This is a genomic window from Ruegeria sp. AM7 (assembly GCF_056535965.1).
In genome coordinates this window covers 2,589,037-2,645,974 of the sequence record NZ_JBQFJE010000003.1, presented here as the reverse complement: position 1 = coordinate 2,645,974, position 56,938 = coordinate 2,589,037, and the positions used below count along the sequence as shown (strand labels likewise).

Here is a 56,938-nt window from a genome sequence, read left to right as displayed (position 1 = left end):
ACAACAGCTCGTGCCATCTGCGCCAGAGCCGGGCAGGTCTTGCCGGTTTTCTGACATAGGGTTGCACTGAATTGGTGCGTTTTTGTCTTCCAGATCATAATGCGCCCTCCGCGCGGGGAACGGGGCATGGATCAGGTGTGACAGCGCGCTGACAATCCCGCCCGGACACCCCGCCCGAGTTACAGTTTTGCTTTGATGGCAGGTCTCCTGACTTGCGGGTCATCGCGTTGCCGACCTTCCCAGCCTTGCGGGCCAGTGGTATTTAGGCATTGCTTACCGCTTACAGTTGCGGGGGCAGTCGCGGCATTGGATCGTTCCGGCATGACCGGGCAGAACCGCACCGTGTTCCCTTTTCATCCTGTCCCGACACGGGACAAGAACCATCACGCCATCGCTAGCGGCTGAGCGGGCTTTGAGTCAAGCGGGCGCGCGCGCAAAGTGGACGTTTGGTCATCTTGATGCGCCCTTGACTCAGCCCGGCCAAAGAAGTGGGGATAAGGGGTGAACCGAACAGTTCAGATCAGGTGAGCAACGCTATGCTGGATGATACACCCCCCGTCCTGACCGAGGATTTTCGGTTTTCTGCCGGTTCGGCAATGCTGTCGGCGCGCCTGTACCGGCCCGTGACTGATCCCAAAGTCGCCGTGGTTATACATGGTGCGACCGGTGTCCCGAGGGATTACTATCAGCATTTCGCACATTGGCTGGCAGCGGATCAGAGGATCGCCTGCCTGACCTACGACTATCGCGACTTTGGCCACTCACTAACCGGACCACTGCAGGAATCGCGGGTAAAGATGGCGGATTGGGCGCTGACCGACATGCCTGCCGCCAGAGCGGAAATGCGCCAGCGTTACCCACACGCAGAACACTGGAGCATAGGGCACTCGGTCGGAGGGATGTTGGGGCCAATACAACCTGATATCGACCATATAGATCGCATGATCTGTGTGTGTTCGGGGCTGGTGACAATCAGTGATCACCCTTGGCCTTATCGCGCGCTGGCGTCCTTGTTCTGGTATGGACATGTTCCGCTGGCGGTAAAAACAGTTGGATACCTGCCAGGAAAAGCAGTGGGATTTGGGGCCGACCTGCCTGCATCGGTTTATTGGCAGTGGCGCAAGTGGTGCACGGCACCCCAAAATTATCTGCCTGAAATCGGAAAAACGCTGCCAGCTGCAACCTGGGCAGACAAAGGCAAACCGGTCGATCTGTTCACTTTCGAGGACGACCAGATGGTTCCGCCCGAAGCCGTTTGGCGGTTGGCAGATCTGTACGGCTCCAGCGCTCGGCGTCATATGCTGTCACCGCAGGAATTCGGACTGAAGGACATTGGCCATATCGGCGCGTTCGCGCGTCGCAACGCGTCCCTATGGCCGCGCTTGATTGCATAAGTGCTGGGCGTCTAAACCGGTCAAAACTGCGGAGGAATGAAGTGAGAGGTTGGACATCGACCCAAGCGGGGCTCGTTGTGGCTGCTTCCTTCCGGACCTGACCAGGTTGGCGAGGCGCTCGCCCGCGCCAACCTCTCACCGGTGGATATAGGCATTTGGTTCATGCTTGGCAACCCGTCAGAGGGAGAGCTGAATGTTCAGGAAACCTTTCGCATCCGGACCGATGACTTTGGCGCGATAGCGTGCCAGTTCTTCCAGATGTTGGTCCGCGGCCGCTCCGGTTTTCACAAGCGCATGGGCACCGGGTATAGGTGACAACCGAAAAGGCTGGGGCGCCTCTTCCAACGGGTCCATCGGTAAGACGCCCGACAGGTAATCCCGTACAATATGTTGAATCGGAAGGACTGGCAGAGGAATTCGGGTCGCGTTTTCGGCAAACGGGAAGTTCCCGCCTCCGTTGGCACGGTAGTTGTTCAACGCGACAACAAAGCGCTGATTTGCGTCGATAGGGCGGCCATTGAACCGCAATTCGCGAACCCGATGGCTGTCGGGGTGAAGTATTGCGCCACCTGCGTCGAACCGCGCCGGATAGGCAAGGTCGAGCGCGTAAGTCAGCCCGTGTAGCACGTCAAAATTATGCCCGGCACGATTCGCATCCACAAGGTCGGATTGTTTACCCGGGCGCATCTGATTCAGCACGCCAGCGGACATTTCCAGCCAGTCCTTGATTTCAGTGCCCGAGACAATGACGGCCTGCATCTCATTCGGAAATACGTTCAGGTCGGCAACATGGCGCGTACATATCTGCCCGGGTGGGATATCGGTGAAAAACCGAGGCCCTGCACGACCGCCGAATTTCGACGGCGCAACTGCCGACAAGACGGGTAGCCCTGCATAGGCAGTTCCCTGCATATGCTGCCGCAATGCTGCAGCTTGCGCGGCAGCCACAAGCGCCAGACCGCGATCCCAGGCGCAAAAGCTGAAATAGCTGTGCAGATGATGCGACGTGTGTCCAACGGGCGTGTTGCACCGCGCGCGAGTTTCGCGGTGCGCCTTGGCAAAAATTCGCGACAGTTCGGGGTCTTCCGGAACCTCAGTGCCAACAAAGTCGGGTGCGATTGCCTTCAGGTGTGAACGGTGCGTTTCTACATGCCATTTTCCGTCGTCACCGAGTGTCATCGTCAGGTCAATCACACCAAGATGCGACCCTGCACTGCCCGGCATGACAACCGGCTTGCCGTGCACTTGACCTTTGGCACCGTCCACGAACGCAAACCCTTCATGCGACTCGCCTGGCAAAGTCAGATGTGAATGTCCCGCTATGATCGCATCAATCGGTTCGATGGCCGCAAGGGGAATCACGGCGTTTTCCAGATTAGGCTCCGGTTGGGCGGTGCCAATCCCGGAATGCGCCAGCGCGATCACAAGATCGCAGCCAGCGGCCTTCAGCTCTTGCGACACGTGTCGTGCCGTGGACAGGACATCGTCGATGCGGACCTTTTGCTCTAGACGGTGCGCCTCCCAGTTCGCTGTTTGCGGCGGCAGGGCCGAAAAAACGCCGATTTTGATCGGATATTCGCGGCCTCCGGCTTTCATGGTTCGGCTTAGCACTGCCTGCCTGCTCCAAGCACCGGGGCGGTCCAACCGGTGCGCGTTGCTGCATAAGACAGGGCAGGGGGATTGGCGCAAGATACGGTCCAGAACCTGCAAACCGAAGCCGAAATCATGGTTTCCCAATCCGATGGCATCGTAATCCAGCGCTTCGAAAGCCTCCACCAGAGGATGACGGGTCTGGGTTTGTGTTACGGCCCATTCCCCAATAGGCGTTCCCTGCAGTGAATCTCCGTTATCCAGCAAGATGGTCAGGGCATCTTTGGCCTCGGTTCGAGCTTGGCGGATCAGTGTGGCTGTGCGGGTAAACCCAATCATGGGTTCCGGCGCATCCCGATAATAGTCAAACCCGGTCACATTCATATGTAGATCCGAGGTTCCCAAAATCCTGATCGTTGCGCTTAGAGAGGAAGGGGGATGTTGCAATACTCTACTTTTAGACGTTTTTGGTTAACCTATTTCAACAAAAAGAGTATTTGACGCAAGTTTCAAGGCAGAGTTTGAGTTGATCACATTATCTCCTCAATTTCCCGCGAGGCAGAAATGTCGTTGCAACGATCCGGCGCTCGTGGCAGCCCTGTTCCGACAACCTGAAGGGATTGTAATGAAATACGCGGAAACCGTGACGTTTGGCGGGTCGGGACTGGATCGCGCAGCGCATCTGCGCATCGATCCCGAGGGGCTTGCGCAAGTCGCAAACGACCCGGAAGCAAAGTGCCTTTTGTTGTGGCGCGGTAAGGTGCTGGTCGAGGGCGAAGCTCTGGATCGGCTGGGGTTGCTGCCGCTGACGCACGATCTGTTGCGCAATGGACCGGGTGGTATTGTTGAGGATCCGGTCTTTTTAGGTATTTCGGATCACGTTCCGCTGTTCGCTTTGGACATCTCGGGGTGGGACGCCGAGGGGCTGGACCTGTCCGAGGTCGGGGCATTCTTCGACCGTTCCGAGCAACAGCACCCCGCGTTGCCCATCGGGCATGTTTTTGTCGAATTGCGCCGGATCATGACCCGTCTGAACCCTCGGGATGCGGAGCTGGCGGCAACAGCCAAGGCGGTGATCGGCTGGCACGAGACGCACCGTTTCTGCGCCCGTTGCGGTGCCGCCAGTGATTTGGCGCAGGCGGGATGGCAGCGCAGCTGTCCGTCTTGCGGGGGTCAGCACTTCCCGCGCACGGACCCGGTTGTGATCATGTTGATCACGCATGGAGATTCGGTGTTGATGGGGCGGTCTCCGGGTTGGCCGGACGGGATGTATTCCCTGCTTGCGGGCTTTGTCGAACCCGGTGAAACGCTCGAGGCCGCCGTGCGCCGCGAAGTGATGGAAGAGGCCGGAGTACCTGTCGGCGCAGTCACCTATCTGTCCAGCCAGCCCTGGCCCTTTCCCGCGTCGTTGATGTTTGGGTGTGCAGGTCTGGCGCTGTCACGCGATATTACAATCGACCCGGTTGAAATCGAAGATGCCATCTGGGTCAGCAAGTCGGAAATGATGCAGGCCTTTGCGGGTGAACATCCGACATTGATGCCTGCGCGGAAGGGTGCCATCGCGCATTTTCTTTTGCAGCACTGGCTGGCGGATACGCTGGATTGACAGAATATTGGGGAATCAAAGGTAAGAGCCTCGGACACCATGCAATTCACAGCACATGAAGATATCGACGCACCCATCAACGCAGTGTTTGAAATGGTCGCTGATTTTGAACGTTTCGAGCGTATGGCAATGCGTCGCGGGATCGAAGTCAGACGCCTTTCGGGTCACATGGGTGTTGTGCCGGGCACCACATGGCAGGCGGATTTCAAGCTTCGGGGCAAGCCGCGTCGCGTCTCTATCGAGATGGCCGAATGTGATCCGCCAGCACGGATGCAGTTCAACGCGGCAGGAAAGGGCGTAAGTGGTACGACGACGGTTGACTTCCTGGCCTTATCGCAACGCCGAACCCGGTTGAGTGTGGACCTGAGTCTGGCTGCAAAATCATTGCCTGCACGCCTGTTCCTGCAGTCTATCAGACTGGGAAAGTCACGCTTCAAACGACGTTTCCAATCACGGCTCAGCGAGTTCTCGAGAGAGATAGAAGAACGATATCATCACGGCTGAAACACCGACAACAAACGTTCATCTGCCTGACTAACCGCGCGGTTGCGCTGCCGGGTAAACGCCCAGAACTTCGACATTGGTGGTAAAGTGCTGCAACTCGTCCATCGCCAGTTGCACGTTGCGGTCATCTGGATGGCCAACGATATCAGCGTAGAACTGGGTCGCCGTAAAGGATCCGTCGACCATATAGCTTTCCAGTTTGGTCATGTTGATACCGTTGGTCGCAAATCCGCCCATCGCCTTGTAAAGCGCCGCCGGAATATTCCGGACCTGAAAGACAAAGCTGGTGATCATCCCGTTTTCGCCGCGCCGAGCGTCGTCCGCTTCGCGTGACATCACCAGAAAACGAGTGGTGTTGTCGTCGTTATCCTCGATATGGCGTGCCAGAACGTCCAGGCCGTAGATCTCTCCGGCCAATTCGCTGGCCAACGCCGCCGAGTGAACCTCGCCCTGTTCGGACACTTCACGCGCGGCGCGGGCATTGTCTGGGCTGACGCGGCCACGGATGCCGTGTTTTTTCAGGAAGCCCGCACATTGTGGCAGCAAGACCAGATGGGAATGCGCCTCGGTAACATCCTCCAGCGTCGCACCCGGAACGGCCAACAAGTTGATATGCACCCGAACGAATGCCTCGTCGATAATATGCAGCCCGCTATGGGGCAGTAAGCGGTGAATATCGGCCACTCGGCCGTAGGTCGTATTCTCAACCGGCAACATCGCAAGTTCGGCTTCACCTGACCGAACCGATTCGATCACATCCTCGAAGGTACGGCAGGGCAGGGCCTCCATATCGGGGCGCGCGTTGCGGCAAGCCTCGTGGCTATAGGCGCCGGGTTCCCCCTGAAATGCGATACGTTTGGTCATTTGGTCGATTCCGTGCAACAAGTTCCAAGATTGGGCGTTTAGTCGCGGTGTCTATACCTTGCCTCTTGTCAGGGGAAGCCTTAGACACCCCCAAGACAGCTAAATGGACTCGCGATCAATGTTCGACACGATGACAGTTACCAAGGCCGCCGCAGGCCTGTTTGGCACCTTCCTGGTGCTGCTTCTGGCCAAATGGGCCGCCGAAGGCCTGTACCATGCCGATGGTCATGGCGAGACGGCCTCTTACATCATTGAAACCGAAAGCTCTGGTGAAAGCGCCAACGCCGAAGAAGTGGTGTTCGAAGACCTGCTGGCCGCCGCCGATCCGGAAAAAGGCGCTCGCGTTTTCCGCAAATGCACCGCTTGCCACAAACTGGAAGACGGAGCCAACGGAACCGGACCCTACCTTTACGCCGTTGTTGACCGCCCTGTTGCATCGGCCAAGGGTTTCACCGGCTATTCGGCTTCGATGCAAGCGCATGGTGGCAACTGGACTCCTGAGGCACTGGATGCGTTCCTGACCCGCCCAAGTGCGTATATCTCGGGCACTTCGATGAGCTTTGCTGGTTTGAAAAAACCGCAAGAGCGTGCCGACCTGATTGCCTATCTGCAGACAATCGGCAACTGATCCAGTCCTTGGATATTCCAAAAATTGAAAGCCGCTGCTTTGTGCAGCGGCTTTTTTTGTCTAAACAGAACTTCACAAAGCGCTCACGCATTCTAAACTTGAATCTGTCAGCGCTGGCCTTTTAGCTTTCGCGTACGAAAATAAAGACGACAACGATCCAGAGGATGAGCCACATGACACCCCTCCTGCCTGCACTGCGCGTTTCGAATATGCGACCTTGGGCGGCAGCATTGGGAATAGCGCTTGTTATGGGGGCAAGCAGCGCCGTCAGGGCCGCAGAAGAAAATGTGACGCGCAGCCATGGGTACTCTTATTTTGGTAATCTGGACTACCCGGCGGATTATCCGCATCTGGGTTATGTGAATCCCGAAGCCCCAAAGGGTGGCGAGCTGTCGCTGGCTGGATCAGGCACGTTCGACTCTCTGAACCCGTATTCGCGCAAAGGGCGTGCCGGTGCATTGACGACCCTGCAGTACGACTCGTTGATCGACAGCACCTCGGATAGTGTGGGTCAATACTATGGCCTGCTTGCGGAAAGCATGGAGTATGACGAAGGCCGCAACTATGTGATCTTTCACATCCGGCCCGAAGCGACATTCTGGGACGGATCGCCAGTAACTGCCGAAGATGTGGTCTATAGCCACCGACTGCTTATCGAACAGGGTCTTCCATCTTATGCGCAGGCCGTTGGCCGGATGGTGACCGGTGCCGAAGCATTGGATGATCATACGGTCAAGTTTACGTTCAGTCCCGAAGTGACACGGCGTGGGTTGATCGAAACGGTTGGCTCGACACCGGTGTTTTCGAAAGCGTGGTTCGAGGCCGATGAGAGCCGCCGACTGGACGAACCGCGGCTTGAAGTGGCTGTTGGGTCGGGGCCGTACAAGCTGGATAGCTATGACATTAACCGTCGCATCGTTTACAAGCGGCGCGACGATTATTGGGGGCAGGATTTGCCGATCAATGTCGGGCGCAACAACTACGACACCATTCGGGTCGAGTATTTCGCCGACCAGACCGCCGCGTTCGAAGGGTTCAAGGCCGGCGAATACACAATGCGCATCGAAAGCGACCCCAAGCTTTGGGCTTCGGGGTATGACTTTCCAAAGCTGACCCAAGGGTCGGTCGTTCGTGATGAGATTACGGATGGCAGCCCGCCGACGCCATCGGGTTTCGTGTTCAATCTGGGAAAGCCGCAGTTCGAGGATAAGAATGTCCGCAAAGCCATAGCGCTGGCCTTCAATTTCGAATGGGCCAATGAATCGCTGATGTTCGGTCTCAATTCACCGCGCAGCTCGTTTGTGCAAGGTACTCATCTTGAAGCGACGGGCGCACCAGAAGGGGCTGAGCTTTCCTTCCTCGAGGCGCTGGGCGACGTTGTGCCTGCCGAAGTCCTGAGCGAACCTGCCTTGGTTACTCATGAATCCAATTCGGCGCGCCTGAATGATCGTCGAAATCTGCGCAAGGCTTCGAAGTTGCTGGACGAGGCCGGTTGGCCGGTTGGTGACGGCAATCTGCGGCGCAACGCAGAAGGGCAGACGCTGAAGGTGAACATCCCTTACGCCTCAAGCATTCCCACATCGACGGCTACGATGATCGAGACTTTCGTTCAAAACCTGCAGGCGATTGGCGTGGATGCCTCGGCCGAGAAGGTTGATCCATCACAGTTCACACTGCGCCGTCGTGAGCGCGACTACGACATGGTTTATTCGAACCGGTATGGATCGTTTTTGTCGACGGGCGGCGGTCTTAGCCAGATGTACGGTTCGGAAGAAGCCGCCTTTAGCCTGTTCAACCCTGCGGGTTTGGCCAGTCCTTTGGTTGACGCGGTCATCGAATCCTCCTTCGATACGACAAATCAGGAAGAACAAGACGCAGCACTTATGGCATTGGACCGTGTCCTGAGGTATGAGTTCTTTATCATCCCTGACGGTTATGTCGCGGACTACTGGACGGCTTACTACGACATGTACGAATACCCTGAAAACCTGCCGCCTTTCACGCTCGGTTATCTGGATCTTTGGTGGGTAAACCCTGAAAAAGAGGCTGACCTGAAGGCAAAAGGCGCACTGCGTTAACATGGGCGCCTATATTCTAAGACGCCTGTTGCTGGTTATTCCGACCCTTCTAGGCATCATGATTGTCAACTTCACGCTGGTTCAGTTCGTACCCGGTGGACCGATCGAACAGATCATTGCTCAAATCGAAGGGCAGGGTGACGTCTTTGCCGGTTTTGCAGGCAGCGGTGACGCCGGAGCGGCCGCTGAACCCGCCGGAGGGGCCTTTGACGACAAATACGTCGGCGCCCGTGGTCTTCCGCCTGAATTCATCGCCGAGCTTGAGAAAGAGTTTGGGTTCGACAAACCGCCGGTCGAGCGGTTTTTGTCTATGATGGGCAACTACCTGACACTGGATTTTGGCGAGAGCTATTTCCGGTCGATCAGTGTGATCGATCTGGTGTTGGAAAAGATGCCTGTGTCGATCTCGCTGGGTCTTTGGTCGACCCTGATTGCCTATCTGGTCTCGATCCCGCTGGGCATTCGCAAGGCCGTCAAGGACGGATCGCGGTTTGATACCGTGACCAGCGGGGCGATCATTGTTGCCTATGCCATACCCGGTTTCCTGTTCGCGATCCTGTTGCTGGTGTTGTTCGCCGGTGGTTCCTACTGGCAGATATTCCCGCTGCGGGGGCTGACCTCGGACAATTGGGACAGCCTTAGCCTGTTCGGCAAGATTACGGACTATTTCTGGCACATCGCTTTGCCGATCATAGCGCTTACGATTTCGGCTTTTGCGACGCTGACGCTGCTGACCAAGAACTCGTTTCTGGACGAGATCAAAAAGCAATACGTCATGACTGCCCGCGCCAAGGGACTGAGCGAGCGGAAGGTGCTGTATGGCCATGTGTTCCGCAACGCGATGCTGATCGTAATCGCCGGCTTTCCAGCCGTGTTCATCGGTGTGTTCTTTGGTGGCTCGATCATTATCGAGACGATCTTTTCACTGGATGGTCTGGGTAGACTTGGCTTTGAGGCCGCCGTGGCGCGCGACTATCCGGTGATCTTTGGCACCTTGTTTATCTTTGGCCTGATGGGTCTGGTTGTGGGCATCATCAGTGACCTGATGTATGTGCTGGTCGACCCGCGCATCGACTTTGAAAAGCGCGAGGGGTAAATGGCTCTTTCTCCGCTCAATCAGCGCCGCTGGCGCAACTTCCGCCGCAATGGCCGGGCCTTCTGGTCACTGATCATCTTTTCGATCCTGTTCGGCCTGTCGCTGTTCGCCGAGTTCATCGCCAATGACAAACCGATCCTTTTGAAGTATCGGGGCGAATTCTACACGCCGGTCTTCAATTTCTACGCCGAAACGGAGTTCGGAGGAGATTTCCAGACCGAGGCGATCTATCGCGACCCCGAGGTCATGTGCCTGATCGACAGCGGCGGGATTGAAGACTGTTTCGACGACCCCGAAGGTATCATCGAACAGATCGAGGCTGGCACCTATGAAGCTGACGGGTTCGAACGCGGCTGGGCAATCTGGCCGTTGATCCCCTATTCCTTCAACACCAGCGTGGATCGCCCAGGTGCCGCGCCGCTTCCGCCCAATGGGCAGAACCTGCTGGGTACCGATGATACCAAGCGCGATGTGCTGGCGCGGGTGATATATGGTTTCCGTCTGTCCATTCTGTTCACGCTGATGGTAACTGGCGCTGCCAGCATTGTCGGTATCTTTGCGGGGGCCATTCAGGGCTTCTTTGGCGGTTGGCTGGACCTGATATTTCAGCGTGTGATTGAGATCTGGTCAGCGACGCCCTCGCTTTATGTCATCATCATCATGTTTGCGGTGTTGGGGCGAAGTTTCTGGCTGCTGGTGATCCTGATGATCCTGTTCAGTTGGACGGGCTTGGTCGGTGTCGTCAGGGCTGAATTCCTGCGGGCGCGAAACCTTGAATACGTGCGCGCCGCACGGGCGCTGGGCGTGGGCAACATGACGATCATGTTCCGCCACATGCTGCCGAATGCCATGGTGGCGACGCTGACCTTCATGCCGTTCATCGTGACGGGTACAATTGGCGGTTTGGCCTCGCTGGATTTCCTTGGCTTCGGCCTGCCGTCCTCGTCCCCATCACTGGGCGAGCTGACCTTGCAGGCGAAACAGAACCTGCAGGCCCCGTGGTTGGCCTTTACCGCGTTTTTCACCTTTGCCATCATGCTGTCGCTTCTGGTCTTCATCTTCGAAGGCGTCCGCGATGCGTTTGATCCCAGAAAGACCTTCTCATGAGCCTTTTGGATGTGAACAACCTGAAGGTCTCGTTCAAGCAGGATGGTCAGGTCTCGGCGGCTGTCAAAGGCGTGTCCTTTACCGTTGATCGTGGGGAAACCGTGGCTTTGGTGGGCGAATCCGGGTCGGGCAAATCGGTGACGGCGCTGTCCACGGTGTCGCTGCTGGGCGACAGTGCGATCGTTGAAGGTTCGGTCAAGTATGACGGCGATGAAATGATCGGAGCGTCAGAAGACAAGTTGATGGATGTGCGTGGAAACGACATCAGCTTTATCTTCCAGGAACCGATGACCTCGCTGAACCCGCTGCATACGATTCAGAAACAGATGGCGGAATCGCTGGCGCTGCATCAGGGCGTTACTGGGGATGCTGCAAGAGACCGGATTGTGGAACTGCTGACCAAGGTGGGCATCCGTGATCCGCGTGACCGGCTGGACAGCTATCCGCATCAGTTGTCAGGCGGGCAGCGGCAACGGGTGATGATCGCCATGGCGCTGGCCAACAAGCCCGATATTCTGATCGCGGATGAACCCACAACGGCGCTGGATGTGACCATTCAGGCGCAAATCCTTGAACTGCTGGCCGAGCTGCAAAAGTCGGAAAACATGGGGATGCTGTTCATCACCCATGACCTTGGCATCGTGCGCCGCATCGCTGACCGGGTCTGCGTGATGAAAGACGGTGAGATTGTCGAGACCGGCGTCACGACCGAGATTTTTGACAACCCCCAACACCCCTATACGCGCAAACTGCTGGGGGCCGAGCCTTCGGGCCAGCCTGATCCGGTGGCGTCGGATGCCGAAGAGGTTGCGCGGACAGATCACCTCAAGATCTGGTTCCCGATCCAGCGCGGATTTCTGAAACGCACCGTTGGGCATGTGAAGGCGGTTAATGACGCCACGCTCAGCGTGCGCGCGGGTGAGACGCTGGGCATCGTCGGCGAAAGCGGCTCGGGTAAGACGACGCTGGCGCTGGCGATCATGCGGCTGATTGCGTCCGAGGGCAGGATCACCTTCCGTGATCAGGACGTACGCCGCTGGTCCACGCGCGAGCTGCGACGGCTGCGCAAGGATATGCAGATCGTGTTCCAGGATCCGTTCGGAAGCCTCAGCCCTCGAATGACTTGTATGCAGATCATTGCCGAGGGGTTGGCGATCCACAAGGTTGACCCGCACCGTGCGCCGCGTGATCTGGTAGCCGAAGTGATGACCGAAGTGGGCCTCGACCCTGCCGCGATGGACCGGTATCCGCACGAGTTTTCAGGCGGGCAACGTCAACGGATCGCCATCGCGCGGGCCATGGTGCTGCGGCCCAAGCTGTTGGTGCTGGACGAACCCACCAGCGCGCTGGACATGACGGTGCAGGTGCAAATCGTTGATCTGTTGCGCGATCTGCAGCGGAAATACGGGCTGGCCTATCTGTTCATCAGCCACGACCTCAAGGTCGTACGCGCCATGTCCCACAACGTGATCGTCATGCGCAACGGCGATGTGGTCGAGATGGGCACAGCCGAAGATCTGTTCGAGAACGCCCAGACCGACTATACCCGCGAGCTGATTGCGGCGGCGGGCTGATTTCAGCCCGCCTTTTGTTTACGCGCTGGCTTTTTCCTGCGCTGCCGGTTTCGGCACTGGACCACGCAGTTCTTCATAGTGATCAAAGCTCAGCTTGACCCAGCCGGTGCCGCGTGTGGCGCTGGCGAGGGTGCGGTGCAGTTCATCTTCGGCCACGGCGGGAAGCTGGGCATTGAAAATCTCCCAGCCTGAGGCGTTTGGATTGCCTTCGAACCCCAGCACCTGACCCTGCAAGAAACTGATGGTGGGGACCAGATCGCCCACGAAGTCTGAGGGCAGGTGGATCTCCGCACTCAGGATCGGTTGCAGCACCACGGGCTTGGCTTGGGGCAGCGCCTCGCGGACTGCGTTCTTGCCTGCCGTGCGGAAGGCATAATCGGAACTGTCGACGTTGTGGTGCTTGCCATCGCTCAGCGTGACTTTTACATCAACCACGGGAAACCCTTCGGGCCCCTGTTCCAGCGCGTCTTTGGCCCCATGTTCGACCGAGGGGATATAGTTGCGCGGGACCGCGCCGCCTTTGACCACCTCTTCGAACTGGAACCCCGCCCCGCGTGGCATGGGCGCGACTGAGATCACCACGTCGGCAAACTGCCCTGCGCCGCCCGATTGCTTGCGGTGACGGTGGCGATGTTCGACGGGTGCGCGGATCGTCTCGCGATAGGCTGTTTCGACGGTGTCGGTGGCGATCTCGATCCCGAAATCCTCGGCCAGCTTCGCCGTCACGCGGCGCATATGCTGCGGACCTTGCGAACCTAGAACGGCGTGGCCGCTCAGGTCGTCTTGTCCCAGATGCAGGCCGGGGTCGATCTCGACCAGACGCGACAGGGCGTTGGACAGGCGCACGTCGTCGCGCTCATGCGCGGGTGAGACGACCTGACGGTGCCCCGCCGGGTGTGACGAGGCCCATTCGGGCAGCGGTGTCGCGCCTTTGCTATCATAGATGTTGCCGGGGTTCAGGTGATCGGATTTCACCGCCAGCCCGATCTGCCCGGCGGGCAAGTCAGTGATCTGGGTCTTGGCGTCCAGTGTGGTCAGATTGCCGACCGTCTCACCGCCCAATGCCTCATGCGCTTTGACGCCATCGCCGAGGCCGCGCAGGACCACGATCTTGCCGATATGCTTTTTCACATCCGCGAACCCTGCGATGGCGCGGGCGTTCTCGGCGGCCTCGTCGCGGTCGGCGGCGATGTCGAACTCGGGTGCTTCGTGCCGTAGGGCTTTCATCAGGCGGGTCAGCCCGTTGCCATGGCTGGCCGCGCCCAGACAGGCCGGGATCAGCTGGTGGTTCTGCAGGACCTGTGCGGCCAGATCGTAAATCTCACCGCTGGGGGGCTGTTTGTCTTCGATCAGTTGTTCCAGCAGGTGATCATCAAAGTCCGACAGGGTTTCCAGCAGTTCAGTCCGCGCTTCTTGTTCCCGGTCCTCGACCGATTGCGGCAGTTCGATCAGGGCCGATGGCTGTCCTTCCTGATATTTCCACGCCCGTTCCGAGATCAGGTCCACCGCACCAACAATCGTGTCACCTTCGCGGATCGGCACCTGCCGCAAGGCGATGTGATGGGTGCAATAGGTTTGCAGCGCCGAGATGATGTCGCGGATGCGGCCATTGGGGCTGTCCATACGGTTAATGAACAGGAAACAGGGGATGCCGGCCTCTTCGACCAAACGCAAATAGGGCGCACACAGGACGGCCGCGTTGGGATCAGGTGGAACGACCACGACCGCCGCGTCCGAGATCGCCATGGCAGGCCCGACATAAGCCAGATTATCGCCGCCCCCGTCGACGTCTATGGCGCACCATGGCTCATCTAAGTAAGAAAAACCGTGCAAATGCACGGTCCCGGACACGTCGAATGTGGTGGGCCGCCCGTCGAGGCGGCTGATCGCTTCGACCAGAGTGGTTTTGCCCGATTGGCTGGGGCCGAGGACGGTGAAAACGCGCATGGGTGCTGTCCCTTGTTCAGGTTGCAGAAATACCTGCACGAAAAGGGCTGTCCGGCGCGGATGCGCGGGTCAGAACTGTCTGCGAATTCGCCTGCCTCGGGGTGCGATTGCACGCCCCGAGTGTGGAGAAAACCAGAGGCCTGCGTCAAGCCCCTGTGCGGGTTGGGGGTCGGCAGGCCGTGAACCCGGCCCGCCGGAAAGAGGTCAGATCGCCGAGCTGTGGCCTGCCTTGCTCAGGTCATAGGCGTCAAAGCTGCGGGCTATCATGCGGGTGAGGGCGCGGGCCTCTTGCGGGATGAAAAGACCATCCTCGGTGATGCGCAGCAGCCCGTCAAAGGCGGCATTCGCGTCGGCATACATGCTCTGCAATTCCGCGAAGGTGATGTCGTGGTCGCGCAGGATTTCGGCCGTGTTGATCTGAAAATCGCACATCAGTGCCTCGATCAGGCGCGCGCGCAGTACGTCCTGACCTTTGAACAGGTGTCCGCGCGAGGTCGAGAATCGCCGCTCTCGGATGGCCTTGGTATGAGCCGACGTAGCGGGCGCGTTCTGCGCATAGCCCTGCGGAAAGCGCGAGATCGAGCTGGCCCCGACCCCGATCAGAACCTCGGCCTGATCGTCGGTATAGCCCTGGAAATTGCGCTTGAGCTTACCGGCGTTCAACGCGCGGGTCAGGCCGTCTTCCTGCGTGGCGAAGTGGTCGATGCCGATCTCGGCGTAATTGTCCCACATGAACAGACGACGGGCGGTGTCGAACAGATCCAGACGCTGTTCCGGAGTAGGCAGCGCGTCCGAGGGAATCATCTGCTGCCGTTTGGCCATCCACGGCACATGCGCATAGCCATATAGCGCCACGCGATCGGGGTTGAGCGACAGCAGTTTTTGCACGCTTTCCGTCATCCGTGTCTTGGTCTGATGCGGCAGTCCATAGAGGATATCGGCGTTCAAGCTGGTGATGCCGCGTTCGCGGATCATGTCCACGGCCTTGCGCGTGGTGTCATAGCTTTGGATGCGGCCGATGGTCTTCTGTATCTCGTCGTCGAAATCCTGCACCCCGATTGAGGCGCGGTTCATCCCGGCCTCGGCCAAGGCATCCAAACGTGCCTCGTCAATCTCGTTGGGGTCGATCTCGACCGAGAATTCGGCATTCGGCCCCAAAGGCACCACGTCCAGAATTCGCGCCGCCAGTTCGCGCATCAGATCCGCGTTCAGCAAGGTCGGCGTACCGCCGCCCCAATGCAGACGCGACAGGGTCACGCCCTGGGGCAAGCGCGCGGCCAGCAGGTCCAGCTCGGCTTTGAGGACATCCACATAGGCGATGACCGGATTGTCCGTTTGGGTGCCTTGCGTCCGGCAGGCGCAGAACCAGCATAGCCTGCGGCAGAACGGAACGTGGATATACAACGAGATCTCGCTTCCGGGTGTGATGCCGGAAATCCAGTCTCCAAAAAGCTCTGACCCTACGTCATTGCTGAAGTGGGGGGCGGTGGGATAGCTTGTGTAACGCGGGACTTTCGCGTCAAATAGTCCAAGCCGTGCCAGTTGTGGTTTTACTATCATAACGGTACGGTTAGAGGACGCCACGAACAGATGCTTTGATAGAGATCAAGTGGAAGCGCGCATGACACCCACATTCAAGATCGACCATACGAACTGTGCAGACTGCCCGATCCGACATCGGGCCGTGTGTGCCCATTGTGATGCTGATGAGCTGGAAGAGCTTGAAGGCATTAAATATTATCGTAGTTTCGAAGCCGGACAGACGGTCATCTGGTCAGGTGACCAAATGAATTTCGTTGGGTCCGTCGTCTCTGGTATCGCCTCTTTGACCCAGACGATGGAAGATGGCAGGACCCAGATGGTGGGCCTTTTGCTGCCCAGCGATTTTGTCGGACGACCGGGGCGCGAATCGGCCCCCTATGATGTGCAGGCGACGACCGATCTGGTCATGTGCTGCTTCCGGAAGAAGCCTTTCGAAGAACTGATGAACACCACGCCGCACATCGCACATCGGTTGCTGCAGATGACGCTTGACGAACTGGACGCGGCCCGCGAATGGATGCTGGTGCTGGGGCGCAAGACCGCGCGCGAGAAGATCGCGAGCTTGCTGTCGATCATCGCGCGCCGCGATGCCTCAATCAACCAAAAAGGGGGACCCATCGTCTTCGACCTGCCGTTGACCCGCGAGGCGATGGCCGATTACCTCGGCCTGACACTGGAAACGGTCAGCCGCCAGATCTCGGCGCTCAAAAAAGATGAAGTCATCCTTTTGGAAGGCAAGCGCCACGTGACGATCCCCGATATGGGCCGCCTTATGGAAGAAGCGGGTGACGACTCGGATGGTGGCTTTCTGGTCTGACGCCTTTCAGTGCGCCAGAAAGACCGGAACCGAGGATTGTTCCAACATGTTGCGAGTTGCGCCGCCAAGAATGGCTTCGCGGAAGCGCGAGTGGCCGTAAGCCCCCATGACGATCATATCAGCCTGAGTATCCACAGCGTGACGGTTCAGGATATCTGATACCCGTGGCATGGTTTTGCTGAGAACATCGATTTCACACTTGACCCCATGGCGCGATAGCATCTGTGACAGCATCCCGCCGGGGTCCGAACGATCCGGGCCATGCCGAGGCGGGTCAATTACAACGATACGCACTTGGGTTGCCGCAATAAGGAAAGGCAAAGCCCGGCGAATAGCGCGCATGGCCTCGACGCTTTCATTCCAGCCGATCAAAATGGTGCCGGGCTTGCTGAAGACTTTAGCCGAGTCCGGAACAATCAATACAGGGGTGTGCCCTTCGAACATCGCGGCTTCGACAATGGGTTCCGCTTCGACGCCGCGGTTTTCACCGTAGGGCTGCGGCAAAACGACAAGGTCGGAAAACCGGGCGCGATGCGCAACATGTCGCCCCAAATCAGCGATTTGCGCAACACCGGATTCGGCAGACCATCGCACTCCTGACTTGGTAAAGAAGTCTTTTGCGAATGCCAGAATCTCTTCGGCTTCAGCATTGGCCCGGCTTAGGGTTTCCTGAAGAATCAAAGCGTTAGCGCCCGCGTAATAATACCCTGTCTGGCTGCGGTCGACGCCAAGACACAGTGTTTCAGCATGCGCGTCCTGAGCCCCAGCCAGCGCGACGACCTGTGCAAGTGCCGAGTCAGATTGGGTGGTTTCTGTCATAACAGTGAGGAGAGATTTGTAAGCCATGTTGACCTCGTGCTTACGGGCCGGTTCCCTGCGACGTTCCAGCCCATTCGTTTCCTCAGCATTGTCATAGTATGCGGAGCTCTGTCTTGACACAGATCAAAGCAGTTTGAGCAGCTGTCGTAGAAAACAGCAGCCAGTCAAATGGGTCTCGCGACACCAAAGAATCGCGCGGGGCATGGCAAAGGGACGCAATATGTCAAATTATATCAAGCTGATCGTGCTTGGTGTGATTGCGGTATTCGCCGCGATCGCAACCAATTATGCACGCGATTTGGCGTATCAGGTGCATGCAATTCTGGTGATGTTGATCGCCGGCGGTTTGTTCATCTGGACGCTGAGAAACACGGATGAGCCAGAGAAATTCGAGGATCATTCCGGTGAGTACATGGATGGGGTGATCCGCTATGGCGTGATCGCAACCGCCTTTTGGGGGGTGATCGGTTTCGTCGCAGGGACCTTTATCGCGTTCCAGTTGGCCTTTCCGGCGCTGAACTTTGAATGGGCGCAGGGCTATCTGAACTTTGGCCGTTTGCGTCCGCTGCACACCTCGGCAGTGATCTTTGCATTTGGTGGTAACGCACTGATTGCGACCTCATTCTACGTGGTGCAACGTACCAGCGCCGCGCGCTTGTGGGGTGGCAATCTGGCGTGGTTCGTGTTCTGGGGCTATCAGCTGTTCATCGTTCTGGCTGCAACCGGCTATGTTCTGGGTGGCACGCAATCCAAAGAATATGCCGAACCCGAATGGTATGTTGACCTGTGGCTGACCATCGTCTGGGTCGCCTATCTGGCCGTGTATCTGGGCACCGTGATCAAGCGGAAAGAGCCGCATATCTACGTGGCCAACTGGTTCTACCTGGCCTTTATCGTGACCGTTGCAATGCTGCACGTGGTGAACAACATCACCATCCCGGTCAGCATCTGGGGTTCGAAATCGGTCATCGTCTGGTCGGGCGTGCAAGACGCCATGATCCAGTGGTGGTACGGCCACAACGCTGTGGGCTTCTTCCTGACCGCCGGTTTCCTGGGCATGATGTATTACTTCATCCCGAAACAGGCCGAACGTCCGGTGTTCAGCTACAAGCTGTCGATCATCCACTTCTGGGCGCTGATCTTCCTGTATATCTGGGCCGGTCCGCACCACCTGCACTATACCGCGCTGCCGGATTGGGCTTCGACGCTGGGCATGGTGTTCTCGGTCGTGCTGTGGATGCCGTCCTGGGGTGGTATGATCAACGGTCTGATGACGCTGTCGGGCGCATGGGACAAGCTGCGCACCGATCCAGTGATCCGTATGATGGTAATCTCGGTCGGCTTCTACGGCATGTCCACGTTTGAGGGTCCGATGATGTCGATCCGCGCTGTGAACTCGTTGTCTCACTACACCGACTGGACCATTGGTCACGTGCACTCGGGCGCGCTGGGCTGGAATGGCATGATCACTTTTGGGGCGCTGTACTTCCTGGTTCCCGTCCTGTGGAAGCGCGAGCGTCTGTATTCGCTGCAAATGGTCAGCTGGCACTTCTGGCTCGCCACGATCGGCATCGTTCTCTATGCCGCGTCGATGTGGGTCACTGGTATCATGGAAGGCCTGATGTGGCGTGAAGTGGATGCCAACGGCTTCCTGGTGAATTCGTTCGCTGACACCGTGGCTGCTAAGTTCCCGATGTATGTGGTGCGTGCTCTGGGTGGCGTGATGTTCGTCGCTGGTGCCGTGATCATGTGCTACAACCTGTGGATGACTGTGCGGAAAGCGCCGGCCAAAGAGGCCAGCCTGTCCGTCGCGGTCCCGGCTGAATAAGGAGGGCCGGAGCAATGGCAATTCTCGACAAACATAAGATCCTCGAGACCAACGCGACCCTCCTGCTGGTATTCAGCTTTTTGGTCGTGACCATCGGTGGCATCGTGCAGATCACCCCGCTGTTCTATCTTGAGAACACCATCGAGAAGGTGGAGGGCATGCGCCCTTACACCCCTCTCGAGATGGCAGGGCGTGAAATCTACATTCGCGAAGGCTGCTATGTCTGCCACAGCCAGATGATCCGCCCCATGCGGGACGAGGTCGAACGCTATGGCCACTACTCATTGGCGGCTGAATCGATGTATGATCACCCGTTCCAGTGGGGATCGAAACGGACCGGTCCTGATCTGGCCCGTGTGGGAGGCCGCTATTCGGACCAGTGGCATGTGGACCACCTGCGTGATCCGCAGTCGGTTGTTCCGGAATCGGTGATGCCGAAATACGGCTTCCTCGAAAACCGTAAGCTGGACGGCAAGTATATCGGTGACATCATGCAGGCGAACGCCGTTGTCGGCACGCCTTACACCGAGGACATGCTGGCCAATGCCGAGGCTGACTTCCGTGCGCAGGCCGATCCCGACAGCGACTATGACGGGCTGCTTGAGCGCTATGGCGACAAGGTCAGCGTGCGCAACTTCGACGGTCAGCCCGAGCTGACCGAAGCGGATGCGTTGGTGGCTTATCTTCAGATGCTGGGCACGCTGGTCGATTTTTCGACCTTCACCCCGGACGCAAACCGCTAAGGAGGGCGTTATGGAAGAATACACACTCCTCAGACAGTTCGCAGATAGCTGGATGCTGTTGTTGTTGTTCACTTTCTTCATTGGCATCGTGGTGTGGGTTTTCCGCCCCGGTTCCAGCAAGGAATACAACGACACCGCCAACATCCCCTTCCGGCATCAAGACAAACCCGCCGAATCCAAGGAGGCGCGGCCATGAGCAAGACACCTGATAAACAGCCGGGCGATCCGAATACTACGGGTCACAGCTGGGACGGTATCGAAGAATTCGACAATCCGATGCCTCGCTGGTGGCTGTGGACCTTCTACGCCTGTATCTTCTGGGGCGTGATCTACACCATCATGTATCCGGCATGGCCGCTGGTTCAATCGGCAACCGCGGGTGTTACCGGCTGGTCCTCGCGTGCGGAAGTGCAGCAGGATATCGTGTCCTTCGAAGAAGCCAACGCGCCTTGGAATGCGCGGCTGGTGGAAACGCCGCTTGAGGAAATCTCGGCGGACGCCGAATTGCAGCAATACGCTGTGAACTCGGGTGGTGCCGTATTCCGCACTTGGTGTGCGCAGTGCCACGGCTCGGGCGCGCAGGGGGCCACCGGCTTCCCGAACCTTCTGGATGACGCCTGGCTTTGGGGCGGTTCGCTTGAGGATATCGAATATACCGTTGCCTATGGTATCCGGAATGAAGAAAGCGACGATGCGCGCTATTCCGAGATGCCGGCCTTTGGCGAGCTTCTGGAAAAGGATGAGATCACTCAGGTCGTTCAGTATGTGATGTCCCTGACCAACGCCCAGTCGGATGACGCAGCGGCTGAAGCCGGTAAGGTTGTCTTCGAAGACAATTGCGCGGCCTGCCACGGCGAAGACGGCAAAGGCGATGTCTTCCAGGGCGCGCCGAACCTGACCGACGCGATCTGGTTGTACGGCGGCAGTGAAGAGGCTTTGACCGAGACGGTCACCTACAGCCGCTTCGGCGTTATGCCTCCGTGGGAAAACCGCCTGACTCAGGCGCAGATCCGCGCCGTGACCGCTTATGTCCACCAGCTGGGTGGCGGTCAGTAAGGCGAAAAGAATACCTCCGGACGGTTCGCCGTCCGAAGGTTGAAGCACCGGCTGTTCCATCTGTTCGCGCGTTTCCAGAACAGCCGGTGCTGACTTTTTAGATTACCGACGAAAAAAGGTGTGGTCCAGACACACCTTTTCGCGCGCATCGCTTTTTTGTTTCCACCAATGCGCCTCCGGCAGCCAACTCTGACGGTGTTGCTTTTCTTGCTGATTGCGGTCCATGCTTTGGGTCGCGGTCATGAAACTGCGCGCTAGGATCGAAAGCATTTTTGCACTCCCTTGCTGTTTGTAGCTTATTTGAGGATTGCCCTGTGGGCCCGAAAATGCGACTCAATTACCTTGTCAGTGTGTAAGTAAGGCTTACAGATGGATTGGATGAAGATGCCGCCCCTTGCGGCGCTCAGGGCTTTTTCTGCTTTTGCGGAAACGGGCAATGTGGTGCAGGCGGGTTCGATGTTGAATGTCAGCCACGCTGCAATCAGCCAGCAGCTGCGGGCGTTGGAAAAGCACTTAGGTACCAGCCTTCTGGACCGGTCGGGCAAGTCGATGGTTCTAACACCCGAGGGTGAGCATCTGGCCCAAGCTTTACACCTTGGGTTTCGTGCCATTGGCGCGGCAGTGACCGATCTGGTGCAATCGGGCCTTGATCGACCGGTTCATGTTTCTCTAACCCCGTCTTTCGCTGCATCGTGGCTGATGCCAAGGCTGCCGGCTTTTCAGGCGGAACATCCGGATATTGACTTGGCGTTGGAACCCACCCCAAAGCTTGTGACCCTCGGGCCCGGCGGGGTGGATGTGGCTCTTCGTTATGGAGCGGGAGGCTGGCCCGGAGTGACATCCGAGCTTTTGCTGCCAAGCCCGATTACCATAGTGGCCGCGCCTTCATTGCTGGGGGACAAGACGAACTGGACTGCTGCCGAGTTAAGTCAGCTGCCTTGGTTGGAAGAATTCGGGACCACTGAAGCAACGACATGGCTTGCTGGACAAGGGGTAGAGCACGGCCCCCGTGCCGGGCGAATTGCATTGCCCGGAAACCTGCTGCTGGACGGGCTCCGCGCGGGTCAGGGCGTCACGGTGACGGCGCGGCATTTTGTCGAATCCGACATCGCCGATGGACGGCTGGTCGAACTGTTCTGCCAGCCGGGCAACAGCGGATATCATATTGTAACCAATGAAAATTCTATGCGTCCGGCGGTCAGAACCTTCGTGTTCTGGCTGCGGCGGCAATCTGGTCGCATGTGACAAATGGTGTCTGCACGATGCGCTTTTGACCCATGTCAAAGAGCTTATCTGTGTGATCTGGGACAAGACACAAAAAATAAAGCCAAATCTGGAGCCAGCTCGTGAGCGATTCCGACCCCGCCCCCAGCCTATATGCTGCAAGGGAGCCTATTTTCCCCCGTCGTGTATCCGGCCCGTTCAGAAACCTGAAATGGATCATCCTCGCGGTTACTCTGGGGATCTACTACATCACTCCGTGGATTAGATGGGACCGTGGCCCCAGCCTGCCGGATCAGGCGGTGCTGCTGGATCTGGCAAACCGCCGGTTCTATTTCTTCTGGATTGAGATCTGGCCGCACGAGTTCTATTTCGTGGCCGGTCTGTTGATCATGGCCGGTTTGGGCCTGTTCCTTTTCACCTCGGCTTTGGGGCGCGTGTGGTGCGGTTATGCCTGTCCACAGACGGTGTGGACCGACCTCTATATTCTTGTGGAGCGCTGGATCGAGGGCGACCGAAATGCCCGCCTGCGCTTGCATCGTCAGGAGAAGATGGATTTGCGCAAGGCGCGTCTGCGGGTCACGAAGTGGACGGTTTGGTTGCTGATCGGTCTGGCGACCGGCGGGGCATGGGTGTTTTACTTTGCCGATGCGCCCACATTGCTGCGCGATCTGGTGACTGGGAATGCGCATCCCGTGGCCTATACGACCGTGTTGATTCTGACCGGCACCACCTTTTTGTTTGGCGGCTTCGCGCGCGAACAGATTTGTATCTATGCCTGCCCGTGGCCGCGTATTCAGGCCGCAATGATGGACGAGGATACTCTGGTCGTGGGCTACCGCGAATGGCGGGGCGAGCCGCGCGGCAAAGGCAAGCGCATAGCGGATTCCGAGCTTGGCGATTGCATCGACTGTATGGCCTGCGTCAATGTCTGCCCGGTGGGGATCGACATCCGTGATGGCCAGCAGTTGGAATGCATCACCTGCGCGCTGTGCATTGACGCCTGTGACGACATGATGGCCAAGATCGGCAAACCGCGCGGTCTGATCGACTATATGGCGCTGAGCGACGAAACCCGCGAACGCGCTGGTCAGCCGCCCAAGAACATCTGGAAGCACATTCTGCGCCCGCGGACCATTATGTATACGGCCATGTGGTCGGCGGTGGGCTTTGCGCTGCTGTTCGCGTTGTTCATCCGCTCGGAAATCGACCTGACCGTCGCGCCTGTGCGGAACCCGACCTTTGTGACCCTGTCTGACGGGACGATCCGCAACACCTACGACGTTCGGCTGCGCAATAAGCATGGCGAGGATCGCTTGTTCAAATTGTCGCTGACCGGCGATCCGGCCATGCGGATCGTGATTGAGGGCACGAATCTTGATACAGTGAATGTCACAGCCGATACTGCCCAGCTTGAGCGCGTCTATATCGTAGCGCGTAAAGAGACTGGTCCAGCGGCAGAGGATGTGACGCCTGTGCGCATATGGGTCGAAGACCTGCAAAGCGGTGAGCGCGCCTATAAGGACACGACCTTCAACGGACGAGGGCAGTAAGATGGCAGAACGTCAATTCACCGGAAAACACGCGCTGGCCGTGTTTGTTGGGGCCTTCAGTGTGATCATCGCTGTCAATCTGGTGCTGGCCTACAGTGCTGTGAAGACCTTTCCGGGGCTTGAGGTTAAAAACTCCTACGTGGCCAGTCAGGAGTTCAACGAACGCCTGCAGGAACAGCAGGCTCTGGGTTGGGAGATCCGGGCCGAGGTTTCCGGCGGATTGCTGATCTTGCATATCACCGACAAGACCGGTGCGCCGGTTCAGGTGGCCGAGCTGCAGGCCGTCGTGGGTCGGGCCACTCATGTCAAAGAGGATTTCGCTCCCGATTTCACCTTTGACGGCATCGCCTATGCAACCCCCGCGTCGCTGGGCAAGGGCAACTGGAACATCCGTCTGGTTGCCAAAGACCATAGCGGAGCGGAATTCGCGCAGCGCGTGCCGCTCTATGTGAAGGGGTAGGGGACTGTGGCGCAGATGAGTTCCGGTACGGCGGCTTGTCCGGGTTGTATCGCAGCCCCTGCAGAACCGGCACGGCCGATCCCTCAGGACGTGCAGATTGCGCTGTCGTTGCCGGGTATCCATTGCTCGGCCTGTATCTCGACGGTCGAGCGCGCGCTGAACGCCACGCCCGGCGTCGAGGATGCGCGCGTCAACCTGACTCTGAAACGCGCCATGATCAAAGCCGCGCCCGATCTGCGTGCTGCCGATCTGATCCCGGTGCTGGAAAACGCGGGTTTTGAAGCGCATGAGTTGGACCCCGGCGCCCTGTCCGCCACGCAGGCTGACAAGGCGGGGCGTGATCTGCTGATGCGGCTGGCGGTGGCCGGGTTTGCCTCGATGAACGTGATGCTGTTGTCGGTCTCGGTCTGGTCCGGGGCAGCGGATGCAACGCGGGACATGTTCCACTGGATTTCGGCGGCGATTGCGCTGCCTGCGATTGCCTTTTCCGCCCAGCCCTTCTTTGCGAATGCGTGGTCGGCCTTGCGCGTGCGTCGTCTGAACATGGATGTACCGATCGTGCTGGCGATCTTGCTGGCGCTGGTCACGTCGCTGTGGGAAACCGCGCTGAGCGGCGAGCATGCCTATTTCGACGCCGCCCTGACGCTGACCTTCTTCCTGCTGGCAGGGCGATACTTGGACTATCGCACGCGCGCCGCTGCCCGATCCGCGGCCGAGGAGCTCACCGCGCTCGAAGTGCCCCGCGCCATTCGCGTGGTGGACGGGGCCGAAGAAGAGGTCGCCGTTACGACGCTGAATGTGGGCGACCTGATCTTGGTCCGCCCCGGCGGGCGGATGCCCGTGGATGGCGAGATTGTCTCGGGCCAATCGGAACTCGACCGGTCGCTTCTGACCGGAGAAACCCTGCCTGTCTTTGCCGAAGCGGGCACGACCGTCAGCGCCGGTGAGGTCAACCTGACCGGCCCTCTTACCATCCGTGCGACAGCGGTGGGTGAGGATACCTCGCTGCACCGTATGGCCGATCTGGTGGCCATCGCCGAGTCTGGCCGGTCGCGCTACACCTCGCTGGCCGACAAGGCGGCCAAGCTCTATGCGCCGGGGGTGCATATCCTGTCAGCGCTCAGCTTTGTGGGCTGGTACATCTATTCCGGTGACGTGCGGACGGCGCTGAACATCGCCGCCGCCGTGTTGATCATCACCTGCCCCTGTGCATTGGGTCTGGCGGTGCCTGCAGTGACCACGGCGGCCTCGGGGCGGTTGTTCCGCAAGGGGATGCTGATCAAACATTCCACCGCGCTGGAGCGCCTGGCCGAGGTTGATACGGTCGTCTTTGACAAGACCGGCACGCTGACCTCTGGCACACCTGAACTGACCAATCTGGGCGATCATTCCCGCGCTGATCTTGAGGTTGCATTGGCGCTGGCCGAGGCATCCGCTCACCCGCTGTCGGTCGCTTTGACCAAGGCCGCGCGTGAGGCCGGGATCAAACCCGCCACGCTGAAAGACGTCACCGAGGTTCCGGGCTATGGCACCGAGGGCACCAATCGCGGCCAACGCGTCCGTCTGGGCCGGGCGGCATGGACCGGTGCGCAAGAGGGCGACCAGACCGCCGCATGGCTGTCCGTCGCGGGGCAGGCGCCGTCGGCCTTCCTGTTCTCAGACGCACTGCGCCCCGGCGCAGCGGATGCGGTGCAAGCGCTGCGCGATGCGGGCAAAGAGGTCATTTTGATCTCGGGCGACACAAAGGGCGCGGTTCAGGCGCTGGCGGGCAAACTGGGGATTCAGAACTGGATTGCGCAGGCCCTGCCGCAGGACAAGGCCACGCATGTCGAAGCGCTGCGCGATCAGGGCCATCATGTGCTGATGGTCGGTGACGGGTTGAATGACACGGCGGCGCTGGCGGCGGCGCATGTGTCGATCTCACCGGCTTCGGCGCTGGATGCGGCGCGGGTGGCCTCGGACATTGTGCTTCTGGGCAATGATCTGTCACCCATCGCCGACGCCTGCGACACCGCAGTCAAAGCAACCAAACGGATTCGCGAAAACTTTCGCATCGCCACCGTCTATAATATCATCGCAGTGCCGTTGGCGGTGGTGGGTCTGGCGACGCCGCTGATTGCGGCACTGGCGATGTCGACATCGTCTATCACCGTGTCTTTGAACGCATTGCGGGTAAGGTAAAGCGATGGAAGTTCTGGCCTATCTGATACCGATTTCCCTGTTTCTGGGAGGGGTTGGGCTGGTGGCGTTTGTCTATACTGTCCGCTCGAACCAGTATGACGATCCCGAGGGCGACGCGCGGCGCATTCTCAGCGATGAATGGGACGACAAGCCCAAGCCCTGACAGCCCTTGAAATTGCCGCAATGCCCGGTTATGTCCGGCCCATCCGCTAGCAGAGAGAACACCGCCAAATGGCTACCATGAATCCGATCCAGTTCATTCAGCAAGTCCGCGCCGAAGTTGCAAAGGTCGTCTGGCCGACGCGCCGCGAGGTTCTGCTGACCACGGTCATGGTGTTCATCATGGCGGCCCTGACCGCTGTGTTCTTTGCGTTGGTCGATCTGGGCATTCGCGGTGGTCTGCAACTGATCCTCGGCATGTTCGGCTAAACCCGCGCGGGCAGGGTGGAAACACTGCTTCCCCCTTGCACAGCTCGCGATGTCCTTGTAGGTCACGCGGAACTATTCGGAATGGGCGTGCGGCGATTCGGACCGCGCGCCGCTTTTTATTCCGGGTAGCGTAATGGAATTTCAATCACGGGCACGCGTTGCCGCTGCCTGAGAAAAACAAGGACGACAGGTTCATGGCGAAACGGTGGTACTCGGTCAGCGTTCTTTCGAATTTCGAAAAGAAGATCGCAGAACAGATCCGCACGTCGGTGGCCGAACACGGCCTTGAGGACGATATCGACGAGGTTCTGGTGCCCACCGAAGAGGTGATCGAAGTGCGCCGGGGCAAGAAGGTCACCACCGAACGCCGCTTTATGCCCGGTTACGTGCTGGTTCATATGGAGATGTCGGATCAGGGCTATCACCTTGTGAACTCGATCAACCGCGTCACCGGTTTTCTGGGCCCGCAAGGCCGTCCGATGCCGATGCGCGATGCCGAGGTGAACCAGATCCTCAACCGCGTTCAGGAAGGCGAAGAAGCGCCCAAGCTGATGATCTCCTTCGAGGTCGGCGAGAAGGTCAAGGTCAACGACGGCCCGTTCGAGGATTTCGACGGCATGGTCGAAGGCGTGGATGACGAGAACCAGAAGTTGAAGGTTTCGGTTTCGATCTTCGGTCGCGAAACCCCGGTCGAGCTGGACTTTACGCAGGTGACCAAGCAGAGCTGATTTAACCTGCTGCGAGATTCGAAGCGCCGCGATGCCTTGGGCAACGCGGCGTTTTTTTTGTCTCAAACCAGTTCTAGAAGCCGGAGGCAAGGGGCAGGCTACTTTGGTGGCAGGGAAAGAACTGTGTCGCTATGGCGGTCCGGGGATCAGTTTATCTTGTTGAAGGGCTGTCAGAATGTCGAGGATTGTCGACGGGCTGACATCCACCGATCCGTCAAGAAAGACACCCAGCCCGCCTTCTCCGATTTCTTTCGGGCCGCCATTGTCGTAAACCGGATCGAGTGAAGCGAGTTCTGCTGGCAATTCCGGACACAATGGGGTTTCGTTCAAAACAAGGTCTACAGCGGTCAGCATCAATTCCTTAACAGAGTCCAGAGTGTCGTCCTTCAGAAGTTGCTCGCGCTGTTCTTCAGGGGCCGTAAGTGTAAGATCAATGAGTTTGAAATAAGCACAATTGTCGCGCAGCTCGACGGTCGCCGTGGTGGACATATTCGCCAGAATGGCTTTTTTTTGTTCGCCCCGCTGAAAGTCGCGCTCGCTGGTTCGACTGCATTCGAAGATTGTGATGGTTACATTTCCATTCAAGTCAATCGCGTCGTCTTGGGCTTTGAGGCTTAAGTCATCCAGCCGAGCCTGCAGGCCGCAATTGTCGATGATCGCGTTGTCAGCCAACCGTTCGGGTAGTGTTTTTTGTATCTCTCGGAGATCGAGAAGGGCGTTTACCCCGATCCGTGTAGGGGCAGGGGCAGTGATTTTCAGGTCCAGCGTGTAGGGGAGCTTTGTTTCGCGCACCGGCAAGGTAGCGTCGATCAGAAAGTCCACCTGCTGAGCGCTAGGAGCGCGAACGCCGGGAACGGCTGCCGCCAAGACCAAGATCATGAACCAATGTCTCATTCAGCAAACTCCAAAACACCAAGCGCTTTTAGGCCCGCAAGGACTTTGACGATTGTCTCGGCGCTGACATCAGCCGATCCGACAACTGCGGCTCCCATCCCGCCCGGAGCAATTTCGCGTGTGCCGCCGGATTCGTAGATCGGGTCGAGAACTGCGAATTCTTCGGGCAGTGGCGGGCAGACCGGGTTTGCGGCCAAAAACTCTCCACCCTTTTCTAGCACGGCTTCGTTGATGCGGTTGGTCAAACCAAAGAGATTGCTGACGGCGCCGATAAAGCCACGCGGGTTGAGGTCAACATTTTCGATACTGAATGTCAGGCACTGGCCTTTAACTTCCGCCTTGGCGACAGCCACGGCATCGACTGTAGCCCCAAAATAACGAATGCCAGCTTCTTCACGCCGGTTGCACCTGGTAAATTGAGCGCGGGCCGAACCCTCGACCTTTACAGTATCGCCTATGGCAGTGACATCGCGGACCTCAAGATAGATCTGACGTTTGCAGCTTTCTTCCAGAGGGCCAGTCAGAATCTGTGGCGCCTTTTCCTGCAATCCGCGCAGGTCCATGAACGCCCTTATTTGCAAGCGTGTGGGGCTGGCTTCTTCAAGGCCACTGTAAACCGTGAAGGGAACGGGAATGTCGCGTAGGGGAACTTCCTTGGTCAGTTTTATCTGAAACCGACCGGCATAGTTGGCAGGATCAATCCCCGTCGTGGCGGTTGACGCGGGACTGTTGGGCCCGTTGGATTGGCCGGTTGTCTCGGACGCGGCGTCCTGATCCTGAGCCTTGCTGCCGCATCCCGGCAGCATCGCTAGGAAAACGCAGATCAAAAGCCCCTTGTTCAGCCGAGATGATGCCATCCCCGATCACCTCTTTTGCAATCAAGCAGTTCCAAGATACCCGCCTTGTTCTCTGTTGCAACTTATGTATTCAAGTAAATAATTCTGTTTGGCTTTTCTAAATGACACTGGGGCCGGACCAAGACAAAAAGGGTCAATTGGGAATAAGGTGACATCTACTTGCCAACCCTATCGTTCCCCTGTAAATGCCGCCTCTATCGTCTTCGGGCGAGATTCTCTCGTGGGAGGTTGCTGGGATCGCGATCCCGGATCGGACCACGCAACATAAACCGGGTGGGACGCGTTCCACCTACGTTGAAAGGAAAACCAAATGGCCAAGAAGCTTGCTGGTACAATGAAGCTGCAGGTTCCTGCAGGTCAGGCGAACCCGTCGCCGCCAGTTGGTCCGGCGCTGGGTCAGCGCGGCATCAACATCATGGAATTCTGCAAGGCGTTCAATGCCAAGACTGCAGACATGGAGCCCGGCGCCCCATGCCCGACCGTGATCACCTATTATCAGGACAAGTCCTTTACCATGGACATCAAGACGCCGCCCGCGTCTTATTACCTGAAAAAAGCAGCTGGTCTGAAGCCGGTTGGTAAGCGTAACCGCCCCCGTGGCGCGGAAAACCCAGGTCGTGAGACCGTGGCCACCGTGACCAGCAAGCAGGTTCGCGAAATCGCCGAAGCCAAAATGAAAGATCTGAACGCCAACGACGTCGAAGGCGCAATGCAGATCATCCTGGGCTCGGCCCGCTCTATGGGCATCGAGGTGAAGTAAGATGGCAAAACTTGGTAAACGCACCCGCGCTGCGCGCGAAGCTGTCGCCGGCAAGGAAAACCTGTCGATCGAAGACGCAGTTGCCCTGGTCAAAGCCAACGCAACCTCTAAATTCGACGAGACCATCGAAATCGCGATGAACCTGGGCGTTGACACCCGTCACGCTGACCAGATGGTTCGCGGCGTTGTTGGCCTGCCCAACGGCACCGGTAAAGCGATGCGCGTTGCGGTATTCGCTCGTGGCCCCAAGGCTGACGAAGCGAAAGAAGCTGGCGCCGATATCGTTGGCGCAGAGGACCTGATGGAAACCATTCAGGGCGGCACCATCGAATTCGATCGCTGCATTGCCACCCCGGACATGATGCCCATCGTTGGCCGTCTGGGTAAGGTTCTGGGCCCCCGCAACCTGATGCCGAACCCCAAGGTTGGCACTGTGACCATGGACGTCAAAGCAGCCGTGGAAGCAGCCAAGGGCGGTGAAGTTCAGTTCAAAGCGGAAAAAGGCGGCGTTGTGCACGCTGGCGTTGGCAAAGCGTCGTTCGACGAAGCCAAGCTGGCCGAAAACGTGCGCGCATTCGTTTCGGCTGTGGCCAAAGCCAAGCCGTCGGGCGCAAAAGGCACCTACATGAAGAAAATCGCGCTGAGCTCGACTATGGGCCCAGGCGTGACTCTGGATGTGGCGGCTGCGGCGGGCGAATAAGCCTTTACGCACGACTACATAGATTTGATCCCGGGTGGTGAGAACTGCCCGGGTTTTTTTGTGTCAATTGGTAAAGTGATCCGGCTGAAAAGCTCTTTTCGCAAAGGGTCGTAGCCGCCGCAGAGTTCTTTGTTTAGCCGCAGTGCGCAGCGCCTTTTTCTGTGGCACGCGGGCCAAAGTCGACAAGACGCGTGGATAAAGAAGAAAAGCCAGGCTGGGATCATTTGGACCGACCAGTTTATACCCTTCGAAAAAAGCTGAGGTGACATCGTCGGGAACGACTCGGCCGGGCCCCACCTCGTTTGCGGAACGGGTCAGGGTGGTGAAATCTAGCAAGACCTTGGAAATGTCATGTCCGACCGGCGCCATTTGATCGCTGGAAAAGTCAAGCCCGAGTGTCCGCTGGTCGTCTCGTATCAGATTGGATAGGTGAAAGTCGCCGTGCTGAATTGCCGAAATCGTTTGCTGGCCTTCGAACTGTGGCGCCAGCTCGATGATCCGTCGGATACCGGCGAGAAACAGTTGCCGTGCGGGTACGGTTGCAGTGCCTGCGGTGATCTGTTTTTCCAGCTCTTGATAGTAACAGACCGTGTATTTGGGCTGAAAGATGCGCCGCTCTTCGATCTGCGTGCGGTGATAAGCATCCAGCCAGACCCCGGCTTGTTTTAAAAGGTCCAATTGTTGGACAGGCCGACCCTCAGCCTTACGGACGAGTTCAGCGAAGGTGTGACCCCTTATGTATTCAAAGAGGCTTGTTTGAGCGTCCTGTGACACGTGGATAGGTTTGGGCGCGGTCAGGGTGGCGTCTTTCCCCAGAGCATGAAACGCTCGTTTCTGGCGCATGTGGTGGGCGACAAACCCCTGTTGCGACTCGGGTTTAAGCTGGAACTTGTAGGCGTAAGACAAACCCGACCTGTGTTTTGCGCGAAGAACAATCCGAGAGTTTTCCGGATCGTCTCGGCGGGACAGTTTGGTCAGCGTCCAGCCATGGCGTGACAACCCCGCCTGGGCGGCGAAACCTGGCCAAAGTTTCAAGGCTGTTTTGTCGAGGGTCGAGTCCTGAAAGTTCCACCACATGCCAAGGTTTTTCTCTTCGCATTAATCGTCCGCATTTGTATCTGCAGACAATGCAGCGTTCGGGTGCGTTGCGCAAATGCCGGGATTGGCGGCATCCCGCATCCTGTCACGTCACATATACGCGCTTAGAACTGCTGCTTCACGGGCGTTGATCGTCGCGGCTGCGGTGTGACGGAAGGCGTCCCTTGCGTGGTCAAGCGAGGGGAACAGGGCCACAATCTCGGCTCGCTGCGCCGAGGACAAGGCATGTTTCGCGCTTTCGCCAAAGAAATAGCTTTCTGTCAACGCTCCGTTCGACCGAACGATGTGATGCTGGTCGAACATGAAATGCGTGTAGGTGATCCTGTCCATCTCGCGGATTTCAACACCCGGCAGGCTGCAAAGATGCTTGGCCGCAACGAAAACCTCAGAAGACCCGAACAGCATACTTATCGCGGGCGAAGCGACCAGAACCCGATGTTGCTGTGACAGAATAAGTTTTTTGGTGTTTCCGATGGCCCCCTGTTCAATCACAACAGGTGCAAAGGCGCCGCGCCCGGGGACTGTGGTCGTGTCGATCCACATGATTGGCTGAAAACCGGCATCGCGGGTCCAGATGTTCTGACCACGGCTGAGTTGCGCGATATCGACATCCCCTTCGGATGTTGCGATCAGAGTGCCTGGGCCAAAACAGGGGATGTAGTCGTCATAAGCCGAACTGCCTGCGTTGGATCCTGAAACCTTGATATAGGATGTTCCGGGGTCCAGTGGTGCAGACGTTGCAAATCCCCAAACGTCCGAGGTGACGCCGTTTTGCGAAAAAACGTAGACCTCGATTTCGGGTCCGACCGGGTTGCCATCACCGTCCAGGGCGCGCAGGACGATAATGGATTCTGACTCGACCGGCGTACCGTCGGCGACAATCCCACCGCCATCTGTAATGATATGTCCGCCCGCCTGGTCGTCGTTGAAAATATCCGGGCTGCCGCTGGTGTCATCCAGCGTGACGGTCGTCCCGCCGCCGCCAGAAAAGGAAAAGATGGTCCCGTCCGGCGTATCCGAGTTGTTGATAATCGAGTTGCCTACGATGCCGCCAGAAGAACTGGAGGTCACAATCAGGCTGGAGCTGTCCTGAGCGAAAAAACTGCGAAGTACCATGTGCTCGACTTAACCTTACAGAAACTTGTTAACCAGGCGGAGGCTTTGGGTTGGAAACCGGCAAAACCTATATCCAGTACGCAATTTAATTTGCTTGGGTCTGATTTTGCCAGCCATTTCTTCAGCTGCGATCACACAATGTTGTTAGCAGCGCGCAAATTGCGTTAATCAACACTGTCGTGAAATGCGATGCGCAGTCGGTTGCCCAGCCTGTGCCGTTTGTCTTCCTCGTACGGGCTGCAGCGATGGTTCAATTGCCACAGTGCCAACCAGTCCAAAATCAACCGTCCTCGGATGCAGGCGTCCAGAATGTTCATATGGATGGGGTGTGCGTAACGCCGGAAAAACATCTCTTTGTTTGTTTTCAAAATGCCACTGCGATCCACTTCCTGAGGGGGAGCGTCGCGAAACACATCGGACTTCAGGAAGTCCACGATGTCATAGGGGGCCAGTTTCACCCTGACCTCGGTGAAATCCAAACCGATCATATGCCCTCGGCCTACGATCAGGTTCTGTGCATGGAAATCACCATGTGAAAACACCTGCGTTTCCAGAGTGCCCCTGAGGTTCCATGCTTCGTTTGTCAGCACATCCAGCATTGCCGCGCTTTCGCGTTGAATCTCTTGTGGGACATGCACCGCTGCGGCCTGAATGTTGTCGAGCATCCATTTCGGTCGAAATCCGTATTTCTGTAGCGGGCGATACGCGTGCAAATGGTGCAGCCATTCTCCGGCGCGTCGATAAATCTGGGCGACCTGATCCGCATCAGGGCTTTTGTGAATAATATCCGCTGCGGTTGGACGGTCGATATACTCTGTCACGAAGAACGTCTGCGAGGGTGAGATGAAGACAGGGCGAACAACTCGCACAGTCTGCGTGTCTTCGAAATAAGCCGACAGGGTCGTCAGAAGGTCATATTCCTTCTGCAACCGACCCGTTTCCGGAGAGGTTGTATCAATCTTTAGGGCGTACTCCCCTGAACCGGTTCTCAGGCGCAATAGGTACCGGGTGTCGGCAAAATCATGCGATCGGTAGACGCATTCAAACCCGGATAAGCTTAGGTTCCTGCCATGTGCTAAGAATTCTTCGACGCAACCTGTCGCAAATCGGTGTTCCTGCGGGGAGAGTTTCGGCATTTGCAGAGTGTTATCCGGGGTTTGGGTACGCGAGACAGGACCTTAGCGCGCATGACATGTCAATGCTGCGCAATACAGTTTGGACAGGGTGCCTCGCTGGGCAGGGATTGCAGCGATTTGATGTGATTTACCTCTTGGAAACCCCGCCTATCTGCCCTAAAGAGACTTGCGGAGTAAAGCGTGCGATTCGTCGTGCGCTTTATTTCGTTTCGTCCAAGACGGTGGGTGACCTTGCGAAAGGTCTTAATTCCCTGCCTGAGACGGGTAAGACCAAAGAATTCTGAGGGTCGCATTCCTCGGGCGCATTTTGGCCAATCCCGTAACAACGGACCTGAACGCAGGGGTTTCGGCCTCTGCAAATATGAGCCGGGATGTCCAACATCCCAAACTTGGAGAGAACTGTGGATAGAGCCCAGAAAGAGAAAGTGGTCGAGGAACTCGGCCAAATCTTCGAAAGCTCTGGCGTCGTAGTGGTTGCCCATTACGCCGGTCTGACAGTTGCCGAGATGCAGGACCTTCGCGCACGTGCTCGTGACGCGGGTGGTGCCGTGCGTGTTGCCAAGAACAGGCTCGCCAAAATCGCCCTCGACGGAAAGCCATGTGAAAGCATTGGTGACCTGCTGACGGGTATGACCGTTCTGACCTATTCCGAGGACCCCGTGGCAGCAGCCAAGGTGGCCGAGGACTTCGCCAAAGAGAACCAAAAGTTCGAAATTCTTGGCGGTGCAATGGGCGAGAACGCTCTGGACCGGGCTGGTGTTACAGCCGTGTCGAAAATGCCGTCGCGTGAAGAGCTTATTGCTACGATCGCGGGTATGCTTGGCGCGCCTGCTTCGAACATCGCCGGTGCAATTGGCGCACCTGCAAGCAACATCGCAAGCATCCTTTCCACCATCGAAGAGAAGGCGGAAGCTGCGTAAGCGGTTGGCACTGAATGATCTGCGTAGGGTGAACACCCTGACGTTGGAACACACACTGTAAACGGAAAGAGCTGATAAAATGGCTGATCTGAAAGCACTCGCAGAAAGCATCGTGGGTCTGACCCTGCTGGAAGCACAAGAACTGAAAACCATCCTCAAAGACGAATACGGCATCGAGCCCGCAGCAGGCGGCGCAGTTGTCATGGCAGCTGGTGGCGACGCCGGCGGCGCAGCTGAGGAAGAAAAAACCGAATTCGACGTCGTTCTGAAGAACGCCGGCGCTTCGAAAATCAACGTGATCAAAGAAGTTCGCGGCATCACCGGTCTGGGCCTGAAAGAAGCCAAAGAACTGGTCGAAGCTGGCGGCAAGATCAAAGAAGGCGTGTCGAAAGACGAAGCCGAAGAAGTCAAAGGCAAGCTGGAAGCAGCTGGCGCCGAAGTCGAGCTGGCCTAAGCCAACCGACGGGTGCATCGCTGATGCGCCGCAAAATTTGGCTGGGCCCGGAGAAATCCGGGTCCAGCCGAACCTGTCTTAGAAAGGGCCTCAAGATGTGGGGCGTTTTCTAAGACACGGTTTTCGGATCGGGAGGCCGCCTTCGGGACGGTGGCCACGAATTGATCCGGACGTGTCGTCTCGAATGTGCAGGATGCTGGGGCCCGACGGTGTCTTTGCCCGCTGAGAACTTGAAAGGTGACATCTGACATGGCTCAAACGTTCCTTGGCCAGAAACGTCTTCGTAAATACTACGGCAAAATCCGCGAAGTGTTGGAAATGCCGAACCTCATTGAGGTACAGAAATCTTCTTATGATCTTTTCCTGCGCTCCGGCGATGCAGAACAGCCCACTGACGGCGAAGGCATCAAAGGCGTGTTCCAGTCGGTTTTCCCGATCAAGGATTTCAACGAAACCTCCGTGCTGGAGTTTGTGAAATACGATCTGGAAAAACCCAAATACGACGTCGAAGAGTGCATGCAGCGCGACATGACCTACAGCGCGCCGCTGAAGGTCACTCTGCGTCTGATCGTGTTTGATGTCGATGAGGATACCGGCGCGAAGTCGGTCAAAGACATCAAAGAACAGGACGTGTTCATGGGCGATATGCCCCTGATGACACCGAACGGCACGTTCATCGTGAACGGCACCGAGCGTGTGATCGTCAGCCAGATGCACCGCTCGCCCGGTGTGTTCTTTGACCACGACAAGGGCAAGACCCACTCGTCCGGTAAACTGCTGTTCGCCTGCCGCATCATCCCGTATCGCGGCAGCTGGCTGGACTTTGAGTTCGACGCCAAGGACATCGTGTTCGCCCGTATCGACCGTCGCCGTAAACTGCCTGTGACAACCCTGCTTTATGCGCTGGGTCTGGATCAGGAAGCGATCATGGACGCGTATTACAACACCGTGTCCTACAAGCTAGACAAGAAGAAAGGCTGGGTCACGCCATTCTTCCCCGAGCGTGTGCGCGGCACCCGTCCGACATACGATCTGATCGACGCGAAATCGGGCGAAGTGATTGCCGAAGCCGGCAAGAAAGTTACCCCGCGCGCGGTCAAGAAACTGATCGAAGAGGGCGTGGTCACCGACCTGCTGGTGCCCTTCGACAATATCGTCGGTAAATATGTCGCCAAGGACATCATCAACGAAGAAAACGGCGCGATTTATGTCGAAGCCGGTGATGAGCTGACCCTTGAATACGACAAGGACGGCGATCTGATCGGTGGCACCGTCAAGGAACTGATCGACGCGGGTATCACCGACATCCCGGTTCTGGACATCGACAACGTCAATGTCGGCCCCTACATGCGCAACACTATGGCGGCAGATAAGAACATGGGCCGCGACACCGCGCTGATGGACATCTACCGCGTCATGCGCCCGGGTGAGCCGCCCACCGTTGAGGCGGCATCGGCCCTGTTCGACACGCTGTTCTTCGACAGCGAGCGTTATGACCTGTCCGCCGTTGGCCGCGTGAAGATGAACATGCGTCTGGCTCTGGACGCGCCGGACACCCTGCGCACGCTGCGCCGCGAAGACATCGTGGCCTGCATCAAGGCGCTGGTTGAACTGCGTGACGGCAAGGGCGACATCGACGATATCGACCACTTGGGCAACCGTCGTGTGCGCTCGGTCGGTGAGCTAATGGAAAACCAGTACCGCGTTGGCCTGCTGCGCATGGAGCGCGCGATCAAAGAGCGTATGTCGTCGGTCGAGATCGACACTGTCATGCCTCAGGATCTGATCAACGCGAAACCGGCTGCGGCTGCTGTTCGCGAATTCTTCGGCTCGTCGCAGCTGTCGCAGTTCATGGACCAGACCAACCCGCTGTCTGAGGTTACCCACAAACGCCGCCTCTCGGCGCTTGGCCCGGGTGGTCTGACGCGTGAACGTGCGGGCTTTGAGGTGCGCGACGTACACCCGACCCACTATGGCCGGATGTGCCCGATTGAAACGCCGGAAGGTCCGAACATCGGTCTGATCAACTCGCTGGCCACTTTTGCCCGCGTGAACAAGTATGGCTTCATCGAAACACCGTATCGCGTCGTCAAAGACGCCGAGGTGACCGATGAGGTTCACTACATGTCCGCGACCGAGGAAATGCGTCACACCGTGGCGCAGGCGAACGCGACGCTGGACGCTGATGGCAAGTTTATCAACGATCTGGTGTCGACCCGTCAGGCCGGTGACTACACTCTTGCCCCGCGCGAGAATGTTGACCTGATCGACGTAAGCCCGAAACAGCTGGTTTCGGTCGCTGCATCGCTGATCCCGTTCCTTGAAAACGACGACGCCAACCGCGCTCTGATGGGCTCGAACATGCAACGTCAGGCGGTTCCGCTGCTGCGGGCCGAGGCACCGCTGGTCGGCACCGGCATCGAGGAAAAGGTTGCGATCGACTCGGGTGCTGCGATTCAGGCGAAACGCGCCGGTATCATCGACCAAGTCGATGCCCAGCGTATCGTTATCCGCGCCACCGAAGATCTGGAACTGGGCGATGCTGGCGTTGACATCTATCGTCTGCGCAAATTCCAGCGTTCGAACCAGAACACCTGCATCAACCAGCGTCCGCTGATCAAGGTGGGTGACACCGTCCAGAAGGGCGAGGTCATTGCCGATGGTCCGTCGACCGATATGGGTGAACTGGCCCTTGGTAAGAACGTGGTCGTCGCGTTCATGCCGTGGAACGGTTACAACTACGAAGACTCGATCCTGATCTCGGAACGTATTGCGCGTGACGACGTCTTTACCTCGGTCCATATCGAGGAATTTGAAGTCGCCGCCCGTGACACGAAGCTGGGCCCGGAAGAGATCACTCGCGACATCCCGAACGTCGGTGAAGAAGCGCTGCGCAACCTCGACGAGGCGGGCATCGTTTACATCGGTGCTGATGTTGAGCCGGGCGATATTCTGGTCGGCAAGATCACTCCGAAGGGCGAAAGCCCGATGACCCCGGAAGAAAAGCTGCTGCGCGCCATCTTTGGTGAAAAAGCATCTGACGTGCGCGACACCTCGCTGCGCGTGAAGCCGGGCGATTACGGTACAGTCGTTGAGGTCCGCGTCTTTAACCGTCACGGCGTTGAAAAAGACGAGCGTGCGCTGCAGATCGAGCGTGAGGAAGTCGAACGTCTGGCCCGTGACCGGGACGACGAGCTGGCGATCCTGGACCGCAACATCTATGCGCGTCTGCAGGGTCTGATCCTGGGCAAAACCGCTGTCAAAGGCCCGAAAGGCGTCAAGGCAGGGTCGGTGATCACCGAGGATCTGCTGGAAACCCTGACCCGTGGTCAGTGGTGGCAGCTGGCGCTGGAAGGTGAACAGGACGCACAGATCGTTGAGGCTCTGAACGAGCAGTACGAAGTGCAAAAGCGTGCTCTGGACGCCCGTTTCGAAGACAAGGTCGAGAAGGTCCGTCGTGGCGACGACCTGCCGCCGGGTGTGATGAAGATGGTCAAAGTCTTTATCGCTGTGAAGCGTAAGCTGCAGCCGGGCGACAAGATGGCCGGTCGTCACGGGAACAAGGGTGTGATCTCCAAGGTTGTTCCGATGGAAGACATGCCGTTCCTGGCCGATGGTACGCCGGTTGACTTCTGTCTGAACCCGTTGGGTGTGCCTTCGCGTATGAACGTTGGTCAGATCCTTGAAACCCACATGGGTTGGGCCGCACGCGGGCTGGGTCTGAACATCGACGACGCTCTGGGTGAATATCGCCGCTCCGGCGATCTGACCCCGGTTCGCGAAGCGATGAAGCTGGCTTATGGCGAGAATGTCTACGAAGAAGGCATCACCAGTCTGGACGAGGATGGCCTGATCGAGGCTGCGGGCAACGTAACCCGCGGTGTTCCGATCGCAACCCCGGTCTTCGACGGTGCCAAAGAGGCTGACGTCAACGACGCGCTGGTGCGTGCGGGCTTCTCGGAAAGCGGTCAGTCGGTTCTGTTCGACGGTCGCACCGGTGAGCAATTTGCACGTCCGGTGACCGTGGGCATCAAGTACCTGCTGAAACTGCACCACCTGGTGGACGACAAAATCCACGCGCGTTCGACCGGGCCGTACAGCCTGGTGACCCAGCAGCCGCTGGGTGGTAAGGCGCAGTTCGGTGGTCAGCGCTTTGGTGAGATGGAGGTCTGGGCCTTGGAAGCTTACGGCGCCGCCTACACCCTGCAGGAGATGCTCACCGTGAAATCGGATGACGTCGCCGGCCGGACCAAGGTCTATGAGTCGATCGTCAAGGGCGAGGATAACTTTGAAGCGGGCGTACCGGAATCGTTCAACGTTCTGGTGAAAGAAGTCCGTGGCCTCGGCCTGAATATGGAACTCCTGGATGCGGAGGTCGATGAGTGAATCTGACCGGACCGGTCGCTTTCGGCGTGGTTGGTTTCGGATTTCTTGTTCTGGATTTGGTTTCGGTCTTTTGGCCAAACGAAAGAAAAACAAGATGGTACGAAAAAAACCACACCGTGAGGCTGGTCTGGATCGCTCTCTTCTTCGCACTCGCTTTAGATTTACTTGTCTTCGGACAAACACCCTCATGGGGAGAATAAAATGAACCAGGAAATTACGAACAACCCGTTCAACCCGCTGACACCGCCGAAAGTCTTTGATGAGATCAAGGTCTCGCTGGCCAGCCCTGAACGGATCCTGTCTTGGTCCTATGGTGAGATCAAGAAACCCGAAACCATCAACTACCGGACGTTCAAGCCTGAACGCGATGGTCTGTTCTGTGCGCGTATCTTTGGCCCGATCAAAGATTACGAATGTCTGTGCGGCAAATATAAGCGGATGAAGTATCGCGGCGTTGTCTGCGAGAAATGCGGTGTGGAAGTCACCTTGCAGAAAGTCCGCCGCGAGCGTATGGGCCACATCGAACTGGCCGCGCCCGTTGCGCATATCTGGTTCCTGAAATCGCTGCCGTCCCGCATCGGTCTGATGCTGGACATGACGCTGCGCGATCTGGAACGCGTTCTGTACTTTGAAAACTACGTCGTCATCGAGCCCGGTCTGACCGACCTGACCTACGGCCAGATGCTGACCGAAGAAGAGTACATGGACGCGCAGGATGCCTATGGCATGGACGCGTTCACCGCGAATATCGGTGCCGAAGCCATCCGTGAGATGCTGGCCCAGATCGATCTGGAAGCCGAAGCTGAGCAGCTGCGCGCTGATCTGGCCGAAGCAACCGGCGAGCTGAAGCCCAAGAAGATCATCAAGCGTCTGAAGGTTGTTGAATCCTTCCTCGAGTCGGGCAACCGGCCTGAGTGGATGGTGATGACCGTGATCCCGGTCATTCCGCCGGAACTGCGTCCGCTGGTTCCGCTGGATGGTGGTCGCTTTGCGACCTCGGATCTGAACGATCTGTATCGCCGCGTCATCAACCGGAACAACCGTCTGAAGCGTCTGATCGAACTGCGCGCGCCTGACATCATCGTCCGCAACGAAAAGCGGATGCTGCAGGAATCTGTTGATGCTCTGTTCGACAACGGCCGTCGTGGCCGCGTGATCACCGGCGCCAACAAGCGTCCGCTGAAATCGCTGTCGGACATGCTGAAAGGCAAGCAGGGTCGCTTCCGTCAGAACCTTCTGGGGAAACGCGTCGACTTCTCGGGCCGTTCGGTCATTGTGACCGGTCCGGAACTCAAACTGCACCAGTGCGGTCTGCCTAAGAAGATGGCACTGGAGCTGTTCAAGCCGTTCATCTACTCGCGTCTTGAAGCCAAGGGTCTGTCTTCAACCGTGAAACAGGCGAAGAAACTGGTCGAGAAAGAGCGTCCCGAAGTTTGGGATATCCTCGACGAGGTGATCCGCGAACACCCTGTCATGCTGAACCGTGCGCCGACGCTGCACCGTCTTGGCATTCAGGCGTTCGAGCCGGTTCTGATCGAAGGTAAAGCCATCCAGCTGCACCCGCTGGTCTGTTCGGCCTTTAACGCCGACTTCGACGGTGACCAGATGGCCGTTCACGTCCCGCTGAGCCTTGAGGCGCAGCTGGAAGCGCGTGTTCTGATGATGTCGACGAACAACGTTCTGTCGCCTGCAAACGGCGCGCCGATCATTGTTCCGTCGCAGGATATGATCCTGGGTCTCTACTACGTGACCCTGGAACGCGAAGGCATGCCGGGCGAAGGCAAAGTGTTCGGTTCGATCGACGAAGTTCAGCACGCGCTGGATTCCGGCGAAGTGCACCTGCACACCAAGATCACCGCGCGGATCACGCAGATCGACGACGAAGGCAACGAAGTTCAGAAGCGTTTTGAGACTACTCCGGGCCGTCTGCGTCTGGGTGCCTTGCTGCCGATGAACAACAAAGCGCCGTTCGAACTGGTCAACCGGCTGCTGCGTAAGAAAGAAGTGCAGCAGGTCATCGACACTGTCTACCGCTATTGCGGTCAGAAAGAGTCGGTTATCTTCTGTGACCAGATCATGTCGATGGGCTTCAAAGAAGCGTTCAAGGCGGGTATCTCGTTCGGTAAGGACGACATGGTTATCCCCGACGACAAGTGGGGCATCGTTGATGACACCCGCAGTCAGGTGAAGGACTTTGAACAGCAGTACATGGACGGCCTGATCACTCAGGGCGAAAAGTACAACAAAGTTGTCGATGCCTGGTCGAAGTGTAACGATCGCGTCACCGAAGCGATGATGAGCACCATTTCGTCGTCTGAACGGGCAGAGAATGGGTCCGAACAGGAACCGAACTCGGTTTACATGATGGCTCACTCGGGCGCGCGTGGCTCGGTCACTCAGATGAAACAGCTGGGCGGTATGCGTGGCCTGATGGCCAAGCCGAACGGTGACATCATCGAGACGCCGATCATCTCGAACTTTAAAGAAGGTCTGACCGTTCTCGAGTACTTCAACTCGACCCACGGTGCCCGTAAGGGTCTGTCGGATACCGCTCTGAAGACGGCGAACTCGGGTTACCTGACCCGTCGTCTGGTGGACGTGGCGCAAGACTGTATCGTTCGTGAGATCGACTGTGGCACCGAGCGTGCGATCACTGCCGAAGCCGCCGTGAATGACGGTGAGGTTGTTGCTTCGCTGGCCGAACGTGTGTTGGGCCGTGTCTCTGCCGATGACGTTCTGCGTCCGGGCACGGACGAGGTTCTGGTCGCTGCAGGTCAGTTGATCGACGAACGCATGGCCGACACCATTGACGAAGCTGGCGTTGCCTCGATGCGCATCCGCTCGCCTCTGACCTGTGAGTCCGAGGAAGGTGTCTGCGCCACCTGCTATGGTCGTGACCTTGCACGCGGTACTATGGTGAACACGGGTGAGGCTGTCGGCATCATCGCCGCACAGTCGATCGGTGAACCCGGAACGCAGCTGACCATGCGGACCTTCCACATCGGTGGCGTTGCGCAAGGTGGTCAGCAGTCGTTCCAGGAAGCCAGCCAGGACGGTGTCGTTTCCTTCGAGAACCCGCAGATTCTGGTCAACTCGGCAGGCGAAAGCCTGGTGATGGGCCGGAACATGAAGCTGGTGATCAAGGACGAGCATGGCGAAGAACGTGCCAGCCACAAGCTGGGCTACGGCTCGAAGCTGTTCGTCAAGGATGGCACCAAAGTGGCCCGTGGCGACAAGCTGTTCGAGTGGGATCCATACACCCTGCCGATCATTGCTGAGAAAGCCGGTACTGCGAAATACGTTGACCTTGTTTCGGGCATCGCTGTCCGCGATGAGACCGACGATGCAACCGGCATGACCCAGAAGATCGTGATCGACTGGCGCGCCGCCCCGAAAGGCAGCGACCTGAAGCCCGAGATCATTCTGGTCGGTGAAGATGGCGAGCCGGTCCGCAACGATGCGGGCAACCCGGTTCACTATCCGATGTCGGTGGATGCAATCCTGTCGATTGAAGACGGTCAGCAGATCGAAGCTGGTGAAGTTGTCGCGCGTATTCCGCGTGAAGGTGCCAAGACCAAGGACATCACCGGTGGTCTGCCGCGTGTGGCCGAACTGTTCGAAGCGCGTCGTCCGAAAGATCACGCGATCATCGCAGAAGCCGATGGTTACGTGCGCTTTGGCCGCGACTACAAGAACAAGCGCCGCATCAGCATCGAACCGGCTGACGAGTCCATGGAGACCATCGAATACATGGTGCCCAAGGGCAAGCACATCCCGGTCGCCGAAGGGGACTTCATCCAGAAGGGTGAATACCTGATGGACGGTAACCCGGCTCCGCACGACATCCTGTCCATCATGGGTGTCGAAGCGCTGGCGGATTACATGATCGACGAGGTGCAGGACGTGTATCGTCTGCAGGGTGTGAAGATCAACGACAAGCACATCGAAGTCATTGTGCGCCAGATGCTGCAGAAGTGGGAGATCCTGGATTCAGGCGACACCACCCTGCTGAAAGGCGAGCATGTCGATAAGCAAGAGTTCGACGCGGCCAACGAGAAGACCATCGCCCGCGGTGGTCGTCCGGCACAGGGCGAGCCGATCCTTCTGGGGATCACCAAGGCCTCGCTGCAAACGCGTTCGTTCATCTCGGCGGCGTCGTTCCAGGAAACCACTCGCGTGCTGACCGAAGCCTCGGTTCAGGGCAAGAAAGACAAGCTGGTTGGCCTGAAAGAGAACGTCATTGTTGGTCGTCTGATCCCCGCCGGTACCGGTGGAGCCACTCAGGCCGTGCGTCAGGTGGCCCAAGGCCGCGACAATGTGGTGATCGAAGCGCGCCGCGAAGAGGCCGAAGCGGCCGCTGCTCTGGCTGCTCCGATTATTGACGACGACATGGTCGGTGATGAGCTGGACATCGTGGTCGACGCCCCCGAAAGCCGCGAATAAACGCGGTTTCAGAACAAAGAACAGGCCCTGCGGAAACGCGGGGCCTTTTTTGTTGTTGTGATCCTGCCGAACACAGGGCTGATACTATCAAAAAACCGCAAGTAGCGGGCTAAGGCTGTGCAGCAGATATGTGTTCAAAGGCTCAGTTTCAGAAACAGGCTGCCAAGAGCAACCCCAACAAACGCGCCGGTCGCAAACCAATTCAAAAGCAGTTTTCCGCTTAGCGCACTTCGATAGACGCCGCGAACAAACAAAGCGGGAATGACGGCGATCCAAACAACGGTCAATATGGCAACAGGTATTCCAAACGCACCCGGAGTGTTGCCGTTTTTCACGGATTCCGGTGCCAGATCAGAAATCGTTTGAATATTGAAAAACAGGAAAAACACGACAAACGAGCAGAGAGCGCCCCAAAACATTCGGTCAAGTCTGATAGGGGTCGGGGCAGACTTAGGCTCGTGGGCTATCGATTGTGCCACACGCGCCTTTGGTTGCGGCTGATCACCACGCGTTTGGTAGCGATGTGGTTGCTGACCAATACCTTGAGAATTCTTCTCAAACATCTTGTCTCCAAAAAAAGGCTTTAGAATGGTCAAACCGTTCAACACATTGGTGCGATTTGCAATTCACTTTTACAGCCACGTCTATTGACTTGCAGCGCGTCATCCCCGCGAATGAGCACGAAAATATCTGAGTTCTGTTTCCATGTCTCCAAACGTAAAAGGTGCGCTGCTGATGATGGGCAGCATGGCGGGCTTTACCATCAATGACACGCTGATCAAGCTGGCAGGCGAGCAGGTGCCTTTGTTCCAGATGGTGGCGATGCGTGGGGCTTTGGCGACAGTGCTGGTCTATCTTTTGGCGCGGCATTTGGGGGCTTTGCATCTGAACTTTCCACGCCACGACAAATGGCTAATCGTCGCGCGTTGTCTGGCCGAGTTGTCGGCCACGTTCTTCTTTTTGACTGCGTTGTTGCACATGCCATTGGCCAATGTGACCGCCGTGTTGCAGGCGCTGCCACTGACAGTGACTTTAGGCGCGGTGCTGTTCTTTCGGGAGAAAATCGGTTGGCGCCGGATCGTGGCTATCGGGTTGGGCTTTACTGGCATGCTGCTGATCGTCCGGCCGGGCCCCGAAGGTTTCAGCATCTATGCCATCTACGCTCTGATTGCGGTATTGTCCGTCACTGTGAGGGATCTGATCACGCGGCGCATGTCCGTTCATGTGCCTTCGCTGACGGTGACGCTGGCGACATCGGTTACTATTACGGTGTCGGCCGGGATCGCCTCTGCGACCACGGGCTGGCAACCTGTCCCATTCGACGCGGGGGTGATGATCGCCTGCGCTGCTGTGTTTGTGCTGATCGGGTATCTGTGCAGCGTCATGGTCATGCGCGAGGGCGATGTGGGTTTCATCGCTCCTTTCCGTTATTCCAGTCTGCTGTGGGCGCTGGCACTGGGCTGGGTCGTATTCGGAGATTGGCCTGATGCCGTCACCATGGCTGGCGCTGTTTTGGTCGTGGGCGCCGGGCTGTTTACTCTATTCCGCGAACGTGCGGTTCATACAGCCGAGTGAACCCGACGCACGGCGTCCTGATCGATGGCAAAGCGGGCGATGAACTCGCCCTCTTGTTCGGGAGTCAGGGGGGCAAGCTGGGTGTTGCTTTTGCGGGCATGGGGTGAATCGTTGAACAAATTCAGCGTGCGCACCCACATCGGCGCGTCTGGATAGCTGATCACCGGCATGTAGTTTCCGATCCGGTGATGCCCAAAATTCATGATTGTCAGATCACTTCCACCCCGCACGTACATGGCAAACCCAATCCCCAGGAGTGGTTGAAACACCTGCGCAGCGTGAATGCCATCAGGCCCGAACCGTGCCAGAAACCCTTGGTTATAGTCGATGGCGACCGTTTTGTGGTTACGCATCAGCGCGCCGCCTTCGTCAGCGGCGATACGTAGCCGTTCGACGAAATCCACCGACACGGCGTCGTCATCATCATGACGGAACTGGATGCAGGGCGCGTTGGGGTCGTGACGCGCGGCGTTCAGGATCTCTTTCATCACCCGACGGTGGCGCATGGGGCGGCGGGTGATGATCTGCACCTGTTTCATGCCTGCCGTCAGGTCGTGCAGCCGATCAAAGGCGGGTTTCGGCAGGCAATCCCCGATCACGATGAGCAATTGGAAATCCTCATCCGTCTGTTCGCGCAGACAGGGCAGGGTGGTGGTTTCGAACAGGCGAAACCTCTCTTCCAGCCGGGCAGGGTTGTAGAGATAGGCGCGCCGTTCCTCGATCGTGTCATGTTCGACCTGAAAGCCGCCATGGGCGGGGTAGGAAAAGCGGCACAGGCCGATGATTTGCATGGGTCATCCGTGGTGCGTGGCGTTGTGCCCGACTATGCCCCTGCGGTCGCGAACCCGCAATGGCAAGCAGCACTCGCGGCCGACAATCGGACCGTGTAAGTCAACGGAATGCGGGCTGATATGCGACGGGTCCGGTGTACTGTTGACACTTGCGCCGACTCCCCCTATTACGCGCCCATCTCGGTACCGGGGGCCGCCCCAAAACCGATCTCAGTAATGGACTGGTCAAGACCCGGACAATTTTGTCGTTCGCGTCCTCTGATAACCAACCGCGACGTTCACCTCGGAATGGGAACGCTCGCGGGTTTTGCGCTTGTGGACGCATGAGTGCAGCAAAGTTTAACCGCACGCAATGCGCGTGCATGTCATGTGTGTTGCGAAACGGGGAAGAAACCGGAATGCCAACTATTCAACAGCTGATCCGCAAGCCGCGGCAGCCCAAAGTAAAACGCTCGAAGTCCATGCACCTGGAGCAGTGCCCGCAGAAACGCGGCGTCTGCACCCGTGTGTACACCACCACACCGAAAAAGCCGAACTCGGCTATGCGTAAGGTTGCCAAGGTGCGCCTGACCAACGGGTTCGAGGTCATCTCGTACATCCCCGGTGAAAGCCACAACCTGCAGGAACACTCGGTTGTTCTGATCCGTGGCGGCCGTGTAAAAGACCTTCCCGGTGTGCGTTACCACATCCTGCGCGGTGTTCTGGATACTCAGGGCGTCAAAGATCGTAAGCAACGCCGTTCGAAATACGGCGCGAAGCGTCCCAAGTAAGAAGGAGAGGCTGATATGTCACGTCGTCACGCCGCCGAAAAACGCGAAGTCCTGCCTGACGCCAAATTTGGCGACAAGGTTCTGACCAAATTCATGAACAACCTGATGATCGACGGCAAAAAGTCGGTCGCAGAGCGCATCGTTTACAACGCCTTTGACCGCGTTGAGAACAAGATCAAGCGCGCCCCGGTCGAAGTGTTCCACGAAGCGCTCGACAACATCAAACCGTCGGTCGAGGTTCGCTCGCGCCGGGTTGGTGGTGCAACCTATCAGGTTCCGGTCGAAGTCCGCCCCGAGCGCCGCGAAGCACTGGCCATCCGCTGGCTGATCACTGCCGCGCGCGGTCGCAACGAAAACACCATGGAAGAACGCCTCGCCGGTGAGCTGCTGGACGCTGTACAGTCCCGCGGTACTGCCGTGAAGAAGCGCGAAGACACCCACAAGATGGCCGAGGCGAACAAAGCCTTCAGCCACTATCGTTGGTAATCCAGAGGCTTATCCAAAATGGCACGCGATTATACACTCGAACATTACCGTAACTTCGGTATCATGGCGCATATCGATGCAGGCAAGACCACCTGCTCGGAGCGGATCCTGTATTACACTGGTAAATCCCACAACATCGGTGAGGTGCACGATGGTGCAGCCACCATGGACTGGATGGAGCAGGAGCAGGAACGCGGCATCACCATCACCTCGGCTGCGACCACCACTTTCTGGGAACGCACCGAAGACGGTCAGACTGCCGAGACCCCCAAGCACCGCCTGAACATCATCGACACCCCCGGCCACGTTGACTTCACCATCGAAGTGGAACGCTCGCTGGCGGTTCTCGACGGTGCCGTCTGCGTTCTGGACGCAAACGCCGGTGTTGAGCCCCAGACCGAAACCGTGTGGCGTCAGGCTGACCGCTACAAGGTTCCGCGTATGGTTTTCGTCAACAAGATGGACAAGATCGGCGCAGACTTCTTCAACTGCGTTCGCATGATCGAAGACCGCACCGGCGCACGCGCTGTTCCGGTTGGTATTCCGATCGGCGCCGAGTCCGAGCTGGAAGGTCTGATCGACCTGGTCACCATGGAAGAGTGGCTGTGGCAGGGCGAAGATCTGGGCGCAAGCTGGATCAAAGCTCCTATCCGCGACAGCCTGAAAGACATGGCTGACGAATGGCGCGGCAAGATGATCGAAGCGGCCGTCGAAATGGACGACGACGCGATGATGGAATACCTGGAAGGCAATGAGCCCGACGTTCCGACCCTGCGCGCCCTGCTGCGCAAAGGCACCTTGGACATCGCGTTTGTTCCGGTTCTGGGTGGTTCGGCGTTCAAGAACAAAGGCGTCCAGCCGCTGCTGAACGCTGTGATCGACTATCTGCCCAGCCCGCTGGACGTTGTTGATTACATGGGCTTCGCCCCCGGCGACGAAAACGAAGAGCGTAACATCGCGCGTCGTGCAGACGACGACATGGCGTTCTCGGGTCTGGCGTTCAAAATCATGAACGACCCCTTCGTTGGCTCGCTGACCTTCACTCGGATCTACTCGGGCACCATGAACAAGGGTGACTCGATCCTGAACTCGACCAAAGGTAAGAAAGAGCGCATCGGTCGTATGATGATGATGCACTCGAACAACCGGGAAGAGATCGAAGAAGCGTTTGCAGGCGACATCATCGCGCTGGCGGGCCTGAAAGACACCACCACCGGTGACACCCTGTGTGACGCGAAAGAGCCGGTGGTTCTGGAAACCATGACCTTCCCCGATCCGGTGATCGAGATCGCGGTTGAGCCCAAAACCAAGGGCGACCAAGAGAAGATGTCCCAGGGTCTGGCCCGTCTGGCCGCCGAAGACCCGTCCTTCCGTGTGGAAACTGATCTGGAATCCGGTCAGACCATCATGAAGGGCATGGGCGAACTTCACCTGGACATCCTGGTTGACCGTCTGAAGCGCGAGTTCAAGGTTGAAGCGAACATCGGTGCACCGCAGGTGGCCTATCGCGAAACCATCTCGATGCCGGTCGAGCACACCTACACCCACAAGAAACAGTCGGGTGGTTCGGGTCAGTTCGGTGAAGTTAAGCTGGAAATCCAGCCGACCGAGCCGGGCGAAGGTTATTCGTTCGAAAGCCGCATCGTTGGTGGTGCCGTTCCGAAGGAATACATCCCGGGTGTTGAAAAAGGCATCAACTCGGTCATGGATAGCGGCCCGCTGGCTGGCTTCCCCGTGATCGACTTCAAGGTTGCCCTGCTGGACGGTAAGTTCCACGATGTTGACTCGAGCGTTCTGGCGTTCGAAATCGCGGCCCGTATGTGTATGCGTGAAGGCATGCGCAAAGCTGGCGCGAAACTGCTGGAACCGATCATGAAGGTCGAAGTGATCACCCCGGAAGAATATACCGGCGGTATCATCGGCGATCTGACCTCGCGTCGTGGCCAGGTGTCTGGTCAGGAACCGCGCGGCAACGCGATCGCGATCGACGCGTTTGTTCCGCTGGCGAACATGTTCGGCTACATCAACACTCTGCGTTCGATGTCGTCGGGCCGTGCCCAGTTCACCATGCAGTTCGACCACTACGATCCGGTTCCGCAGAACATCTCGGACGAGATCCAGGCGAAATACGCATAACCAAAGATTTGAGGGGGTCCGGTTCACGGGCTCCCTTCATTACCGAAAAAGGAGGCCATCATGGCAAAGGAAAAGTTTGAGCGTACAAAACCGCACGTCAACATCGGCACGATTGGCCACGTTGACCATGGTAAAACCACGCTGACCGCAGCGATCACCAAGTATTTCGGTGACTTCAAAGCGTATGACCAGATTGACGGTGCGCCGGAAGAGAAAGCGCGCGGCATCACCATCTCGACCGCCCACGTGGAATACGAGACCGAGAACCGCCACTACGCGCACGTTGACTGCCCCGGCCACGCCGACTACGTCAAGAACATGATCACCGGTGCTGCCCAGATGGACGGCGCGATCCTGGTTGTGAACGCCGCTGACGGCCCGATGCCGCAAACGCGCGAGCACATCCTGCTGGGCCGCCAGGTTGGCATCCCGAAGATGGTCGTGTTCATGAACAAAGTTGACCAGGTTGACGACGAAGAGCTGCTGGAACTGGTTGAGATGGAAGTTCGCGAACTGCTGTCCAGCTACGACTACCCGGGCGACGATATCCCGATCATCGCAGGTTCGGCTCTGGCGGCGATGGAAGGCAACAAGCCTGAGATCGGCGAAGAGAAGATCAAGGAACTGATGGCGGCTGTTGATGAGTACATCGACACCCCTGAGCGCGCTGTTGATCAGCCGTTCCTGATGCCGATCGAAGACGTGTTCTCGATCTCGGGCCGTGGTACCGTTGTGACTGGCCGTGTTGAGCGTGGCGTGATCAACGTTGGCGACGAGATCGAAATCGTCGGCATCCGCGACACTTCGAAAACCACCTGCACCGGCGTTGAAATGTTCCGCAAGCTGCTGGACCGCGGTGAAGCGGGCGACAACATCGGCGCGCTGCTGCGTGGTGTTGACCGTGAAGGCGTTGAGCGTGGTCAGGTTCTGTGTAAGCCGGGTTCGGTTACACCGCACACCAAGTTCGAAGCCGAAGCCTACATCCTGACCAAGGAAGAAGGCGGTCGTCACACTCCGTTCTTCGCGAACTACCGTCCGCAGTTCTACTTCCGGACCACTGACGTGACCGGCACCGTGACCCTGGCGGAAGGCACCGAGATGGTCATGCCCGGCGACAACGTGTCGTTCGGCGTTGAGCTGATCGCACCGATCGCGATGGAGCAGGGCCTGCGCTTCGCGATCCGCGAAGGCGGCCGCACCGTCGGCGCCGGCGTTGTGTCGAAAATCACTGAGTAAGGCGGCTTTGCCGACTGGTGGGCGGCAGTTGCTCTGAAAGAGCAATGAGAGCCCACACCAACGAACTAAAGAAGGCCGTTCCCACATTGGGGCGGCCTTTTTTTTGGGTTTATGGTCAAATTGTGATTGAGTTCGTCTGAATCGGCCCCATCAGCCCAATTAATGCTCAATTTACTGCGCATAGTTTTTTAGCTGAGGGGACTATCATATGTTCACGTTAAGGATGCGTTAGGTATAGGGTTCTTCGCGAGTATTTTTTTTCGTGCAAGTAGTGCCACTACACTTTCTTGGAGGAGTAATAGATGTTGGATGACCAAGAACCCTTAGATTTGGAAGAGGATTCTGATGAGCAAAGAAAGGCGCGGGAAGAACGTATTGAGGCTTACAAAGAGAAAGAACTGGAGCGGAGGAGGCGTTTTTTTACCTACGCATCAGTTGCTTATGCAGTCTTTTTTCTGGTTGCGGGCGTGATCTACTATGTAACTTTTGGCCACTTTGAGTTCTCGCAAGAAACAGTGAAGACCCTAAATGAGTCGATCAACTATTCAATATCGTTACTCCCCGCGATGGTATTCGGTATGATTGGTGCTTTATGCAAGCTTTCGATGACGGGGGGAGAACTTCGTACCAATTTGCAAGGGGTCGTTGGTTCTGGTGTAATCGCTTTGATAGCCGTTCTAAGTTTCAAAAGCGGTCTGATAAGCATTGTTGCGAATGCCTATTTCTCCGCGTCTTCAACTGAGATGGAAGTCGTAGCCCGTACTGGTGGTGAGTATGCTACCATCCTTATTGCATTAGTCTCTGGAATGTTTGCGTACAATATTTTCTCATTGATGAAGCGGGCAGCTGAGGGAGCTAAGCTCAAAGAGAACTGACGACTATTGTTTCTCTACACAATACCCCTTGCCAAACCCCACCAACCCCACTAATACGCGCGAGTTCTCAACAAGAACATCAAGGCGGGGTGATTCCCGCCTTTTGGGTTCGATGAGGGTTGGCGATGCGCGTCTGTCCTCCTCTCAACCTCAACGCCTGATAAAAGGCTGTATCTATGCAAAGCCAAAACATCCGTATTCGGCTGAAGGCATTTGACTATCGCGTTCTGGATGCCAGCACGCAAGAGATCGTCAACACTGCCAAGCGGACCGGCGCGAACGTGCGCGGCCCGATCCCGCTGCCGAACAAGATTGAGAAGTTCACGGTTCTCCGTGGCCCTCACGTTGACAAGAAATCCCGCGACCAGTTCGAGATCCGCACGCACAAGCGTCTGCTCGACATCGTTGATCCGACCCCCCAGACCGTTGACGCGCTGATGAAGCTCGACCTCGCTGCTGGTGTGGACGTCGAGATCAAGCTGCAGTCGTAAGATCGGAGGGTATAGATTATGCGCTCTGGTATTATCGCAAAGAAAGTTGGCATGACCCGCCTGTTCATGGAAGACGGTAAGCAGATCCCTGTGACCGTTCTTCATCTGGACAACCTGCAGGTTGTTGCACAGCGCACCGATGACAAAGATGGCTACACTGCTGTTCAGTTGGGTGCGGGTGCTGCCAAGGCAAAACGCACCTCGAAAGCCATGCGCGGTCACTATGCCGCTGCAAAGGTTGAGCCCAAGCGTAAGCTGGCTGAATTCCGCGTGTCGGAAGATGGCCTGATCGAAGTGGGTGCCGAGATTTCGGCAGAACACTTCCTGGAAGGTCAGAAAGTTGACGTTTCGGGCACCTCGATCGGTAAAGGCTTTGCCGGCGCGATGAAGCGCTGGAACTTTGGTGGTCTGCGCGCCTCGCACGGTGTTTCGATCAGCCACCGTTCGCACGGTTCGACCGGTCAGTGTCAGGATCCGGGCAAGGTTTTCAAAGGCAAGAAGATGGCCGGTCACATGGGTGCTGCTCGTGTAACCACCCAGAACCTGGAAGTCGTCAAAACCGACGCCGACCGGAACCTGGTCTTCATCAAAGGCGCCGTTCCCGGACCGAAATCGGGCTGGGTCACCGTCAAGGACGCCGTGAAGAAGAAAGCACCGGAAGGCCTGCCTTTCCCGGCTGCTGTGAAATCGGCTGCATCTGATGCACCTGCGGAAGAAGCTCCCGCGGAAGGTGGTGAAGCATGAAACTTGATGTAATCAAACTGGACGGCGGCAAAGCCGGCGACATCGAGCTGAACGCCGATCTGTTCGGTCTCGAGCCGCGTGCGGACATCCTGCACCGTGTGGTCCGTTGGCAGCGCAACAACGCGCAGGCCGGCACTCACAAGGTCAAGACCCGCTCGGAAACCAGCTACTCGACCAAGAAGATCTATCGCCAGAAGGGAACCGGTGGCGCACGCCATGGTGACCGTAATGCGCCGATCTTCCGTGGTGGTGGTATCTACAAAGGTCCTGTCGTGCGTTCGCACGGCCACGACCTGCCCAAGAAGTTCCGCAAGCTTGGCCTGCGCCACGCTCTGTCGGCAAAAGCCAAGGCAGGTGAACTGGTTGTGATCGAGAACGCCGAAGCCGAAGGCAAGACCGCTGCTCTGGCCAAACAGGTTGCAAACCTGGGCTGGAAACGCGCTCTGGTCATCGACGGCGCGACCGTGAACGAAGGGTTCCTGAAAGCGTCCAAGAACATCGAAGGTCTGGATATCCTGCCGTCGATGGGCGCAAACGTCTATGACATCCTCAAGCGTGACACTCTGGTGCTCACCAAAGCGGCTGTCGAAGCACTGGAGGCTCGTCTGAAATGAGCGCGAAGGCAGAACACTACGACGTGATCCGCAAGCCGATCATCACTGAGAAGTCGACCATGGCGTCCGAGAACGGCGCGGTTGTCTTTGAAGTGGCGATCGACAGCAACAAGCCGCAGATCAAAGAGGCCGTTGAGGCGCTGTTTGGTGTGAAGGTCAAAGCGGTGAACACCACCGTGACCAAAGGCAAAGTCAAGCGGTTCCGCGGCCAGCTGGGCCGTCGGAAAGACGTCAAAAAAGCATATGTGACCCTGGAAGAGGGTAACACCATCGACGTATCTACCGGTCTCTGATCGGAACGGTCTATGGAAAGAATGGAAGACCCCCGCGAAAGCGGGGGTTTTTTACTATGGCGGTGACACAAATTTGACCTCGGATTAAAAGGCCAATTGCATAAATCGCTTGCGACGCCGGGTCAGAAGGTGATCCGGTGAAGATAGAAAACACGGCAGGCGCATGACACATTCCATCCAACCGAACTCGGGCAATCCGCAAGTGACCGCAGCGCGGGATTGGGTGTCGACACTGGCCAAATACCGAGAGCCGAACCAGTTGCGTAGCGCGTTCGAGCTTGGCGTCAGCATCGTGCCATTTATTGCCTTATGGGCGCTGTCGTGGATGTCACTGTCGATCAGCTACTGGCTGGCTTTTGCCATTGCAGTTCTCAACGCAGCCTTTCTGCTGCGTCTGTTTGCGATCCAGCATGATTGTGGGCACGGGGCGTTCTTCAGCAACCGGATGCTCAGCGACTGGACCGGTCGGGTGATCGGCGTGCTGACCCTGACGCCTTATGATGTCTGGCGCCGTACGCATTCTACGCATCACAACAGCGCGGGTAATCTGGACAAGCGCGGGATGGGCGATATCCACACTCTGACCGTGGCAGAGTATCTGGCTTTGACGCCTCTGAACCGGTTTTGGTATCGGGTCTACCGCCACCCGGTCACCTTGTTTGGCTTAGGGCCCGGCTACCTGTTTCTGCTGCAAAACCGCCTGCCGCTTGGCCTAACGGGTCTCTTGAAATTCTGGATCAGCGCCATGGCCACCAATCTGGCAATACTTCTGGCTCTGCTGGCCATATACTATTTCGGCGGTGTGATGCCGTTGCTGCTGATCTTCCTGCCATCGACCCTGCTGGCCGCGACGGCGGGTGTCTGGCTGTTTTACGTGCAGCACCAGTTCGAAGAGACGCAATGGGATCCCGATAAGGACTGGCAATTGCACGAGGCCGCCCTGCACGGCAGTTCGCACTACATTCTGCCAACCGTATTGCAGTGGTTCAGCGCCAATATCGGCATCCACCATGTGCACCACCTGTACAGCCGTATTCCGTTCTACCGCCTAACCGAAGTGCTGCGTGACCATGACGAGCTGGCAAACAGCAACCGGATGACCATCCGCGAGAGCTTCGCCAACGCGCGGTTGCATTTGTGGGACGAAAAGAGCCGTCGCCTGTTGTCCTTCGCCGAGGCCCGCGCGCTTTATGGGTGAGGAGTGGATACTGCGAACAGCGAGGGTCTTGGGAAAGACGTCAAAAGATCTTACGTGACCTTTAAAAAGGTTAACACCATCGACGTATCCACCAGTCTGTGATCGAACCCGTCTTTGGAGAGAGATAAAGGCCCATGCGAAAGTGTGGTTTTTTTGTTTCGGAGTTCTGCTAGGAAGCCAGTGTTTTTAGATTGCGAACATAGTGCGGAGAAGTGTTTTGAAGTCCTTTTTTTTGATTTGGCTTATATTGATTTTTGGCTTGGCCACTAAAGTGCTAGCGCAAGAAAACCAAATAGTTGTTGCATCTAGAAACGAAGTATCAGCCGTGGCGAGTGAGGTTGCCTCACTCGCATCAGCTTTAGAAGAAGACCTGTTTGCAAGGATTCCTGTCGCCGATGGTTGGGTCTGCGAAAGAAGTTACCAAGAAGAGGCAACCCATGTCGCAGCGCTCCGTGCTATACCCATGGTGCTGCTGAAATGCAGCAAAGGGCATCAGGTTGTTTCTGTGAATTTCGCTCTCGAATCTAGTCATTCAAAGTTGCTTTGTGACGTTATCGAGTCGAAGCAAATGGGGATTGCAGATGGGCGAGTAAAACCTGATCTGTTTAGATTCTATGGGAACGACACGTGGAGCCTGATGCGGGTATCTGTGGACTTGCAAGGGTGTAATCGAGATCAGCTTGCGTTTTGGGCAAGCGGTTTGCGTGACCAAAACTCGCTAGACGCAGGTTTCGATCTAATTGACGAGTTTGGCGAGGCAATACTCGAAACGACGATTGCTGATGTAATAACCTCGGAGGCCTACGCCCTGCATCAAGACGCTATGCAGAGGTTTGTCGGTTTGTTGAAAGCTCAATCCGACGCGCTGGCCAACACCATTCCATTTCTGGATTCGAGCAAGTCACTTGAAATTCGACAACACCCATCAGTTTCAGCATCGCAGGGTTCGACTATTCTGACGATGGATCTTGCAGTTAGCCCAGCCGCAAGCACAACACTCAATATAGATGGATGCAGCGTACTGATTGATTTGATTGCCGGAGAACTCCCCATTCGTGAAAAAAACTGGATCGGAGCCGGTGGGGCAGATGGGCGAAAAACCGGCGCGTATTTGCGGATCAATACAGATAGGTTCGACGGTCGAGAACGCTTGGATGGGACGGGTATTGAGGTTCTTGCAGACGGTCGCGTAGTGGTCAG

At 57.5% G+C, this 56,938-nt stretch carries 53 protein-coding genes, 1 other RNA gene and 1 riboswitch (2 of these 55 running past the window's edge); of the genes, 39 read left to right on the top strand and 15 right to left on the bottom strand.

The window, feature by feature from the left end; genetic code table 11:
- On the bottom strand, window positions 1–98 hold the 5' portion of the coding sequence (locus ACR3EG_RS17200) for a hypothetical protein (protein ID WP_480498551.1). Its footprint begins 310 nt before the window's first position; the window shows 98 of its 408 coding nt (coding positions 1–98); its start codon is at window positions 96–98; its stop codon lies beyond the left edge, outside the window.
- Between the two features lie 82 nt (window positions 99–180).
- Window positions 181–400, bottom strand: a riboswitch (cobalamin riboswitch).
- 136 nt (window positions 401–536) lie between these two features.
- On the opposite strand from ACR3EG_RS17200, the gene ACR3EG_RS17195 reads away from it, so the two are divergent.
- Window positions 537–1,394: an alpha/beta hydrolase family protein gene (locus ACR3EG_RS17195; protein WP_480498549.1), complete on the top strand. Its 858-nt coding sequence runs from the start codon at window positions 537–539 to the stop codon at window positions 1,392–1,394.
- Window positions 1,395–1,433: 39 nt separating this feature from the next.
- Here ACR3EG_RS17195 and ffs read toward each other — a convergent pair.
- Window positions 1,434–1,532, bottom strand: an RNA gene (ffs, locus tag ACR3EG_RS17190) — signal recognition particle sRNA small type.
- Between the two features lie 39 nt (window positions 1,533–1,571).
- The gene (locus ACR3EG_RS17185; RefSeq protein WP_480498547.1) at window positions 1,572–3,431 is read right to left on the bottom strand and encodes a bifunctional 2',3'-cyclic-nucleotide 2'-phosphodiesterase/3'-nucleotidase; all 1,860 of its coding nucleotides are present in this window, start codon (window positions 3,429–3,431) and stop codon (window positions 1,572–1,574) included.
- A gap of 178 nt (window positions 3,432–3,609) precedes the next feature.
- Between ACR3EG_RS17185 and nudC the strand changes: the two genes are divergently transcribed.
- Window positions 3,610–4,590, top strand: a complete 981-nt coding sequence (gene nudC / locus ACR3EG_RS17180) for an NAD(+) diphosphatase (RefSeq protein WP_480498545.1) — start codon at window positions 3,610–3,612, stop codon at window positions 4,588–4,590.
- Window positions 4,591–4,629: 39 nt separating this feature from the next.
- Window positions 4,630–5,094: an SRPBCC family protein gene (locus ACR3EG_RS17175; RefSeq protein WP_170355327.1), complete on the top strand. Its 465-nt coding sequence runs from the start codon at window positions 4,630–4,632 to the stop codon at window positions 5,092–5,094.
- A gap of 30 nt (window positions 5,095–5,124) precedes the next feature.
- Here the strand turns inward: ACR3EG_RS17175 and ACR3EG_RS17170 are convergent, their stop codons facing one another.
- Complete coding sequence (locus ACR3EG_RS17170; RefSeq protein WP_170355326.1) at window positions 5,125–5,958, bottom strand: prephenate dehydratase; 834 nt, start codon at window positions 5,956–5,958, stop codon at window positions 5,125–5,127.
- Between the two features lie 118 nt (window positions 5,959–6,076).
- Here ACR3EG_RS17170 and ACR3EG_RS17165 point away from each other — a divergent pair, with 118 nt between their 5' ends.
- The 5 genes from ACR3EG_RS17165 to ACR3EG_RS17145 all read left to right on the top strand — a co-directional run bounded on the left by ACR3EG_RS17165 (window position 6,077) and on the right by ACR3EG_RS17145 (window position 12,441).
- Window positions 6,077–6,586, top strand: coding sequence for a c-type cytochrome (locus tag ACR3EG_RS17165; RefSeq protein WP_480498558.1), 510 nt, complete (start codon window positions 6,077–6,079; stop codon window positions 6,584–6,586).
- Window positions 6,587–6,759: 173 nt separating this feature from the next.
- Window positions 6,760–8,664: an extracellular solute-binding protein gene (locus ACR3EG_RS17160; protein ID WP_480498543.1), complete on the top strand. Its 1,905-nt coding sequence runs from the start codon at window positions 6,760–6,762 to the stop codon at window positions 8,662–8,664.
- Window position 8,665: 1 nt separating this feature from the next.
- Window positions 8,666–9,760, top strand: coding sequence for a microcin C ABC transporter permease YejB (locus ACR3EG_RS17155; protein WP_170754462.1), 1,095 nt, complete (start codon window positions 8,666–8,668; stop codon window positions 9,758–9,760).
- A complete protein-coding gene (locus ACR3EG_RS17150; RefSeq protein ID WP_480498541.1) occupies window positions 9,761–10,867 on the top strand; it encodes an ABC transporter permease in 1,107 nt (368 codons plus the stop codon). It abuts the gene before it with no gap.
- Entirely contained in the window at window positions 10,864–12,441 is a 1,578-nt protein-coding gene (locus ACR3EG_RS17145; RefSeq protein WP_480498539.1) for an ABC transporter ATP-binding protein, read from the top strand. Before ACR3EG_RS17150 ends, ACR3EG_RS17145 begins: the two co-directional genes overlap by 4 nt.
- Before the next feature lie 18 nt (window positions 12,442–12,459).
- Here ACR3EG_RS17145 and ACR3EG_RS17140 read toward each other — a convergent pair whose 3' ends face one another.
- Together ACR3EG_RS17140 and hemN are read right to left on the bottom strand one after the other, a co-directional pair.
- The gene (locus ACR3EG_RS17140; protein WP_480498538.1) at window positions 12,460–14,388 is read right to left on the bottom strand and encodes an elongation factor G; all 1,929 of its coding nucleotides are present in this window, start codon (window positions 14,386–14,388) and stop codon (window positions 12,460–12,462) included.
- Between the two features lie 204 nt (window positions 14,389–14,592).
- Complete coding sequence (gene hemN, locus ACR3EG_RS17135) at window positions 14,593–15,948, bottom strand: oxygen-independent coproporphyrinogen III oxidase (RefSeq protein ID WP_480498536.1); 1,356 nt, start codon at window positions 15,946–15,948, stop codon at window positions 14,593–14,595.
- Window positions 15,949–16,009: 61 nt separating this feature from the next.
- On the opposite strand from hemN, the gene fnrL reads away from it, so the two are divergent.
- Window positions 16,010–16,747, top strand: a complete 738-nt coding sequence (gene fnrL / locus ACR3EG_RS17130; protein ID WP_480498534.1) for a transcriptional regulator FnrL — start codon at window positions 16,010–16,012, stop codon at window positions 16,745–16,747.
- 6 nt (window positions 16,748–16,753) lie between these two features.
- Here the strand turns inward: fnrL and ACR3EG_RS17125 are convergent, their stop codons facing one another.
- Complete coding sequence (locus ACR3EG_RS17125; RefSeq protein WP_480498532.1) at window positions 16,754–17,593, bottom strand: universal stress protein; 840 nt, start codon at window positions 17,591–17,593, stop codon at window positions 16,754–16,756.
- A 193-nt stretch (window positions 17,594–17,786) separates the two neighbouring features.
- Here ACR3EG_RS17125 and ccoN point away from each other — a divergent pair, with 193 nt between their 5' ends.
- The 4 genes from ccoN to ccoP are packed head-to-tail and all read left to right on the top strand — an operon-like array spanning window position 17,787 to window position 21,193.
- Complete coding sequence (gene ccoN / locus ACR3EG_RS17120) at window positions 17,787–19,394, top strand: cytochrome-c oxidase, cbb3-type subunit I (protein WP_209196729.1); 1,608 nt, start codon at window positions 17,787–17,789, stop codon at window positions 19,392–19,394.
- A 14-nt stretch (window positions 19,395–19,408) separates the two neighbouring features.
- Window positions 19,409–20,137, top strand: coding sequence for a cytochrome-c oxidase, cbb3-type subunit II (ccoO, locus tag ACR3EG_RS17115; RefSeq protein WP_480498529.1), 729 nt, complete (start codon window positions 19,409–19,411; stop codon window positions 20,135–20,137).
- 10 nt (window positions 20,138–20,147) lie between these two features.
- Window positions 20,148–20,333, top strand: coding sequence for a cbb3-type cytochrome c oxidase subunit 3 (locus tag ACR3EG_RS17110; RefSeq protein WP_170355315.1), 186 nt, complete (start codon window positions 20,148–20,150; stop codon window positions 20,331–20,333).
- On the top strand, window positions 20,330–21,193 hold the full coding sequence (gene ccoP / locus ACR3EG_RS17105; RefSeq protein WP_480498527.1) for a cytochrome-c oxidase, cbb3-type subunit III: 864 nt from the start codon (window positions 20,330–20,332) through the stop codon (window positions 21,191–21,193). The genes ACR3EG_RS17110 and ccoP overlap by 4 nt, the downstream gene beginning before the upstream one ends.
- Before the next feature lie 102 nt (window positions 21,194–21,295).
- On the opposite strand, the gene ACR3EG_RS17100 is transcribed toward ccoP, so the two are convergent.
- Complete coding sequence (locus tag ACR3EG_RS17100) at window positions 21,296–21,436, bottom strand: hypothetical protein (RefSeq protein ID WP_480545968.1); 141 nt, start codon at window positions 21,434–21,436, stop codon at window positions 21,296–21,298.
- A gap of 126 nt (window positions 21,437–21,562) precedes the next feature.
- Here ACR3EG_RS17100 and ACR3EG_RS17095 point away from each other — a divergent pair, with 126 nt between their 5' ends.
- The 7 genes from ACR3EG_RS17095 to nusG all read left to right on the top strand — a co-directional run bounded on the left by ACR3EG_RS17095 (window position 21,563) and on the right by nusG (window position 27,765).
- Window positions 21,563–22,438 (top strand): LysR family transcriptional regulator, encoded by an 876-nt coding sequence (locus ACR3EG_RS17095; RefSeq protein WP_480498525.1) that lies wholly within the window; start codon window positions 21,563–21,565, stop codon window positions 22,436–22,438.
- Between the two features lie 101 nt (window positions 22,439–22,539).
- Window positions 22,540–23,967: a cytochrome c oxidase accessory protein CcoG gene (ccoG, locus tag ACR3EG_RS17090; protein WP_480498523.1), complete on the top strand. Its 1,428-nt coding sequence runs from the start codon at window positions 22,540–22,542 to the stop codon at window positions 23,965–23,967.
- 1 nt (window position 23,968) lies between these two features.
- Complete coding sequence (locus tag ACR3EG_RS17085; RefSeq protein ID WP_170355311.1) at window positions 23,969–24,427, top strand: FixH family protein; 459 nt, start codon at window positions 23,969–23,971, stop codon at window positions 24,425–24,427.
- A 15-nt stretch (window positions 24,428–24,442) separates the two neighbouring features.
- The gene (locus ACR3EG_RS17080) at window positions 24,443–26,608 is read left to right on the top strand and encodes a heavy metal translocating P-type ATPase (RefSeq protein ID WP_480498521.1); all 2,166 of its coding nucleotides are present in this window, start codon (window positions 24,443–24,445) and stop codon (window positions 26,606–26,608) included.
- Window positions 26,609–26,612: 4 nt separating this feature from the next.
- Window positions 26,613–26,771: a cbb3-type cytochrome oxidase assembly protein CcoS gene (gene ccoS / locus ACR3EG_RS17075; RefSeq protein WP_170355309.1), complete on the top strand. Its 159-nt coding sequence runs from the start codon at window positions 26,613–26,615 to the stop codon at window positions 26,769–26,771.
- 68 nt (window positions 26,772–26,839) lie between these two features.
- The gene (secE, locus tag ACR3EG_RS17070; protein ID WP_170355308.1) at window positions 26,840–27,037 is read left to right on the top strand and encodes a preprotein translocase subunit SecE; all 198 of its coding nucleotides are present in this window, start codon (window positions 26,840–26,842) and stop codon (window positions 27,035–27,037) included.
- Between the two features lie 194 nt (window positions 27,038–27,231).
- Window positions 27,232–27,765, top strand: a complete 534-nt coding sequence (gene nusG / locus ACR3EG_RS17065; protein ID WP_170355307.1) for a transcription termination/antitermination protein NusG — start codon at window positions 27,232–27,234, stop codon at window positions 27,763–27,765.
- Window positions 27,766–27,894: 129 nt separating this feature from the next.
- On the opposite strand, the gene ACR3EG_RS17060 is transcribed toward nusG, so the two are convergent.
- Together ACR3EG_RS17060 and ACR3EG_RS17055 are read right to left on the bottom strand one after the other, a co-directional pair.
- A complete protein-coding gene (locus tag ACR3EG_RS17060) occupies window positions 27,895–28,659 on the bottom strand; it encodes a hypothetical protein (RefSeq protein ID WP_480498518.1) in 765 nt (254 codons plus the stop codon).
- Window positions 28,656–29,516 (bottom strand): hypothetical protein, encoded by an 861-nt coding sequence (locus ACR3EG_RS17055; protein ID WP_480498517.1) that lies wholly within the window; start codon window positions 29,514–29,516, stop codon window positions 28,656–28,658. The genes ACR3EG_RS17060 and ACR3EG_RS17055 overlap by 4 nt, the downstream gene beginning before the upstream one ends.
- A gap of 310 nt (window positions 29,517–29,826) precedes the next feature.
- Here ACR3EG_RS17055 and rplK point away from each other — a divergent pair, with 310 nt between their 5' ends.
- Both rplK and rplA read left to right on the top strand, forming a co-directional pair.
- Window positions 29,827–30,276 (top strand): 50S ribosomal protein L11, encoded by a 450-nt coding sequence (gene rplK / locus ACR3EG_RS17050; protein ID WP_010440985.1) that lies wholly within the window; start codon window positions 29,827–29,829, stop codon window positions 30,274–30,276.
- A gap of 1 nt (window position 30,277) precedes the next feature.
- Window positions 30,278–30,976 carry a 50S ribosomal protein L1 gene (gene rplA, locus ACR3EG_RS17045; RefSeq protein WP_170355304.1) on the top strand — a complete coding sequence of 233 codons (699 nt, stop codon included), beginning with the start codon at window positions 30,278–30,280 and terminating at the stop codon, window positions 30,974–30,976.
- 63 nt (window positions 30,977–31,039) lie between these two features.
- On the opposite strand, the gene ACR3EG_RS17040 is transcribed toward rplA, so the two are convergent.
- The 3 genes from ACR3EG_RS17040 to ACR3EG_RS17030 all read right to left on the bottom strand — a co-directional run bounded on the left by ACR3EG_RS17040 (window position 31,040) and on the right by ACR3EG_RS17030 (window position 34,326).
- Window positions 31,040–32,011 (bottom strand): phosphotransferase, encoded by a 972-nt coding sequence (locus tag ACR3EG_RS17040; RefSeq protein WP_480545970.1) that lies wholly within the window; start codon window positions 32,009–32,011, stop codon window positions 31,040–31,042.
- Window positions 32,012–32,164: 153 nt separating this feature from the next.
- Window positions 32,165–33,190: a Hint domain-containing protein gene (locus tag ACR3EG_RS17035; protein ID WP_480498513.1), complete on the bottom strand. Its 1,026-nt coding sequence runs from the start codon at window positions 33,188–33,190 to the stop codon at window positions 32,165–32,167.
- Between the two features lie 164 nt (window positions 33,191–33,354).
- A complete protein-coding gene (locus ACR3EG_RS17030; RefSeq protein WP_480498511.1) occupies window positions 33,355–34,326 on the bottom strand; it encodes a phosphotransferase family protein in 972 nt (323 codons plus the stop codon).
- Between the two features lie 401 nt (window positions 34,327–34,727).
- Here ACR3EG_RS17030 and rplJ point away from each other — a divergent pair, with 401 nt between their 5' ends.
- From rplJ to rpoC, 5 genes are all read left to right on the top strand, one after another.
- Complete coding sequence (rplJ, locus tag ACR3EG_RS17025) at window positions 34,728–35,246, top strand: 50S ribosomal protein L10 (protein WP_170355300.1); 519 nt, start codon at window positions 34,728–34,730, stop codon at window positions 35,244–35,246.
- Window positions 35,247–35,325: 79 nt separating this feature from the next.
- Window positions 35,326–35,700, top strand: a complete 375-nt coding sequence (gene rplL / locus ACR3EG_RS17020) for a 50S ribosomal protein L7/L12 (RefSeq protein ID WP_037314964.1) — start codon at window positions 35,326–35,328, stop codon at window positions 35,698–35,700.
- Window positions 35,701–35,949: 249 nt separating this feature from the next.
- Entirely contained in the window at window positions 35,950–40,086 is a 4,137-nt protein-coding gene (gene rpoB, locus ACR3EG_RS17015) for a DNA-directed RNA polymerase subunit beta (RefSeq protein WP_480498508.1), read from the top strand.
- A complete protein-coding gene (locus ACR3EG_RS17010; protein ID WP_209196713.1) occupies window positions 40,083–40,286 on the top strand; it encodes a hypothetical protein in 204 nt (67 codons plus the stop codon). The genes rpoB and ACR3EG_RS17010 overlap by 4 nt, the downstream gene beginning before the upstream one ends.
- A gap of 1 nt (window position 40,287) precedes the next feature.
- Window positions 40,288–44,529: a DNA-directed RNA polymerase subunit beta' gene (rpoC, locus tag ACR3EG_RS17005; RefSeq protein WP_480498506.1), complete on the top strand. Its 4,242-nt coding sequence runs from the start codon at window positions 40,288–40,290 to the stop codon at window positions 44,527–44,529.
- A gap of 134 nt (window positions 44,530–44,663) precedes the next feature.
- Here the strand turns inward: rpoC and ACR3EG_RS17000 are convergent, their stop codons facing one another.
- The gene (locus ACR3EG_RS17000) at window positions 44,664–45,134 is read right to left on the bottom strand and encodes a hypothetical protein (protein ID WP_480545972.1); all 471 of its coding nucleotides are present in this window, start codon (window positions 45,132–45,134) and stop codon (window positions 44,664–44,666) included.
- Between the two features lie 100 nt (window positions 45,135–45,234).
- Here ACR3EG_RS17000 and ACR3EG_RS16995 point away from each other — a divergent pair, with 100 nt between their 5' ends.
- Window positions 45,235–46,104 (top strand): DMT family transporter, encoded by an 870-nt coding sequence (locus ACR3EG_RS16995; protein ID WP_480498502.1) that lies wholly within the window; start codon window positions 45,235–45,237, stop codon window positions 46,102–46,104.
- Here the strand turns inward: ACR3EG_RS16995 and ACR3EG_RS16990 are convergent.
- Window positions 46,089–46,895 carry a putative rhamnosyl transferase gene (locus tag ACR3EG_RS16990; RefSeq protein WP_480498500.1) on the bottom strand — a complete coding sequence of 269 codons (807 nt, stop codon included), beginning with the start codon at window positions 46,893–46,895 and terminating at the stop codon, window positions 46,089–46,091. The two genes, ACR3EG_RS16995 and ACR3EG_RS16990, sit on opposite strands and share 16 nt — an antisense overlap.
- A gap of 398 nt (window positions 46,896–47,293) precedes the next feature.
- On the opposite strand from ACR3EG_RS16990, the gene rpsL reads away from it, so the two are divergent.
- From rpsL to ACR3EG_RS16935, 11 genes are all read left to right on the top strand, one after another.
- Entirely contained in the window at window positions 47,294–47,665 is a 372-nt protein-coding gene (gene rpsL / locus ACR3EG_RS16985; protein WP_005621086.1) for a 30S ribosomal protein S12, read from the top strand.
- 15 nt (window positions 47,666–47,680) lie between these two features.
- Window positions 47,681–48,151: a 30S ribosomal protein S7 gene (gene rpsG / locus ACR3EG_RS16980; RefSeq protein ID WP_039529242.1), complete on the top strand. Its 471-nt coding sequence runs from the start codon at window positions 47,681–47,683 to the stop codon at window positions 48,149–48,151.
- A gap of 18 nt (window positions 48,152–48,169) precedes the next feature.
- Window positions 48,170–50,287: an elongation factor G gene (gene fusA / locus ACR3EG_RS16975; RefSeq protein WP_480498498.1), complete on the top strand. Its 2,118-nt coding sequence runs from the start codon at window positions 48,170–48,172 to the stop codon at window positions 50,285–50,287.
- Window positions 50,288–50,347: 60 nt separating this feature from the next.
- A complete protein-coding gene (gene tuf / locus ACR3EG_RS16970) occupies window positions 50,348–51,523 on the top strand; it encodes an elongation factor Tu (protein WP_480498671.1) in 1,176 nt (391 codons plus the stop codon).
- Between the two features lie 302 nt (window positions 51,524–51,825).
- Window positions 51,826–52,398 carry a hypothetical protein gene (locus tag ACR3EG_RS16965; RefSeq protein ID WP_480497498.1) on the top strand — a complete coding sequence of 191 codons (573 nt, stop codon included), beginning with the start codon at window positions 51,826–51,828 and terminating at the stop codon, window positions 52,396–52,398.
- A 176-nt stretch (window positions 52,399–52,574) separates the two neighbouring features.
- The gene (gene rpsJ, locus ACR3EG_RS16960; protein WP_008756422.1) at window positions 52,575–52,889 is read left to right on the top strand and encodes a 30S ribosomal protein S10; all 315 of its coding nucleotides are present in this window, start codon (window positions 52,575–52,577) and stop codon (window positions 52,887–52,889) included.
- 18 nt (window positions 52,890–52,907) lie between these two features.
- Window positions 52,908–53,633: a 50S ribosomal protein L3 gene (gene rplC / locus ACR3EG_RS16955; protein WP_480497497.1), complete on the top strand. Its 726-nt coding sequence runs from the start codon at window positions 52,908–52,910 to the stop codon at window positions 53,631–53,633.
- A complete protein-coding gene (gene rplD / locus ACR3EG_RS16950) occupies window positions 53,630–54,247 on the top strand; it encodes a 50S ribosomal protein L4 (RefSeq protein WP_008756644.1) in 618 nt (205 codons plus the stop codon). Before rplC ends, rplD begins: the two co-directional genes overlap by 4 nt.
- Window positions 54,244–54,540: a 50S ribosomal protein L23 gene (locus ACR3EG_RS16945; RefSeq protein ID WP_008757532.1), complete on the top strand. Its 297-nt coding sequence runs from the start codon at window positions 54,244–54,246 to the stop codon at window positions 54,538–54,540. Before rplD ends, ACR3EG_RS16945 begins: the two co-directional genes overlap by 4 nt.
- Window positions 54,541–54,703: 163 nt before the next feature.
- On the top strand, window positions 54,704–55,738 hold the full coding sequence (locus ACR3EG_RS16940) for a fatty acid desaturase (protein WP_480497494.1): 1,035 nt from the start codon (window positions 54,704–54,706) through the stop codon (window positions 55,736–55,738).
- Between the two features lie 217 nt (window positions 55,739–55,955).
- Window positions 55,956–56,938, top strand: partial view of a hypothetical protein gene (locus tag ACR3EG_RS16935; protein WP_480497492.1) — the 5' portion only. 106 nt of this gene lie beyond the right edge of the window; only the first 983 of its 1,089 coding nucleotides appear in the window; its start codon is at window positions 55,956–55,958; its stop codon lies beyond the right edge, outside the window.

Bases quoted from the DNA above. Each gene is read 5' to 3' on its own strand.
- ACR3EG_RS17195 (WP_480498549.1), top strand. From the start codon at position 537: ATGCTGGATGATACACCCCCCGTCCTGACCGAGGATTTTCGGTTTTCT.
- nudC (WP_480498545.1), top strand. From the start codon at position 3,610: ATGAAATACGCGGAAACCGTGACGTTTGGCGGGTCGGGACTGGATCGC.
- ACR3EG_RS17175 (WP_170355327.1), top strand. From the start codon at position 4,630: ATGCAATTCACAGCACATGAAGATATCGACGCACCCATCAACGCAGTG.
- ACR3EG_RS17170 (WP_170355326.1), bottom strand. From the start codon at position 5,958: ATGACCAAACGTATCGCATTTCAGGGGGAACCCGGCGCCTATAGCCAC.
- ACR3EG_RS17165 (WP_480498558.1), top strand. From the start codon at position 6,077: ATGTTCGACACGATGACAGTTACCAAGGCCGCCGCAGGCCTGTTTGGC.
- ACR3EG_RS17160 (WP_480498543.1), top strand. From the start codon at position 6,760: ATGACACCCCTCCTGCCTGCACTGCGCGTTTCGAATATGCGACCTTGG.
- ACR3EG_RS17155 (WP_170754462.1), top strand. From the start codon at position 8,666: ATGGGCGCCTATATTCTAAGACGCCTGTTGCTGGTTATTCCGACCCTT.
- ACR3EG_RS17150 (WP_480498541.1), top strand. From the start codon at position 9,761: ATGGCTCTTTCTCCGCTCAATCAGCGCCGCTGGCGCAACTTCCGCCGC.
- ACR3EG_RS17145 (WP_480498539.1), top strand. From the start codon at position 10,864: ATGAGCCTTTTGGATGTGAACAACCTGAAGGTCTCGTTCAAGCAGGAT.
- ACR3EG_RS17140 (WP_480498538.1), bottom strand. From the start codon at position 14,388: ATGCGCGTTTTCACCGTCCTCGGCCCCAGCCAATCGGGCAAAACCACT.
- hemN (WP_480498536.1), bottom strand. From the start codon at position 15,948: ATGATAGTAAAACCACAACTGGCACGGCTTGGACTATTTGACGCGAAA.
- fnrL (WP_480498534.1), top strand. From the start codon at position 16,010: ATGACACCCACATTCAAGATCGACCATACGAACTGTGCAGACTGCCCG.
- ACR3EG_RS17125 (WP_480498532.1), bottom strand. From the start codon at position 17,593: ATGGCTTACAAATCTCTCCTCACTGTTATGACAGAAACCACCCAATCT.
- ccoN (WP_209196729.1), top strand. From the start codon at position 17,787: ATGTCAAATTATATCAAGCTGATCGTGCTTGGTGTGATTGCGGTATTC.
- ccoO (WP_480498529.1), top strand. From the start codon at position 19,409: ATGGCAATTCTCGACAAACATAAGATCCTCGAGACCAACGCGACCCTC.
- ACR3EG_RS17110 (WP_170355315.1), top strand. From the start codon at position 20,148: ATGGAAGAATACACACTCCTCAGACAGTTCGCAGATAGCTGGATGCTG.
- ccoP (WP_480498527.1), top strand. From the start codon at position 20,330: ATGAGCAAGACACCTGATAAACAGCCGGGCGATCCGAATACTACGGGT.
- ACR3EG_RS17100 (WP_480545968.1), bottom strand. From the start codon at position 21,436: ATGACCGCGACCCAAAGCATGGACCGCAATCAGCAAGAAAAGCAACAC.
- ACR3EG_RS17095 (WP_480498525.1), top strand. From the start codon at position 21,563: ATGGATTGGATGAAGATGCCGCCCCTTGCGGCGCTCAGGGCTTTTTCT.
- ACR3EG_RS17085 (WP_170355311.1), top strand. From the start codon at position 23,969: ATGGCAGAACGTCAATTCACCGGAAAACACGCGCTGGCCGTGTTTGTT.
- ACR3EG_RS17080 (WP_480498521.1), top strand. From the start codon at position 24,443: ATGAGTTCCGGTACGGCGGCTTGTCCGGGTTGTATCGCAGCCCCTGCA.
- ccoS (WP_170355309.1), top strand. From the start codon at position 26,613: ATGGAAGTTCTGGCCTATCTGATACCGATTTCCCTGTTTCTGGGAGGG.
- secE (WP_170355308.1), top strand. From the start codon at position 26,840: ATGGCTACCATGAATCCGATCCAGTTCATTCAGCAAGTCCGCGCCGAA.
- nusG (WP_170355307.1), top strand. From the start codon at position 27,232: ATGGCGAAACGGTGGTACTCGGTCAGCGTTCTTTCGAATTTCGAAAAG.
- ACR3EG_RS17060 (WP_480498518.1), bottom strand. From the start codon at position 28,659: ATGAGACATTGGTTCATGATCTTGGTCTTGGCGGCAGCCGTTCCCGGC.
- ACR3EG_RS17055 (WP_480498517.1), bottom strand. From the start codon at position 29,516: ATGGCATCATCTCGGCTGAACAAGGGGCTTTTGATCTGCGTTTTCCTA.
- rplK (WP_010440985.1), top strand. From the start codon at position 29,827: ATGGCCAAGAAGCTTGCTGGTACAATGAAGCTGCAGGTTCCTGCAGGT.
- rplA (WP_170355304.1), top strand. From the start codon at position 30,278: ATGGCAAAACTTGGTAAACGCACCCGCGCTGCGCGCGAAGCTGTCGCC.
- ACR3EG_RS17035 (WP_480498513.1), bottom strand. From the start codon at position 33,190: ATGGTACTTCGCAGTTTTTTCGCTCAGGACAGCTCCAGCCTGATTGTG.
- ACR3EG_RS17030 (WP_480498511.1), bottom strand. From the start codon at position 34,326: ATGCCGAAACTCTCCCCGCAGGAACACCGATTTGCGACAGGTTGCGTC.
- rplL (WP_037314964.1), top strand. From the start codon at position 35,326: ATGGCTGATCTGAAAGCACTCGCAGAAAGCATCGTGGGTCTGACCCTG.
- rpoB (WP_480498508.1), top strand. From the start codon at position 35,950: ATGGCTCAAACGTTCCTTGGCCAGAAACGTCTTCGTAAATACTACGGC.
- rpoC (WP_480498506.1), top strand. From the start codon at position 40,288: ATGAACCAGGAAATTACGAACAACCCGTTCAACCCGCTGACACCGCCG.
- ACR3EG_RS16995 (WP_480498502.1), top strand. From the start codon at position 45,235: ATGTCTCCAAACGTAAAAGGTGCGCTGCTGATGATGGGCAGCATGGCG.
- ACR3EG_RS16990 (WP_480498500.1), bottom strand. From the start codon at position 46,895: ATGCAAATCATCGGCCTGTGCCGCTTTTCCTACCCCGCCCATGGCGGC.
- rpsL (WP_005621086.1), top strand. From the start codon at position 47,294: ATGCCAACTATTCAACAGCTGATCCGCAAGCCGCGGCAGCCCAAAGTA.
- rpsG (WP_039529242.1), top strand. From the start codon at position 47,681: ATGTCACGTCGTCACGCCGCCGAAAAACGCGAAGTCCTGCCTGACGCC.
- fusA (WP_480498498.1), top strand. From the start codon at position 48,170: ATGGCACGCGATTATACACTCGAACATTACCGTAACTTCGGTATCATG.
- tuf (WP_480498671.1), top strand. From the start codon at position 50,348: ATGGCAAAGGAAAAGTTTGAGCGTACAAAACCGCACGTCAACATCGGC.
- ACR3EG_RS16965 (WP_480497498.1), top strand. From the start codon at position 51,826: ATGTTGGATGACCAAGAACCCTTAGATTTGGAAGAGGATTCTGATGAG.
- rpsJ (WP_008756422.1), top strand. From the start codon at position 52,575: ATGCAAAGCCAAAACATCCGTATTCGGCTGAAGGCATTTGACTATCGC.
- rplC (WP_480497497.1), top strand. From the start codon at position 52,908: ATGCGCTCTGGTATTATCGCAAAGAAAGTTGGCATGACCCGCCTGTTC.
- rplD (WP_008756644.1), top strand. From the start codon at position 53,630: ATGAAACTTGATGTAATCAAACTGGACGGCGGCAAAGCCGGCGACATC.
- ACR3EG_RS16945 (WP_008757532.1), top strand. From the start codon at position 54,244: ATGAGCGCGAAGGCAGAACACTACGACGTGATCCGCAAGCCGATCATC.
- ACR3EG_RS16940 (WP_480497494.1), top strand. From the start codon at position 54,704: ATGACACATTCCATCCAACCGAACTCGGGCAATCCGCAAGTGACCGCA.